The organism is Vibrio sp. EA2, assembly GCF_033042495.1.
In the GTDB taxonomy this organism is placed as follows: Bacteria; Pseudomonadota; Gammaproteobacteria; order Enterobacterales; family Vibrionaceae; genus Vibrio.
In genome coordinates this window covers 115,343-173,013 of the sequence record NZ_JAWLID010000006.1, presented here as the reverse complement: position 1 = coordinate 173,013, position 57,671 = coordinate 115,343, and the positions used below count along the sequence as shown (strand labels likewise).

Annotated in this window: 51 protein-coding genes and 1 other RNA gene (1 of these 52 cut by a window edge); 39 read left to right on the top strand and 13 right to left on the bottom strand. The window is 46.5% G+C overall.

Annotated elements, in window-relative coordinates; translation table 11 throughout:
* Window positions 1-24 precede the first annotated feature (24 nt).
* Genes folB through RXX31_RS14725 form a run of 3 tightly spaced genes read left to right on the top strand, consistent with a single transcriptional unit; the run spans window position 25 to window position 1,682 of the window.
* Entirely contained in the window at window positions 25-384 is a 360-nt protein-coding gene (folB, locus tag RXX31_RS14735) for a bifunctional dihydroneopterin aldolase/7,8-dihydroneopterin epimerase (protein ID WP_014230757.1), read from the top strand.
* Window positions 381-863, top strand: a complete 483-nt coding sequence (gene folK, locus RXX31_RS14730; protein WP_317590286.1) for a 2-amino-4-hydroxy-6-hydroxymethyldihydropteridine diphosphokinase — start codon at window positions 381-383, stop codon at window positions 861-863. Before folB ends, folK begins: the two co-directional genes overlap by 4 nt.
* A 15-nt stretch (window positions 864-878) precedes the next feature.
* A complete protein-coding gene (locus tag RXX31_RS14725; protein WP_317590285.1) occupies window positions 879-1,682 on the top strand; it encodes an undecaprenyl-diphosphate phosphatase in 804 nt (267 codons plus the stop codon).
* Window positions 1,683-1,912: 230 nt separating this feature from the next.
* On the opposite strand, the gene RXX31_RS14720 is transcribed toward RXX31_RS14725, so the two are convergent.
* Window positions 1,913-3,133: a multifunctional CCA addition/repair protein gene (locus RXX31_RS14720; protein WP_317590283.1), complete on the bottom strand. Its 1,221-nt coding sequence runs from the start codon at window positions 3,131-3,133 to the stop codon at window positions 1,913-1,915.
* Window positions 3,134-3,270: 137 nt separating this feature from the next.
* Here RXX31_RS14720 and RXX31_RS14715 point away from each other — a divergent pair, with 137 nt between their 5' ends.
* Both RXX31_RS14715 and RXX31_RS14710 read left to right on the top strand, forming a co-directional pair.
* Complete coding sequence (locus tag RXX31_RS14715; RefSeq protein WP_317590281.1) at window positions 3,271-4,923, top strand: ExeA family protein; 1,653 nt, start codon at window positions 3,271-3,273, stop codon at window positions 4,921-4,923.
* Window positions 4,923-5,597, top strand: a complete 675-nt coding sequence (locus tag RXX31_RS14710; protein ID WP_317590280.1) for a general secretion pathway protein GspB — start codon at window positions 4,923-4,925, stop codon at window positions 5,595-5,597. The genes RXX31_RS14715 and RXX31_RS14710 overlap by 1 nt, the downstream gene beginning before the upstream one ends.
* A 73-nt stretch (window positions 5,598-5,670) precedes the next feature.
* Here RXX31_RS14710 and RXX31_RS14705 read toward each other — a convergent pair whose 3' ends face one another.
* From RXX31_RS14705 to RXX31_RS14695, 3 genes are all read right to left on the bottom strand, one after another.
* Window positions 5,671-6,282, bottom strand: a complete 612-nt coding sequence (locus RXX31_RS14705) for a TIGR04211 family SH3 domain-containing protein (RefSeq protein ID WP_317590279.1) — start codon at window positions 6,280-6,282, stop codon at window positions 5,671-5,673.
* Between the two features lie 181 nt (window positions 6,283-6,463).
* A complete protein-coding gene (locus RXX31_RS14700) occupies window positions 6,464-7,723 on the bottom strand; it encodes an anion permease (RefSeq protein WP_317590278.1) in 1,260 nt (419 codons plus the stop codon).
* A 130-nt stretch (window positions 7,724-7,853) separates the two neighbouring features.
* A complete protein-coding gene (locus RXX31_RS14695; protein WP_014230765.1) occupies window positions 7,854-8,534 on the bottom strand; it encodes a TIGR00153 family protein in 681 nt (226 codons plus the stop codon).
* A gap of 212 nt (window positions 8,535-8,746) precedes the next feature.
* On the opposite strand from RXX31_RS14695, the gene RXX31_RS14690 reads away from it, so the two are divergent.
* Window positions 8,747-10,279 carry an inorganic triphosphatase gene (locus RXX31_RS14690; protein ID WP_317590276.1) on the top strand — a complete coding sequence of 511 codons (1,533 nt, stop codon included), beginning with the start codon at window positions 8,747-8,749 and terminating at the stop codon, window positions 10,277-10,279.
* A 218-nt stretch (window positions 10,280-10,497) separates the two neighbouring features.
* Here the strand turns inward: RXX31_RS14690 and RXX31_RS14685 are convergent, their stop codons facing one another.
* A complete protein-coding gene (locus tag RXX31_RS14685; RefSeq protein ID WP_317590275.1) occupies window positions 10,498-11,271 on the bottom strand; it encodes an ion transporter in 774 nt (257 codons plus the stop codon).
* Between the two features lie 67 nt (window positions 11,272-11,338).
* Between RXX31_RS14685 and RXX31_RS14680 the strand changes: the two genes are divergently transcribed.
* From RXX31_RS14680 to hldE, 3 genes are all read left to right on the top strand, one after another.
* On the top strand, window positions 11,339-12,595 hold the full coding sequence (locus RXX31_RS14680; RefSeq protein WP_317590274.1) for a methyl-accepting chemotaxis protein: 1,257 nt from the start codon (window positions 11,339-11,341) through the stop codon (window positions 12,593-12,595).
* A 110-nt stretch (window positions 12,596-12,705) separates the two neighbouring features.
* Entirely contained in the window at window positions 12,706-15,549 is a 2,844-nt protein-coding gene (gene glnE / locus RXX31_RS14675; protein ID WP_317590273.1) for a bifunctional [glutamate--ammonia ligase]-adenylyl-L-tyrosine phosphorylase/[glutamate--ammonia-ligase] adenylyltransferase, read from the top strand.
* Window positions 15,550-15,616: 67 nt separating this feature from the next.
* Window positions 15,617-17,047 (top strand): bifunctional D-glycero-beta-D-manno-heptose-7-phosphate kinase/D-glycero-beta-D-manno-heptose 1-phosphate adenylyltransferase HldE, encoded by a 1,431-nt coding sequence (gene hldE / locus RXX31_RS14670; RefSeq protein WP_317590272.1) that lies wholly within the window; start codon window positions 15,617-15,619, stop codon window positions 17,045-17,047.
* Between the two features lie 158 nt (window positions 17,048-17,205).
* On the opposite strand, the gene tolC is transcribed toward hldE, so the two are convergent.
* Entirely contained in the window at window positions 17,206-18,534 is a 1,329-nt protein-coding gene (gene tolC, locus RXX31_RS14665; RefSeq protein WP_317590271.1) for an outer membrane channel protein TolC, read from the bottom strand.
* Window positions 18,535-18,763: 229 nt separating this feature from the next.
* On the opposite strand from tolC, the gene nudF reads away from it, so the two are divergent.
* The 6 genes from nudF (at window position 18,764) to parC (ending at window position 25,780) form a co-directional block, all read left to right on the top strand.
* Window positions 18,764-19,411, top strand: coding sequence for an ADP-ribose diphosphatase (gene nudF, locus RXX31_RS14660; RefSeq protein WP_317590270.1), 648 nt, complete (start codon window positions 18,764-18,766; stop codon window positions 19,409-19,411).
* A gap of 3 nt (window positions 19,412-19,414) precedes the next feature.
* Window positions 19,415-19,873, top strand: coding sequence for a DUF1249 family protein (locus tag RXX31_RS14655; protein WP_317590269.1), 459 nt, complete (start codon window positions 19,415-19,417; stop codon window positions 19,871-19,873).
* Between the two features lie 46 nt (window positions 19,874-19,919).
* A complete protein-coding gene (gene cpdA / locus RXX31_RS14650; protein WP_317590268.1) occupies window positions 19,920-20,726 on the top strand; it encodes a 3',5'-cyclic-AMP phosphodiesterase in 807 nt (268 codons plus the stop codon).
* A gap of 47 nt (window positions 20,727-20,773) precedes the next feature.
* The gene (gene yqiA, locus RXX31_RS14645) at window positions 20,774-21,358 is read left to right on the top strand and encodes an esterase YqiA (RefSeq protein WP_317590267.1); all 585 of its coding nucleotides are present in this window, start codon (window positions 20,774-20,776) and stop codon (window positions 21,356-21,358) included.
* A gap of 252 nt (window positions 21,359-21,610) precedes the next feature.
* The gene (gene parE / locus RXX31_RS14640; RefSeq protein ID WP_317590266.1) at window positions 21,611-23,491 is read left to right on the top strand and encodes a DNA topoisomerase IV subunit B; all 1,881 of its coding nucleotides are present in this window, start codon (window positions 21,611-21,613) and stop codon (window positions 23,489-23,491) included.
* A gap of 3 nt (window positions 23,492-23,494) precedes the next feature.
* On the top strand, window positions 23,495-25,780 hold the full coding sequence (gene parC, locus RXX31_RS14635; RefSeq protein ID WP_317590264.1) for a DNA topoisomerase IV subunit A: 2,286 nt from the start codon (window positions 23,495-23,497) through the stop codon (window positions 25,778-25,780).
* Window positions 25,781-25,836: 56 nt separating this feature from the next.
* On the opposite strand, the gene degS is transcribed toward parC, so the two are convergent.
* From degS to zapG, 3 genes are all read right to left on the bottom strand, one after another.
* Window positions 25,837-26,901, bottom strand: coding sequence for an outer membrane-stress sensor serine endopeptidase DegS (gene degS / locus RXX31_RS14630; RefSeq protein WP_317590263.1), 1,065 nt, complete (start codon window positions 26,899-26,901; stop codon window positions 25,837-25,839).
* A gap of 197 nt (window positions 26,902-27,098) precedes the next feature.
* Window positions 27,099-28,466, bottom strand: coding sequence for a DegQ family serine endoprotease (locus RXX31_RS14625; RefSeq protein ID WP_317590262.1), 1,368 nt, complete (start codon window positions 28,464-28,466; stop codon window positions 27,099-27,101).
* A 190-nt stretch (window positions 28,467-28,656) separates the two neighbouring features.
* On the bottom strand, window positions 28,657-29,100 hold the full coding sequence (zapG, locus tag RXX31_RS14620) for a Z-ring associated protein ZapG (protein ID WP_317590260.1): 444 nt from the start codon (window positions 29,098-29,100) through the stop codon (window positions 28,657-28,659).
* Window positions 29,101-29,294: 194 nt separating this feature from the next.
* Here zapG and zapE point away from each other — a divergent pair, with 194 nt between their 5' ends.
* From zapE to sspB, 8 genes are all read left to right on the top strand, one after another.
* Window positions 29,295-30,398, top strand: a complete 1,104-nt coding sequence (gene zapE / locus RXX31_RS14615; protein WP_317590259.1) for a cell division protein ZapE — start codon at window positions 29,295-29,297, stop codon at window positions 30,396-30,398.
* A 250-nt stretch (window positions 30,399-30,648) separates the two neighbouring features.
* Window positions 30,649-31,077 (top strand): 50S ribosomal protein L13, encoded by a 429-nt coding sequence (gene rplM, locus RXX31_RS14610; RefSeq protein ID WP_317590258.1) that lies wholly within the window; start codon window positions 30,649-30,651, stop codon window positions 31,075-31,077.
* Between the two features lie 15 nt (window positions 31,078-31,092).
* Complete coding sequence (gene rpsI, locus RXX31_RS14605; RefSeq protein WP_005372876.1) at window positions 31,093-31,485, top strand: 30S ribosomal protein S9; 393 nt, start codon at window positions 31,093-31,095, stop codon at window positions 31,483-31,485.
* 544 nt (window positions 31,486-32,029) lie between these two features.
* Window positions 32,030-32,620 (top strand): ubiquinol-cytochrome c reductase iron-sulfur subunit, encoded by a 591-nt coding sequence (gene petA / locus RXX31_RS14600; RefSeq protein ID WP_237317342.1) that lies wholly within the window; start codon window positions 32,030-32,032, stop codon window positions 32,618-32,620.
* Window positions 32,620-33,885, top strand: coding sequence for a cytochrome bc complex cytochrome b subunit (locus tag RXX31_RS14595; protein WP_317590257.1), 1,266 nt, complete (start codon window positions 32,620-32,622; stop codon window positions 33,883-33,885). Before petA ends, RXX31_RS14595 begins: the two co-directional genes overlap by 1 nt.
* Window positions 33,882-34,619: a cytochrome c1 gene (locus RXX31_RS14590; RefSeq protein ID WP_317590256.1), complete on the top strand. Its 738-nt coding sequence runs from the start codon at window positions 33,882-33,884 to the stop codon at window positions 34,617-34,619. Before RXX31_RS14595 ends, RXX31_RS14590 begins: the two co-directional genes overlap by 4 nt.
* Before the next feature lie 97 nt (window positions 34,620-34,716).
* Window positions 34,717-35,352 (top strand): stringent starvation protein SspA, encoded by a 636-nt coding sequence (gene sspA, locus RXX31_RS14585; RefSeq protein ID WP_014230786.1) that lies wholly within the window; start codon window positions 34,717-34,719, stop codon window positions 35,350-35,352.
* A 22-nt stretch (window positions 35,353-35,374) separates the two neighbouring features.
* Window positions 35,375-35,860 carry a ClpXP protease specificity-enhancing factor gene (sspB, locus tag RXX31_RS14580; protein ID WP_317590255.1) on the top strand — a complete coding sequence of 162 codons (486 nt, stop codon included), beginning with the start codon at window positions 35,375-35,377 and terminating at the stop codon, window positions 35,858-35,860.
* Between the two features lie 242 nt (window positions 35,861-36,102).
* Here sspB and RXX31_RS14575 read toward each other — a convergent pair whose 3' ends face one another.
* The 4 genes from RXX31_RS14575 to RXX31_RS14560 are packed head-to-tail and all read right to left on the bottom strand — an operon-like array spanning window position 36,103 to window position 39,571.
* Window positions 36,103-36,789, bottom strand: a complete 687-nt coding sequence (locus RXX31_RS14575) for a BON domain-containing protein (protein WP_317590254.1) — start codon at window positions 36,787-36,789, stop codon at window positions 36,103-36,105.
* Between the two features lie 21 nt (window positions 36,790-36,810).
* The gene (locus RXX31_RS14570) at window positions 36,811-37,401 is read right to left on the bottom strand and encodes a phosphoheptose isomerase (RefSeq protein ID WP_014230789.1); all 591 of its coding nucleotides are present in this window, start codon (window positions 37,399-37,401) and stop codon (window positions 36,811-36,813) included.
* A gap of 3 nt (window positions 37,402-37,404) precedes the next feature.
* Window positions 37,405-37,773: a YraN family protein gene (locus tag RXX31_RS14565; RefSeq protein ID WP_317590253.1), complete on the bottom strand. Its 369-nt coding sequence runs from the start codon at window positions 37,771-37,773 to the stop codon at window positions 37,405-37,407.
* Window positions 37,757-39,571 carry a penicillin-binding protein activator gene (locus tag RXX31_RS14560; RefSeq protein ID WP_317590252.1) on the bottom strand — a complete coding sequence of 605 codons (1,815 nt, stop codon included), beginning with the start codon at window positions 39,569-39,571 and terminating at the stop codon, window positions 37,757-37,759. The genes RXX31_RS14565 and RXX31_RS14560 overlap by 17 nt, the downstream gene beginning before the upstream one ends.
* 68 nt (window positions 39,572-39,639) lie before the next feature.
* Between RXX31_RS14560 and rsmI the strand changes: the two genes are divergently transcribed.
* The 16 genes from rsmI to lpxC form a co-directional block, all read left to right on the top strand.
* On the top strand, window positions 39,640-40,503 hold the full coding sequence (gene rsmI, locus RXX31_RS14555) for a 16S rRNA (cytidine(1402)-2'-O)-methyltransferase (protein ID WP_317590251.1): 864 nt from the start codon (window positions 39,640-39,642) through the stop codon (window positions 40,501-40,503).
* A 199-nt stretch (window positions 40,504-40,702) separates the two neighbouring features.
* Window positions 40,703-41,132, top strand: an RNA gene (gene rnpB, locus RXX31_RS14550) — RNase P RNA component class A.
* Between the two features lie 230 nt (window positions 41,133-41,362).
* A complete protein-coding gene (rsmH, locus tag RXX31_RS14545) occupies window positions 41,363-42,313 on the top strand; it encodes a 16S rRNA (cytosine(1402)-N(4))-methyltransferase RsmH (RefSeq protein ID WP_317590250.1) in 951 nt (316 codons plus the stop codon).
* A gap of 5 nt (window positions 42,314-42,318) precedes the next feature.
* Window positions 42,319-42,636 carry a cell division protein FtsL gene (gene ftsL / locus RXX31_RS14540; protein ID WP_317590249.1) on the top strand — a complete coding sequence of 106 codons (318 nt, stop codon included), beginning with the start codon at window positions 42,319-42,321 and terminating at the stop codon, window positions 42,634-42,636.
* Window positions 42,633-44,426 carry a penicillin-binding transpeptidase domain-containing protein gene (locus RXX31_RS14535; RefSeq protein WP_317590247.1) on the top strand — a complete coding sequence of 598 codons (1,794 nt, stop codon included), beginning with the start codon at window positions 42,633-42,635 and terminating at the stop codon, window positions 44,424-44,426. The genes ftsL and RXX31_RS14535 overlap by 4 nt, the downstream gene beginning before the upstream one ends.
* A 61-nt stretch (window positions 44,427-44,487) precedes the next feature.
* Window positions 44,488-45,969 (top strand): UDP-N-acetylmuramoyl-L-alanyl-D-glutamate--2,6-diaminopimelate ligase, encoded by a 1,482-nt coding sequence (murE, locus tag RXX31_RS14530; RefSeq protein WP_317590246.1) that lies wholly within the window; start codon window positions 44,488-44,490, stop codon window positions 45,967-45,969.
* Complete coding sequence (locus RXX31_RS14525; RefSeq protein WP_317590245.1) at window positions 45,966-47,330, top strand: UDP-N-acetylmuramoyl-tripeptide--D-alanyl-D-alanine ligase; 1,365 nt, start codon at window positions 45,966-45,968, stop codon at window positions 47,328-47,330. Before murE ends, RXX31_RS14525 begins: the two co-directional genes overlap by 4 nt.
* Window positions 47,330-48,412 (top strand): phospho-N-acetylmuramoyl-pentapeptide-transferase, encoded by a 1,083-nt coding sequence (gene mraY / locus RXX31_RS14520; RefSeq protein ID WP_317590244.1) that lies wholly within the window; start codon window positions 47,330-47,332, stop codon window positions 48,410-48,412. Before RXX31_RS14525 ends, mraY begins: the two co-directional genes overlap by 1 nt.
* Before the next feature lie 38 nt (window positions 48,413-48,450).
* Entirely contained in the window at window positions 48,451-49,764 is a 1,314-nt protein-coding gene (gene murD, locus RXX31_RS14515) for a UDP-N-acetylmuramoyl-L-alanine--D-glutamate ligase (protein ID WP_317590242.1), read from the top strand.
* Between the two features lie 21 nt (window positions 49,765-49,785).
* A complete protein-coding gene (gene ftsW / locus RXX31_RS14510; protein ID WP_317590241.1) occupies window positions 49,786-50,982 on the top strand; it encodes a cell division protein FtsW in 1,197 nt (398 codons plus the stop codon).
* The gene (gene murG / locus RXX31_RS14505) at window positions 50,969-52,036 is read left to right on the top strand and encodes an undecaprenyldiphospho-muramoylpentapeptide beta-N-acetylglucosaminyltransferase (protein ID WP_317590239.1); all 1,068 of its coding nucleotides are present in this window, start codon (window positions 50,969-50,971) and stop codon (window positions 52,034-52,036) included. Before ftsW ends, murG begins: the two co-directional genes overlap by 14 nt.
* A 23-nt stretch (window positions 52,037-52,059) precedes the next feature.
* Window positions 52,060-53,517, top strand: a complete 1,458-nt coding sequence (murC, locus tag RXX31_RS14500) for a UDP-N-acetylmuramate--L-alanine ligase (RefSeq protein ID WP_317590237.1) — start codon at window positions 52,060-52,062, stop codon at window positions 53,515-53,517.
* Between the two features lie 191 nt (window positions 53,518-53,708).
* Window positions 53,709-54,491 (top strand): cell division protein FtsQ/DivIB, encoded by a 783-nt coding sequence (locus RXX31_RS14495; protein ID WP_317590236.1) that lies wholly within the window; start codon window positions 53,709-53,711, stop codon window positions 54,489-54,491.
* Window positions 54,484-55,746, top strand: a complete 1,263-nt coding sequence (gene ftsA, locus RXX31_RS14490; RefSeq protein ID WP_317590235.1) for a cell division protein FtsA — start codon at window positions 54,484-54,486, stop codon at window positions 55,744-55,746. Before RXX31_RS14495 ends, ftsA begins: the two co-directional genes overlap by 8 nt.
* A 30-nt stretch (window positions 55,747-55,776) precedes the next feature.
* Window positions 55,777-57,015, top strand: coding sequence for a cell division protein FtsZ (ftsZ, locus tag RXX31_RS14485; RefSeq protein WP_317590234.1), 1,239 nt, complete (start codon window positions 55,777-55,779; stop codon window positions 57,013-57,015).
* Between the two features lie 101 nt (window positions 57,016-57,116).
* Window positions 57,117-57,671: the 5' portion of a UDP-3-O-acyl-N-acetylglucosamine deacetylase gene (gene lpxC / locus RXX31_RS14480; RefSeq protein WP_317590233.1), read on the top strand. 363 nt of this gene lie beyond the right edge of the window; only the first 555 of its 918 coding nucleotides appear in the window; the start codon lies at window positions 57,117-57,119; its stop codon lies beyond the right edge, outside the window.

The following is a 57,671-nucleotide window of genomic DNA, read 5'->3' as shown; positions in this document are numbered from 1 at the left end:
ACCTCTGAAATAGAAGGATATAAGATGGCTCTGGATAAAGTGTTTATTGAACAATTAGAAGTAATCACCACAATTGGCGTTTACGATTGGGAACAGCAAATAAAACAAAAGCTGGTACTGGATATCGAAATGGCGCACGACAATAAGCCGGCTGGCAAAAGTGATGATGTTCAAGATGCATTAGATTACTCGCAAGTCAGTGAAGCCGTATTAAATCACATAGAGAATGGCCGTTTTCTATTGGTAGAGCGTGTAGCGGAAGAGATCGCAGAGTTGATCATGCAACGTTTTTCGGTGCCTTGGATTAAAATTCGCTTGGCAAAACCAGGCGCGGTTCCACAAGCTCGCGCTGTTGGCGTGGTGATTGAGCGAGGTCAGGCATGATCACCGCTTATATCGGTGTCGGTACGAATATAGACAGAGAGCAGCATGCAAAGGTTGCTTATCAAGAGCTGCAACAGCTTGGAGAAGATCTTCTTGTATCACCGATATATGAATGTGAGCCAATTGGTTTCAGCAGCCAGAATTTCTACAACTTTGTGATTGCTCTGCGTACAACTTTATCATTAGAAGAGTTGAGTCATCGTCTCCGTGAGATTGAATTTAAGTGGGGACGGGAAGAAAATGCGCAAAAGTATCAGGATCGAACACTGGATCTCGATATAGTGTTGTTTGGTGAGATTATCTCCGAGCAAAAGCCCGAACTGCCTCGCAGTGATATCTATAAATATCCTTTTGTCACAAAGCCTTTGTATGATCTCGAGCCACATCTGGTTATACCTGGTGATGGACGTACGGTCGCGGATATTTGGTTCGCGATGCAGCCAGTTGATTCTCTTAAGCCAGTTTCTTTTTCATTTTAAATTTGAGTTCTGTACATGAGTTATTTTGAAGCCTTTATTTTGGCTCTGATCCAGGGTCTGACGGAGTTTTTGCCTATTTCCAGCTCCGCACACTTGATCCTGCCTTCCGCTATTCTTGGTTGGGAAGACCAAGGTCTTGCATTTGATGTCGCTGTTCACGTCGGAACCTTGATGGCCGTGGTGCTTTATTTCCGTTATGAAGTTCTTACATTATTTCGGGCGTTGTTTGCCTCTATCTTCAAAGGGGACCGTGGTAAAGAAGCGAAACTAGCGTGGATGATCGTACTGGCTACGATTCCGGCCTGTGTGTTTGGTTTACTGATGAAAGATATCATCGAAATGTATCTGCGCAGTGCCTATGTGATTGCCACGACGACGATTGTGTTTGGTTTATTGCTTTGGTGGGCAGATAAACATGCGAAACAGGAGGCTGACGAATACCAGACTGGCTGGAAGAAAGCACTATTTATTGGTGTGACTCAAGCCTTGGCGATGATCCCGGGAACCTCCCGTTCTGGTGCGACAATAACAGCCGCGCTTTACCTTGGTTTTACCCGTCAGGCCGCAGCGCGTTTCTCATTCCTAATGTCGATTCCTATCATTACTCTTGCCGGCAGCTACCTTGGTATGAAGCTGGTCACCAGTAGTGAGCCCGTGCACGTTGGGTTTCTGATGACGGGTATCGTGACATCCTTTGTAAGTGCGTACATTTGTATCCACTATTTCCTGAAGCTGATTTCACGTATGGGAATGACACCATTCGTTATTTACCGTCTGGTTCTGGGCGTGGGTCTCTTTGCTTTTTTGCTTAGCGCCTAATAAAGCGACAGATTAGCAGCTTGCTTAACCGCAAGCTGCATACCTAAACCACAACGTCATTCTGAACAGCGACGAAGGAGCGAGATTCAGAACCTTCTCACAGAGTTTCTTGTAGCTTAGATCATTTCTAAAACTTCCCTGCGTGCTGATGTTAGATTCCTAGTCTCGCTTAAGCTCGCTGGAATGACCTGGCATGAGTAGCATTCGGTTAATTAATCTCTTAGATCAGGTCACTTATTCAAAGCGACTCTTACCGCCTCAATGCGTCGCTTTTCTTGTTCATCGCGAATTGCCGGGCCTTTAAATCCATCCTTAATGATGCTCTGGACATCCACGGCGGCTGCGGCTTGATAAGCGCGGGTAAAAATCTCAGCTTGAGGATAAGGCTCCTCTTCTAACCCTTTTCGACCCGCATGGTCAGCCTGACAACAAATTAAAATGTCTTCTAAGCGCTCAGCTTTGCGCCACACATCGAATTTGTTGAGTATTTTTATGATGGTTTGCGGCTTTAACTCGGCTGCGCGATGGATGTTAGAGTGCTGTTCACAGACCATCAAAGCCAAATCACGAAACTCATTGGGTACTCGGACACGTTCACACAGGTTCTTTATCAGTTTGAGGCCTGTATGGCAGTGCATTTTGTGGCTCGGCCATTCACTCTTTGGCGTTATCCCTTTGCCAAGATCATGCACTTGAGCAGCAAAGCGAACGGGCAGAGAAGGGCTGAGTTTGGCCGCTTGTTCTGCAACCATTAAGGTGTGAATACCCGTATCTATTTCAGGATGCCATTTCTCAGGTTGAGGCACGCCAAACAGAGCATCAATTTCTGGCAGGACAACCGCAAGTGCACCGCAATCACGTAGCACAGAGAGAAAAACGTCGGGACGAGGCGAAGACAGCGATTTGTGCCATTCCTGCCATACGCGTTCCGGTGTTAGAGTATCGAGCTCCCCGGATGCAGACATATCACGCATCAGTTGCATGGTTTCATCTGCCACCGTAAAGCCCAGTGGCGCGAGTTTGGCTGCAAAACGGGCCACGCGCAGGACACGAAGTGGATCTTCAATAAACGCATCAGAGACATGGCGCAACAGGCGGTGGTTAAGATCATCCTGGCCGCCGTAGGGATCGTACAGCTTACCCTGGTCATCCATTGCCATGGCGTTGATGGTTAGGTCACGACGAATCAAATCTTCTTCCAACGTGACACTTTGATCGAAGAAGCATTCAAAACCGGTATAACCCGAGCCTGATTTCCTCTCCGTTCGTGCTAGTGCATGCTCCTCTTTGTTTTTGGGATGAAGAAATACGGGGAAATCTTTCCCCACGGCCGTGTAACCCAGAGAAAGCATCATTTCGGGAGTCGCTCCAACCACTACCCAATCGTTGTCATAGTGATCAATTCCGAGCAATTGATCCCGGACTGCACCACCTACTAAGTAAACTTGCACGAACAACCTCTTAATTTACTGATATGTCGTTGGACATTGTAGCAAGCAATGGTACTTTTCTTTACTCCCAACAGCAGATGCATCTATGTTTAGTAGGTATCTGATTCAAAGTGGGCGGTTTGTTAGCTGGAGATCCTATGTATAAGGACTTTTTTGGGTTTGTTGAACAACCTTTTTCGATTGTTCCAAACTCTCGTTATTTGTATCTGAGTCAACGTCATAAAGAAGCGATCACGCACCTTAAAGCCGGGTTAGGTGATGGGGGTGGATTTGCCATGTTGACTGGTGAAGTAGGGACGGGGAAAACCACTGTGGCAAAAGCCATGCTGGCCAATCTGGACGAGACCACCAAAGCGGGTTTGATCCTCAATCCAACGTTTTCGACTCGAGACCTTCTTGAGGCGATTTGTGATGAGTTCAATATCGTCTATCCGCAAGATGCGACGCTTAAACAGCTCAATCAAGTGATTCACAACTATCTGCTGCACAACCACAATGCTGGCTGGCAGACGTTACTTGTCATCGACGAAGCACAACACCTTTCGGCTGAAGTATTAGAGCAACTTCGTTTGTTGACCAATCTGGAGACGGAGACCAGAAAGCTACTTAAAGTCCTTTTGGTTGGCCAGCCAGAATTACAACGATTATTACAAACCACTCAGTTACGCCAGCTCGCCCAGAGAATTACCGGACGCTACCATCTCCTGCCTTTAGATGAGAAAGAAACCGAGGATTATATTGCGTTTCGGCTGCATACGGCTGGAGGAAATGAACAGCTATTCAATCGCAGTTCAACCAAACAAATTGCCAAATACAGCCATGGTATTCCTAGGCTGATTAATCTTATTTGTGACAAAGCCCTGAACATTAGTCACCATCAGGGCAGTGGTGTCGTCGATAAACAGACGGTTGTGCGTGCCTGCGAAGAGGTCATGCAGTTTCAGGCCGATATTTATCAGCAAGACAGCAAACCTGGACAGATGAAGGCTCGTCGTCAGTTTGGCTGGCCTGCCTGGGGCACCGCAGCGGTAGGGGTGGCAGCCGCATTCGGTGTCGGTTGGGCTGCTATCAATCATATGCCGGAGAAACCTATTTCTGCGCTTGTAGAAGAGACTATCTCTATCAGTTCTCCTGACAGTGCTCCTGAGCCGATTGCTCCAGTGGTGGTAAACGATCAGCTCACTAATGAGCAGCGCGAGTTATTGCTGTCACAAAAACAATCGAACCTTGCTGTTAACGACCTATATAAATTATGGGGCTACCGGGCTTCTGTACGTGATAACCTCTGTTTATCAGAGGCGCAATCGACCATGATTTGTGAAAGAAGAATGGCGACATGGCCGTTGTTGATGAAGCAAAACAGACCTGTGATCTTAGAGCTGAATTATCAAGGCGATATCGGCTATGTAATTCTCTACGCCGTCGGGAATGATAAAGTTGAAGTGCTTAACGGTGAGCAGCGCTTGCGTTTACCACTTTCCTGGTTAAAACCAATGTGGCAGGGAAATATCATTGAGCTGTGGCAATCGCCGCTGAAAGATACGTTGCGCTTAGATATGGAAGGTCCGGCTATCGAAGTTTTAGATCAATTACTTGCTGAGGCAGTCAGTGAGATGCCTTTGGGCACTTCTATATTTGATTCAGAGATGAAAGAACGCGTTGAGCTCTTTCAGCGCTGGCAAGGGATTGGTGTTGATGGCATTGCTGGACAGCGCACGTTAGAGCGTTTACAACAGAATGTGCAGCCTAATGCGCCGACTCTGGCAAGCATTGATAAGGAGGAGGTGTAATGTCTATCGCTAAGCATGCAAGCCTGTTGCTTTTGCCTATTGGTATTTCTGCCTTTGGTGCTGCCTGGTATCTGGAAAAGCTAACTCCAAAAACTCAAGCTGCGACGCCAGAGGTTGTTGCCGTGGCGGAGGTTGTACAGCCGTTTGAGGTATTGGACTATCCGGAAATTAACCAGCTTGCTCAATTGCCAAGAGAGTGGCCAACTGCAGCGATATCCGGTGATATAGGATCCTATTTACCATCTGAAGAGTATGTGAGCAGCTCTCAAGGCGAAGAATCTCCAGTGAGTCAAAATCAAGCTAGCGATGAAGATGTAGACTTCACTCTGGATGATATCGATTTATCTTCACTGTCGCCGGACTTGGCGATGAAGGTTGAGAATGCAATGTCCCGACGAAGTGGGGGAGCAGCAATGCAGCGTTCGGCTCCCGTCAATGATTTAGAGGGCAATGCTCAGCAGTGGCAGGGTCGGCTGCCCGCGCTCAACTTGCAAACTCACATGTATGCCAGTGATGTTCAACGTCGTTGGGTGAAAATTAATAATGTGGAATATCATCAAGGCGATGTGGTGGATGGTCAGGTCACACTGAAAGAGATCCAGCCACAAGCGGTGATTGTTGAGTTTCAAGGGGAGCAGATCCGCATTCCTGCGTTGTATGAGTGGGATGGGTAGCGGTTTTTTTACTGCCAGTAGAAAAAAGGCCACAATGCGTGGCCTTTTTTAATATTCAATGTGCGGTGAGCGATTATGCCCAGCCAGCTGGAGAGCGCTTCTTGCGTGGCATCAGGTGCGGCAATAGCAAACCAAACAGCAGACCCAGGCCTGCAACACCACCACCGTAGGTAAAGTACTTCAACAGCATGTCATCTTTTTGCGTATCAAGCTTAGCGCGAAGTTCACGGTTTTCCGTTTCAACGGAGGTCAGTTGATCGCTGATCTCAGAGTATTTGTTCTCAAGATCTGAGATTTGCTGATTACGTGTTTCCAGAGAGGTCACAAGACCCGCTTTTTCAGTGTCTGAAGTCTGGCGGGCATTAGCCAGTTGTTCTTTCACTTCTGCCAGCTCTTTTTCAATACGAGGCAGGCGGATTGCCATGCTCTCTGTATTGGTGACAAATTTGCTTTGCACCCAACCAGTACGACCACGCGAGTCACGAATTTGAGTGTAGCCAGTCTCTTTGTTTGCATTTAATAATTGGACTTGAGAACCAGCATTAACACTACCAATGATTCGGTAAGTGTTGTTTGGACCCGAGTGCATAAAAGTGAATAGGTCATCAGAAATATAACGGTTTGCAGCTAGGGCCGATGGCGCTGCTAGCAAAGTAAACAAAACCGTGATGATTAGTTTTTTCACAGTAAATCCCTTAACGATTTTTCTTGGTACAGCGTTGGCACCGAATGATTGGAGCCGGAATTAGACGAATAGTATGCAGTTTCAAACTCGGGTGCAACAAAGAAGGGAGGCAAAGCCTCCCTTTCTGTGCGTTTGAGTCAATAATGACAAAGCGCTTACATTCTATTGACGGATGTCTTAATTAGGCAAACATTGCTTGAATGCCGTAGAAGAATACCACAGCCAATAGAGCACCAGCAGGCAGCGTAACAATCCATGAAGCAACGATGTTACGAACCACACCCAGGTTGAGTGCTGCAATACCACGAGCAAAACCAACACCCAGAACCGCACCAACCAGTGTTTGAGTGGTTGAAATTGGCAGACCTGTACCCGATGCCAGAACAACGGTACATGCCGTCGCTAGCTGGGCTGCAAAGCCACGGCTTGGTGTTAGTTCAGTAATACCTGTACCAACGGTTGCCATTACTTTGTGGCCCAGAGTCGCAAGGCCCACAACGATACCGATACCACCTAGTGGAAGAATCCACCATGCGATTGTGCTCTTAGATGTGATTTCACCCATGTGCTCAACAGTTGATACGACCGCTGAAAGAGGGCCAATCGCGTTTGCTACGTCGTTCGAACCGTGTGCAAATGCCATCGCACAAGCTGTGATAACCATTAGCACACTGAAGATGCCTTCAACACCAGAGAAACTGTGGTCATCTTCGCGGTTAGCAAATTTCTTCTGAATGTAGAAGTAGCCGCCAGCCATTACAATTGCCGATACCGCAGCCGCCCACATCCAGGCTTCACCGTTGCTCAAGTGAAGGCCAACGTGCTTAAGACCTTTTTTGATAGTAACCAGTGCAATCACCATGGTGGTGATAAACATGTAAACAGGCACAAAGCGTTTTGCATTAAATAGCGGATTTTCTGTATCAAAAATCAGACGTTGTGCGCTGACAAAAATCACGTAGGCAAAGAAGCCGGAGATAACTGGTGTAATGATCCAACTACCAACAATGCCTTGAACACTGCCCCAGTCCACTGCTTCTGTACCTACAGAAACACATGCAAAACCGATGATCGCACCGATGATTGAGTGAGTGGTTGATACTGGCCAACCCATGTAAGACGCTAGTAGTAGCCATGTACCGGCTGCAAGTAGCGCTGACATCATGCCGTAGACAAGAACGTCAGGTTGATGAGCAAATAGAGATGTTTCGATAACACCTTTACGGATAGTGTCGGTTACTTCACCGCCTGCAAGATATGCCCCCGCAAATTCAAAGATCATCGCAATGATGATAGCTTGTTTTACGGTTAGCGCTTTTGAACCTACCGATGTACCCATCGCATTAGCAACGTCGTTCGCGCCAATACCAATCGCCATCATGAAACCAAAAATCGCTGCAACAATAATCAGGACAGTGCCGTAGTTCGCAAGGATATCCATCGTAATACCTAGTTGTTTTATAACAAGCGGAACAAAATTTTACGCGCGCCAAATCGAAAGACGATGAAACCAGTCATCGTCCTTATGACACGTGTGTATTATGCTCTTCGTTATGTCGTTAACTTATGTTTTAAGATCGAGATAGCATGACTTCCAAACGAGCACCTACGCGCTGCGCTTGGTCGGCAATACCACCTACCCATTCAAGAATCTTATACAAGAACATGACATCGATAGGGTTCATGTCAGATTCAATCGCCATCAATTGTTGGCGCAGTTCAATCTGCATAGCATCGGTATCATCTTCGATGACGTCTAACTGATGAATCATTTCAGCAACAAGTGTTACTTCACGGCCTTTAAAGCCAGTCTCTAACAATTCATCAAGTTCATTAATTACCTTTTGCGCCTGATTAGCCGCATCAAGACAACGTTGAACGTAAGCGAGGAAGTTTGGCTGAAGAGCCTCTGGAATGACAAGTTGACGACCATATACACGGCCAGCAATGTCTTTTGCCAAGTTAGCCAGTTTGTCTTGTTGAGTCAGAAGCTCAAGCATGTCAGTACGGTCTACTGGCATAAACAAACCGCGAGGCAGTTTTAGACGGATTTCACGTTTCAGAACATCCGCTTCTTTCTCAAGATGAGAAATTTGAGCACGGATCTCTGCTGCTTTTTCCCAGTCACCCTTTGAAGATACTTCAAAGAATTTCACCAGGTGTGAACAACATTCGTTGACACAGACAACGTGGCGTTGCAAAGGCTTTATAGGGGACTTTGCAAATAACCCCATAATTGTATTTACTGGCATGGTCATTCAACCTAATAACTATAACCTAAAAAAAACATACACCATTTCTTTAGTCTTGGCGAAATGTTGAGCGATGGCTATAAAGGCGCGCATGTTAACGCATTAAATCGTTCTTTAAAACTGTTTTAGATCATCATTCTGGTGATATTTCTCTCTTGCCGTGTAAGAAAATACGCAATATCCTGTTTCTATCTGCTTTGAAAGGTATAGCTATGGAAACCGAAATAGAACTGAAGTTTTTTGTTTCTCCTGAATTTTCAGAAACTTTAAAGGACAAAATTTCTGAGACAAAAGTACTTCAGCATAGTTGTCGTGACTTGGGTAACACCTACTTTGATACTGCCGATAAATGGTTAAGAAAGCATGACATTGGTTTAAGAATTCGCCGTTTTGATGATGTATTTGTTCAAACAGTGAAAACGGCAGGACGCGTCGTGGCTGGTTTACACCAAAGACCAGAATACAATGCCGAGCACACGAGCGATGAGCCTGATCTCACGCTTCATCCTTCTGACATCTGGCCTGCTGGCAAAGATGTCGAGACCTTACAGTCCGAACTCACTCCATTATTTTCGACTAACTTCACTCGTGAGCAGTGGTTAATTGGCATGCCTGATGGCAGTCAAGTAGAAGTCGCCTTTGATCAGGGTATGGTCATCGCGCAAGGTGAAGAGGGAGAAGAGAGACAAGAGCCAATTTGCGAAGTCGAACTTGAACTTAAATCCGGCCAAACCGACGCTCTGTTTACCTTGGCACGCAGCTTTTGTGAGCAAGGTGGCATGCGTCTGGGGAATTTAAGCAAAGCGGCGAAAGGCTATCGACTGGCAACTGGCTATGCAGGCGATGAGGTAAAACCATTAGCTTTAGTGGATAGCAGTAGCACAGACACTGTGGAATATTGTCTGATCAACTCCTTAGAGCACGCGCTGTCACACTGGCACTATCATGAGCAAATTTATGCGGAACGAGATTGTGTCGAAGCACTGCGTGAAATTAGTAACTCGCTGCGTTTTATCCGTCAGACCTTAACCATATTTGGTGGCGTCGTACCTCGTCGAGCCAGTGCCATTCTGCGTCAGGAACTGAAATGGCTGGAAGAAGAGCTTGGCTGGTTGGATGAACATGCACACCTTACAGAGTTACTTGATGATAAAGGTAACGTGCTGCGTAAACTCGATGCGCGTAAGTTCTTGGTTTCTGAGCTAACTCAGCAGCTAGAAGAGCTTCCAAGTCGCGAAGAAGTGTTGGAGTTATTAAACTCAGCGCGTTATACGGGCTTATTGCTTGATCTGAGCCGTTGGATTCTTGCTCGTGGCTGGCAGCCATTTTTGGATGAGAAAGCACGAGAAAAGATGGCGAGCAACATTCTGCCATTTTCTGTGACGCAATTGGATCGTACCTGGGCAGAGCTGATGGAAGCTTTCCCGGCTGAGCGTGATTTGTCTGCACAGGACTATGTTGACCAGCGCTACCGATTGCTGCGTAACCTCTACACCGGAATCGGGTTTGCTAGCCTATACAACAGTGAGGAGCGCAATAGCTTCCGTCTTCCGTGGGCCGATCTAGTTCATGGTATCGACGATCTATTGATGCTGAACCATTTATTACCGCTGGTGGATATGTTGCAAGCTGATGAAAAAGAGCAGCTAGAGCGATGGCTGCATCGTCAAGAGCGCTCTATATTGCATGCAATGGATCAAACTCGTGCTATCAGTGTTGAGGCGCAGCCCTACTGGCTAGAGTAATCACATTAAACGTTGAAACGATTTTTATCTGCGTCATTCCAGCGAGCTCTAGCGAGACTAGGAATCTAATAGCAGCGCACTGAGCAGTTATGAAACAACTTTGGGCATAAAGTACTCTGAAACGAGCTCCAGAATCACGCTCTTTCGTTGCTGTTCAGGATAACAGGGACTTAAAAATGCCGTTCGCTATTAAACGAACGGCATTAGACCATGAAGTCCTATTCTTCTTTTTGGTTCTGCTTCTCTTGTTGCTGCATTTCCAGTTCATTTATCCGATTAAGCAGCGTTTCCTGCTGTTCAACGAGTTTGTTCAACATACGTTCTGTATGTTTGGTGCGATGATCTTCCTGTCTGGTTGGCGCCGTCACAATCGAAGTGATTAAACCGGAGATCATGCCGAAGATCCCCACGCCGCAGACAATGATCACCACAGCCAGAAACTTGCCACCACTTGTCACCGGATAATGATCGCCATATCCGACCGTAGAGATCGTGACAAACACCCACCAAAGTGCGTCTGCCCCTGTCCGAATGTTGGAGGCGGGGTCTTTAGCTTCAATGAACAGCATCGTACTCGAGCCCAGAGTTATTAAAATCACCATCAACAATAAGATGGAGGCAACGGTTGTCTCTCGGCGGTTCTCTCTGAGTTGGTGGAGAATAAATCTAGAAGAACGCAGTACCAGTATCATCCGCAAAATATGAAAGACCCGAGCAAAGCGTAATGGCTCAATCATCGGGATGCTGGCTACAAAATCTATCCAATGGAGTTTAAGAAAATGCCACCGATTTGTGGCGCGGATCAAATCAATGGTGAGTTGTAACAGAAAAATACTACAGATTATGAAGTCGAGACCGATAAGTACTTGACGGGTTTCGCGATCGATCGAAAAAAATAACAGGCCAGAGGTCACAAATAATGCCATAAATGACAGCACTAAGGATAAAAGTCCCATCGGACGTGTGCTGTCTTTAATATCGTTGTTTTTCATACAAATCTCGAAATAATTCGCGTAACAGAATGACAAAAACTATATAAGACTCGGTGGAGAACTGACAATGGAAAAACTGGCATTTAAGCCGTGGGAAAGAGTCATATCCGACATTCGACTAGTGCCTAAAATGGTCATGTTGATGGTCTTCAGCACTATTTTGATTGTGGCAAAACAACTTTGGGATGCCAACACGTTTTACGATTCATTACTGGCTGCGACGCAGAATGTGGATATCGCTCAACAGCATTATGAGTCGTACCTCACTCAGGTTGTATGGCAGACCGCGTTGCTCATTATCGTCTTTGTGGTTTTATTGTTCGCAGCAGCACGAGTCATGTTACGTCAGACACAATATCTGAATGACGCGATCAAGCTAATGGCGAGCAAAAATTTATCGGTACCATTTGGCATGGACTGTAAGGATGAATACGGAGATGTGGCACGAGAGCTGGAACAGACTCGTCGCCAATTGCACGACGTGATCCAGATGCAAATTAACGCCTCAGATGAGTTATCCACGCTGACCGAAGTAATGACAATGAGCATGTCAGAGACCAAAGAGTCGGCTCAAGAAGAATTTAATGAGATAGACCAGCTGGCCACCGCCATGAGTGAGATGTCTTCTACGGTTCAAACGGTGGCAGAACATGCGCAGCAGGCTTCTATTCTTACCGAACAGGCATCATCTCAAGCGGTTTCTGGCCAACAATTCTTGCAGAGCACTGTCGCGAAGATGAGTGAACTCTCCACTGACATCGCTTCTTCTGCTCAGGCGGTCAACCAGGTAGAAGAGCGCGTGGAATCGATTGGCAGTGTCGTGGGAACCATCCAGGGCATTTCTGAACAGACCAACTTGCTTGCACTGAATGCCGCGATTGAAGCGGCTCGTGCCGGTGAAGCAGGACGAGGCTTTGCGGTAGTTGCAGATGAAGTTCGCAACTTAGCGCAGCGTACGCAACAAGCAACAATTGAGATTCAGGAAATGATTACTCAATTGCAAACGAGTGCAGAGTCTGCCGTTGAGTTGATGGAGAAAAGTGTTGTCGAGGCCGCTGAAGGCAATGAGCTGGTATCGAATGCAGGGACAGAGTTAGACGGCATTGTTACCCAAGTGACACAAATCAATGACATGAACTTCCAAATCGCTACCGCATCTGGTCAGCAAAGCAGTGTCGCAGAGGAAATGAACCAAAACTTAACCAACGTGAGAGAGCTGGTAGAAGCTTCTGTGACTGTTATGTCTGAGCTGCTGGAAACTTCTGAAATGATGCAAGGCAACGCCGAAGAATTAGACAAGAAAATCAAGTCATTCAGTGTTTAAAGCGAACAGCTTTTGACTAACCGCCCACAAACCTTTTGTGGGCGTTTTTATTTGCTGCAACTCTGGTATAACTTTAACTTCATTCATCGTGCTTTTCACAAGGAAGAAAAATGCAGCTGCCTCCGTCGTTGATTTCTATCGCTGAATCTGCCGTTCAAAATGCTCAGCAAGCTGGCTACTTTCAATTGTGGCCAAGTGAAATCGCAGAGCAATTTCATTATGTCTCTGGCCTGAGCCAGTTCATTACCGAAACCATTCATCGAGATGAAAAGCTCGCTCAGGACTTACCTGAGATGGTCGCGGAGCCGAGTCGTCAAGATTCTTACCGAACCCGGCTGGCAGCACTATTGGCTGAGTGTCAGGATGAGATGTCAGGTCATCGCGTATTACGCCAGTTCCGTAATCGTGAAATGGTTTATATTGCCTGGAAGGATTTTCTCCATCTCTGGACATTGGAAGAATCATTGAGTCACTTATCTGAGCTGGCTGAGGCACTGATCTTCGAAACCTATCAATGGCAATATCAGGCTTGTTGTAAAGAGTGGGGAACACCAACCAATGCTGATGGCGAAGCGCAACCGATGTTGGTCATTGGCATGGGCAAATTAGGTGGCGGTGAACTGAACTTCTCTTCTGATATTGATCTTATTTTTACCTACCCAGAAAACGGTGAAACTCAGGGCGCGCGCCGAAGTATTGCCAATGCGCAGTTCTTTACCCGTCTTGGTCAGCGAATTATCAAAGCTCTCGATCAGCAAACCTTTGATGGCTTCTGTTATCGCGTTGACATGCGTTTACGTCCATTTGGTGAAAGTGGCCCACTGGTGATGAGCTACGCCGCATTGGAAGACTATTACCAAGAGCAGGGTCGGGACTGGGAACGCTACGCCATGGTTAAGGCACGTGTGATGGGGTGTGAAATGTATCCCCAATACCAAGAACTACGCAAGATGCTGCGTCCATTTGTGTTTCGCCGTTACATCGACTTTAGTGCCATTCAATCTTTACGCCGCATGAAGTCGATGATCAGTAGTGAAGTGCGTCGTCGTGGGCTGAATAACAACATCAAGCTTGGTGCGGGAGGTATTCGAGAAATCGAGTTTATCGCTCAGGTATTCCAGCTGATCCGGGGTGGACGTGAGCCTTCTTTGCGTAATCGCGGTTTGCTGGAGACTCTGCAAGGTATTGAAGAGCTTGCCTTGCTAACACCACAAGACGTACAGAGTCTGGAAGCCGCTTACAAGTATTTACGCCAATTAGAGAACTTGTTGCAAGCCATGGCAGATAAGCAGACCCAAACACTACCAGACTGCGATATTGAGCGGATGAAACTGGCAACGGCGATGCAATGTGAATCTTGGCAGCAGTTGATCACGCAGACTCAGCAACATATGGGCAATGTTCACCAGGTGTTTGACGCGCTGATCGGTGATGATGAAGAGGATGAAGGCAGCACTGTTGCTCGTCATTTTCATGAGCTGTGGGATATGGCGAAAAAGCAAGACGTCATTGAACATATCCTGGAGCAAGATATTCAGGTGGAAGATTTTGCATCCTGCGCGAAAAGCATCATGGAGTTTAAGCAAGATATCGCGAAGAAAACACTTGGTCCTCGTGGCAGAGAAGTCCTCACCAGGCTAATGCCGAAAATATTTGATGCGGTATTTGCTCACCCGGATGCACAATTTGGTTTACCAAGAGTGTTACACTTATTGCATAAAATCTGCACTCGAACCACTTACTTAGAGCTTCTAGATGAACACCCGGCAGCGCTGGTGCAACTGGTGAGACTGTGTACTGCGAGTCCGATGATTTCGGAGCAGTTGTCGCGTTATCCGATCCTGCTTGATGAACTGATTGACCCACAACACCTGTACAATCCGATTGCTTTAGAAAGCTACCGGGTTGAGTTGCGCGATTATCTGGCGCGAATTCCAGAAGACGACATGGAACAGCAGATGGAAGCACTGCGTCAGTTCAAGCAAATTTGTATTTTGCGTATTGCTGCCGCAGACATTGCCGGAGCTTTGCCGGTCATGAAAGTGAGTGACCACTTAACTTATCTGGCAGAGGCCATTGTAGAAGCGGTTGTCAGTCAGGCCTGGTTACAGGTATCGGAAAAGTATGGCGAACCAACTCATGTCAAAGACCGTGACGGCAGAGGCTTTGCGGTAATTGGCTATGGCAAAGTGGGCGGTTGGGAGCTGGGTTATAACTCAGATTTGGATATCGTGTTTATGCATGACTGTCCGGTCAATGTATACACCGATGGCAAAAAAGAGATCGACGGTCGCCAGTTCTACCTTCGTTTAGCGCAGCGCATTATCCATATTTTCTCAACCCGTACCGCATCAGGGATTCTATACGAAGTGGACACTCGCTTACGTCCGTCGGGCGCCTCGGGGCTACTGGTGAGTCCGACCGATGCCTTTGACGAGTATCAGCATCAGGAAGCCTGGACCTGGGAACACCAAGCTTTGGTTCGTGCGCGGATGATCTATGGTGACGAGCCGCTAGCCGTGGCTTTCCATAACACTCGCCATGACGTTTTATGCAAAGAGCGGGATCAGGATGCGCTCAAAAAAGCGGTAGTCGAGATGCGCGAAAAAATGCGCGATCATCTGGGCGGCAAAAAAGCTGGACGCTTTATGCTTAAACAAGATGTTGGAGGTATTACCGACATTGAGTTTCTTGCCCAGTATCTGGTGCTCAACTACAGCCATACTAAACCAAAATTAACGCGTTGGTGTGATAACGTGAGAATCTATGAAACGCTTATTGCACAAGGAGTAATGGACGAAGACCAAGCGATGCAGTTGATAAATGCCTATACCTCAATGCGTAATGAGATACATCACCGAAACCTACTCAATCTTGATGCCGATGTTGTCGAGGGTAAATTTGCAGCTGAAAGAGAGTGGGTGAAACAGGCATGGAACCAGTGGTTCAGTTAAGGCGAGTTATTTAGCCCCGATAAGGGCTGTGGTAAACTCTGCTCGATTTAATTTTTGGAGACCAATAATGAAACCAATTCTACCTGATTACAACAGCGCTGGTGTGCTTATCATCGGTGATGTCATGCTAGATCGTTACTGGTATGGCCCTACTGGACGTATTTCACCAGAAGCGCCAGTCCCTGTTGTGAAAGTAGAAAACAATGAAGAGCGCCCTGGTGGTGCGGCAAACGTTGCGATGAACATCGCGTCATTGGGTGGTCATGCTCACATTGTTGGTCTGACGGGTATGGATGAACCTGCGAAAGTTCTGACAGAGACACTAAACTCGCTCAAAGTAAAATGTGACTTTGTGGCGTTACCAGAGTACCCAACGATCACCAAGCTCCGCGTAATGAGCCGTGGTCAGCAGTTGATTCGTTTGGACTTCGAAGACAAGTTCGAAAATACCGATGCAGAGCCAGTGCTCAATCGTATGGATGTCGCTCTGCCAAATGTTAAAGCCGTGATCATGTCAGACTACGCTAAAGGGTCGCTTGAGCATGTGCAGGCATACATTCAGAAAGCGCGTGCGGCAAACGTTCCTGTGTTTATAGATCCAAAAGGCGCGGACTTTGAACGCTACCGTGGTGCGACCCTGCTGACGCCAAACATGAAAGAGTTTGAAGATGTGGTTGGCAAAGTGAAATCAGACCAGGAGCTGGTGGAAAAAGCCCTGGCGCTTGTGGAAGAGTTTGACTTTGAAGCACTGCTGGTCACCCGCAGCGAGCATGGCATGACCCTGATTCGTCGTGGTCAGGAACCCTTCCACCTGCCAACACAAGCAAAAGAAGTGTATGACGTAACGGGTGCAGGCGATACAGTTATTTCTGTATTGGCAGCTTCATTCGCCGCGGGTAAATCTTTTGAAGAATCGTGCGCTTTGGCAAATGCGGCTGCAGGTGTTGTGGTTGGCAAGTTGGGGACATCGACTCTGTCTGAAATTGAACTCGCTGAAGCGGTACATGGCAGTAAAGACACGGACTTTGGTGTGATTTCAGAAAAAGCACTGATTGAGGCCGTGAAAAAAGCGCGCGCTAAAGGCGAGAAGGTGGTGATGACCAATGGCTGTTTTGACATTCTTCACGCAGGTCATGTGTCTTACCTTAATCATGCAGCCGAGCTGGGTGACCGCCTTATTGTCGCGGTGAATACTGACGAGTCGGTTAAGCGTCTTAAAGGTCCTGGCCGTCCGGTAAACCCAACCGATCGTCGTATGGCGGTATTGGCAGGATTAGGTGCCGTGGACTGGGTGGTACCGTTTAGCGAAGACACGCCACAGCGCCTTATTTCTGAAGTACTGCCTAGCTTGCTGGTTAAAGGCGGAGACTACAAACCAGAAGAGATTGCAGGTGGTAAAGAAGTGATTGCGGCAGGTGGTGAAGTTCGTGTACTTAACTTTGAAGACGGCTGCTCGACCAGTGAAATCATCAACGCGATTAAGGGCGGCAAAGGTTAAGTCCTTTAGTCTTCGGATTAAATCGTGAGTAAAAGGCTACCTGTGGGTGGCCTTTTTTGTTCCCTTGAGCGAGAGCAAGGTTAAAGCCGGACTGTTCAGGCAGTAAAAAACGCCAGTTACTTAGTTGTAACTGGCGTTTTGCTTGTCCTGTTAATCGATCAGTTTACTGGCGTCAGACCTGCATCGATATTCAAGATGTCTTGCTCACTCAGAGTGCCCACTGCCTGACGTAACTGCAGGCCACTTAGAATGTAGTCGTAACGAGCATTAGATAGGTTGCGGTTTGCATCGTATAAACGGCGAGTCGCATCCAGTACGTCAACAATGGTACGAGTACCTACATCAAAACCTGCTTCTGTCGCCTCCAGGGCTGAGCGAGCAGAAACTACAGATTGCTCGTAAGCTTTCAATGCACCGATTGATGCGTTGATGTTGTTGTTTTGAGCGCGAACATCTTTCACTACGCTGCGGTACTGAGCTTCGAGATCTTCACTTGCAGCAACATAAGCGTACTCAGCTTGTTTAGTTTGCGAAGTCACATTACCGCCTGTGTATAAAGGCAGAGCTAGGTTAACGCCGATATTGAAGTTGTCAGTAGTGTAATCACGATCACTGTGAGAAGTATCACCGTAGTTGTAACCACCATCTAACGACAGAGTTGGCAGGTGGCCTGAACTTGCCAGTGAAATATTATCACGAGCGATATCCTGTGAAATACGAGAAGACAACAAGCTTAGGTTTTGCTCTTTTGCGATTTCAATTAGGTCTTCAGCTGGGCTATCCGAGCGGCTTGCAGAGAAGCGATCTGTATCAAGCACATCCAGATTTTTGTGTTCCTGACCGGTGATTTCACGCAATGATTCGTAGCTGTTGATCAGGTCGTTTTCTGCTAATACTTCATCAGCAAGTACCGCATCGTATTGAGCTTGTGCATCATGTACGTCGGTGATAGCAGAAAGACCGACTTCAAAACGTTGTTTGGTTTGCTCAAGCTGACGGCCAACCGCTGCTTTTTCTGCACGAACAAACACAAGGTTATCCTGAGCACGCAGTACTTCAAAGTACGCTTGTGAAACACGAAGGATCAAGCTTTGTTGAGTGGCAGCATAAGTTGCGTCTGCCTGACGAGCTGTTTTCTCTGCGGTGTCTAATGAGATCCAAGATGCACGGTTGTAGAGCTCTTGAGAGAAGTTAATACCCGCAGTTAGATCATTAGCATCGTTTGACGCGTCGCTGAAGGCACTAGAATCGTACTCGACGTCGCCACGAGTCAGGTTGTAACCCGCAGTTAAATTGATTTGTGGTAGAAGGGCACTACGGCTTGAAGTGATTGCTTCGAAAGCTTGGTCACGCTGCGCTGCTACGCTAAGCAATTGTGGATCGTTTTGTTTTGCTAAGTCGTAGATGTCAGATAATGAGTCTGCATAAGCTGATGCACTTATGCTACCTAGCGCTGCACTGATAAATAGTGGAAGCAATTTTTTCATTTTCTATTCCCGCGGTCAATAGATTGGTTAATTCTCAGTAGTTTAACTCAATTTGGACGATATTTACTCTAAACTTTGCATTTTTTTACACGTAATTATCCAGTTGTGCAATAAAAATTTGTACAATACTTAAAATAAATTATAACTATTATACAAAAAGTTGAGCCAAGTCCTTTGAGCAAATGATTAACAATGAGTACACTACAAGATTCACTCAGAGAGGTGTTGAATGCAACAGTGTGACAAGCGACAAGACGAGTTTACTTCACAAGATGTGGAAATCATCTCCAAAGAGACCCTGTTTAAGGGCTTCTTTAAAATGGTGAAGTACCGTTTCAAACACCGGCTCTTTGCTGGTGGCTGGAGTAATGTTGTCGAGCGAGAAATGTTTGAACGTGGACACGCTGCGGCGATGTTGCCTTATGATCCAATCCTGGATCAGGTTGTTGTCATTGAACAAATACGAGTTGGTGCATTAGAAGGTGAGCATCCTTGGCAGCTAGAAATTGTAGCTGGCATGATCGATCGAGACGAATCGGTTGAAGATGTGATCCGCCGAGAGTCGCAAGAAGAAGCGGGTCTTGATGTAGGGCGTGTTATACCTGTGACCTCCTACTATCCCTCTTCAGGCGGATGCTCAGAAAAGTTGGATATTTTTGTCGGAGAAGTCGATGCTTCTAAAGCAGACGGCATTCATGGTTTAGACTATGAAGATGAAGATATTCGAGTTCACGTCATCAGTCGTGAAGAAGCATATCAATGGGTGAAAGATGGAAAACTTGAAAATGCTGCCTCAATTATTGCAGTACAATGGTTGCAATTAAACCATTTAGAGTTGAAATCACAGTGGGGAAGCCCCCATAACGGTGGAGAGTAAGTAATGGCACAGATAGCTGAAAAACAGCGATATCATGTTGATTTAGCGGGTCTAATGAGAACCTATGAGACCAACTACGCTAAATTAAACGCCTTGCTGCCTATCTCTGCCGAGGTTGGTGACGTGCGCTGCTATCAGGCTGCACATATGGTTTACCAACTGACCGTGAATGAAGTCACAAAATACACCACAGTTGTTGAGATATGTCAGAGTGATGAAACACCAGTGTTTCCTTTACCTACGATGTCTGTCAGGCTTTACCACGATGCGAGGGTAGCGGAAGTATGCTCAAGCGGAGACTTCTCTCGCATTAAAGCTAAATATGATTATCCCAACGACAAATTGATGCAACGAGATGAAAAGCATCAACTAAACACGTTCCTTGGTGAATGGCTGACGTTTTGTTTAAAAAGTGGAATCAGTAGAACCCCACTTGCCTTCAATTGCTCGTCACGTCACTAAAGGAAAATAACAAATAACAATATAGTGGACGAATCAGGTTTTCATTTTGCAATCATCTAGTGACAGCATCAAACTTTTACAAATCACGGATACTCATCTGTTTGACGCCGATGAGGGAAGTTTGCTGAGCGTAAAAACGGCCGACAGCTTTTCTGCTGTGGTTGATGAGGTTTTACGCCGCGAAGTGGGGTTTGATTACATTTTAGCTACCGGGGATATTTCGCAAGATCATAGTGCGGGATCTTATCAACGATTCGCAGCAGGCATTGCCCCGCTCGAGAAAGATTGTTTTTGGCTGCCGGGCAATCATGACTACAAACCCAATATGGGCAGTGTGCTTCCATCAGAACAGATCAAGGCAACAGAGCATGTGCTGCTGGGTGACAAGTGGCAAGTGATTCTGCTTGACTCTCAAGTTGTCGGCGTTCCACATGGTCGTTTAAGCGATCAGCAGCTGACATTACTTGAAGATAAATTATCCGAGTACCCAGAGCGTTATACGCTGGTATTATTGCATCACCACCCAATTCTGGTTGGTAGTGCCTGGCTAGACCAACACACTCTGAAAGATGCAGAAGCATTCTGGCAGATTGTCGAACGTTTTGATGGTGTTAAAGGGATTCTGTGCGGTCATGTTCATCAAGATATGAATGTGCTTCATCAAGGTATTCGAGTGATGGCGACACCTTCTACGTGTGTGCAATTCAAGCCTAACTCAGATGATTTTGCATTAGATACCACTTCACCTGGCTGGCGAGAGTTAGAGCTGCATGCAAGTGGTGAGATTACGACCCAGGTTAATCGATTACCAGAAGGTCAGTTCCAACCCGATTTCTCCTCGAACGGATACTAATCCCGCCCGAACATGATGTTCGGGCTTTCTTTTTATGTGAGACTTTTATGACGAAACCTTCTCTATTACTGTACATACACGGTTTTAATAGCTCACCACTCTCAATGAAAGCGAATTTAATGAGAGAGTATTGTCAGCAGCATCGTCCAGACATCAAAGTGATCATTCCTCAGTTACCGTGTTTTCCTCAGCTGGCTGCTCAACTCTTATTAGAAATCGTCGAGCAGTATCAGAACGATTACCGAATCGGATTAGTAGGCAGTTCGCTAGGAGGCTTCATGTCGACTTGGCTGAACAGTCAATTTGGGTTTAAAGCGGTGGTTGTTAATCCGGCCGTCAAACCTTACGAGTTGTTAGTCGACTATTTAGGCGAACAAACTAACCCCTACACGAATGAAACTTATACACTTGAGACTTGCCATATTGACGAGTTGAAAGCTCTTGATGTACAAAGCATCGCATCGCCAGACTCGTTTTGGCTACTGCAGCAAACCGAAGACGAGGTTTTGGACTATCGCCAGGCGGTAAATAAGTTTGCAAAATCCAAGCAAACAGTAGAACAAGGCGGTGATCACAGTTTTGTAGGCTTTGAGCGTTATCCTGCAAAGATTATCGAATTTCTACAACTGTAACCGATAGGAACGATTGGAATACGCTCATAGTTTTTACTGATATATCCAACCGTTGCTTGACATAGGCGGTTTGCTTTCCGACTATATTTTGCTGAAAGATCTTAAGGGTCATAGACTCTGGCTACTTTGTTATGTATCAGATTTACAAACACTTAAAGATACAAACAGGGTGGCTTTTTTCGTTTCCTGAGTAAGCACATTCTGATTGGTGTTGTGCAGGAGACAAATAAACGTTGAGAACAATTCCGTATTATGACTGAACAATATAATGCTGGGGCCATTGAAGTACTGAATGGCTTAGAGCCAGTACGTCGCCGACCAGGGATGTATACGGATACAGCGCGCCCGAACCACCTGGGCCAAGAAGTTATCGATAACAGTGTCGATGAAGCGCTAGCCGGACATGCCTCAAAAGTACAAGTCATCCTACATGCTGACCAATCACTGGAAGTGATCGATGATGGTCGAGGCATGCCTGTTGATATCCACCCAGAAGAGAAAGTTTCTGGCGTCGAGCTGATTTTATGTAAGCTTCACGCGGGTGGTAAATTCTCGAATAAAAACTACCAGTTCTCTGGTGGTCTCCACGGGGTAGGTATCTCAGTAGTAAACGCACTGTCTAAACGTGTGGAAGTAACCGTTCGTCGCGATGGACAGGTATACGAGATTGCGTTTGAACATGGTGATAAAGTCTCAGACCTTACCGTCACCGGCACATGTGGCCGCCGTAATCGTGGTACCAGTGTGCACTTCTGGCCAGAAGCGAAGTACTTTGATTCGGCAAACTTCTCTGTGACGCGCTTGGTCAACAACCTACGTGCGAAAGCGGTTCTTTGTCCGGGATTAGAAATCACGTTCACAGACAAAGTGAACAACAAAGACTACAAGTGGCACTACGAGGATGGTTTAAAAGACTATCTGGCTGAAGGCGTTAAAGGATACACCGTTCTGCCAGAAGAACCGTTTACTGGTGAATTCTCTGCAGAAACTGAAGCCGCAAACTGGGCCGTGATCTGGCAGCCAGAAGGCGGCGAGATGATCACCGAAAGCTACGTGAACCTTATTCCTACTGCTCAGGGCGGCACACACGTTAATGGTCTGCGCCAAGGTTTATTGGAGGCGATGCGCGAGTTCTGCGAATTCCGTAATTTGCTTCCTCGTGGTGTGAAACTGACCGGTGACGACATCTTCGACCGCTGTTCATACGTGCTGTCAGTGAAGATCCAAGACCCGCAATTTGCAGGCCAGACCAAAGAACGTCTTTCATCTCGTCAAACGGCGGCATTCGTCTCAGGCGTAGTAAAAGATGCTTTTAGTCTATGGTTGAACGAAAAACCACAACTGGCAGAGCAACTTGCTGAAGTTTGTATTGCCAACGCGCACCGTCGTATGCGTGCGGCAAAAAAAGTCGTACGTAAAAAAGTGGCATCAGGTCCGGCTTTACCAGGTAAATTGACCGACTGTTCGGCACAGGACTTAAACCGAACCGAAATCTTCTTTGTCGAGGGTGACTCGGCAGGTGGCTCAGCAAAACAGGCGCGTGATCGTGAGTTTCAGGCAGTGATGCCACTTCGAGGTAAAATTCTCAATACTTGGGAAGTGTCTGCCGACCAGGTTCTGGCGTCACAAGAAGTACACGACATTTCTGTTGCGTTGGGTATCGACCCTGACAACGACAACCTCGACGGTCTTCGTTACGGCAAGATCTGTATTCTTGCCGATGCGGACTCGGATGGACTACACATCGCAACACTGCTTTGTGCTTTGTTCACACGTCACTTCCGCGCACTGGTTGAAGCAGGCCATATCTATGTTGCCATGCCGCCACTGTACCGAATCGACTGTGGTAAAGAGGTGTTCTACGCACTGGATGACGATGAGAAAGATGGCATCTTAGAACGTTTATCGAAGAAGAAAGCCAAAATCAACGTCCAGCGATTCAAAGGTCTGGGTGAGATGAACCCACTTCAGTTACGTGAAACGACCATGGATCCGAATACGCGTCGTCTGGTGCAGTTAACCATTGACGACTCTGCAGCGACCATGGAAGTGATGGACATGTTGCTTGGTAAGAAGCGTGCAGATGATCGTCGCTCATGGCTACAAAACAACGGCGATTTGGCAGAGGTTTAACGAATGTCTACAGAAATTACTTACGATGGCGTTGAACAGTTGCCAATGCGCAAGTTCACCGAAGACGCTTATCTGAACTACTCGATGTACGTCATTATGGACCGAGCATTGCCCTATATTGGCGATGGTTTAAAACCGGTTCAACGACGCATCATCTACGCGATGTCGGAGCTTGGTCTCTCAGCATCAGCAAAATATAAAAAATCAGCGCGTACCGTGGGTGACGTGCTGGGTAAATACCACCCACACGGTGATTCTGCGTGTTACGAAGCGATGGTATTGATGGCACAGCCGTTCTCTTACCGTTATCCGCTGGTTGATGGTCAGGGTAACTGGGGGGCACCAGATGATCCCAAATCCTTCGCCGCGATGCGTTATACCGAAGCGAAACTGTCTAAGTTTGCCGAAGTACTACTGGGCGAATTAGGTCAGGGCACGGTCGAATGGCAACCTAACTTTGATGGCACGATGAAAGAGCCACAAATGTTGCCTGCGCGTTTGCCTCATATCTTACTCAACGGTGTGACGGGTATTGCGGTTGGTATGGCAACGGATATACCTCCACATAACGTACGTGAGATTGCGGACGCGACCATCCATCTGATCGATCATCCGAAAGCTGAACTGCCAGACGTAATGCAGTATGTGAAAGGTCCGGACTATCCCACGGAAGCCGAGATCATTTCACCTCAGGCGGACATTGAGAAGATTTACCGTAATGGCCGTGGCAGCATCAAAATGCGTGCAGTCTGGCACAAAGAAGGCTCAGAAGTCGTTATCACGTCGATTCCACACCAAGTGTCTGGTTCTAAGTTGCTTGAGCAGATCGCGAACCAAATGCGCGCGAAGAAGCTGCCTATGGTAGAAGATCTTCGTGATGAATCGGATCACGAGAACCCAACGCGTATCGTTATTGTTCCCCGCTCTAACCGAGTCGATTGCGATACCTTGATGAACCACCTGTTTGCCTCTACGGATCTTGAACGCAGCTACCGCGTTAACCTGAACATGATTGGTCTGGATAACCGTCCTCAGGTGAAAGGTCTGGTTCAGATTCTATCTGAGTGGATTGAGTTCCGCCGTGCTACGGTTCGCCGTCGTTTGCAACATCGCTTAGACAAAGTGATGGCTCGCTTGCACATCTTAGAAGGTTTGTTGGTTGCTTACCTCAACCTGGATGAAGTGATTGAGATCATCCGTACTGAAGACGATCCAAAAGCGGTGCTGATGGAGCGCTTTGGTATCACTGACATTCAAGCAGACGCGATTCTGGATACCAAACTTCGTCATCTTGCCAAGCTGGAAGAGATGAAGATCCGTGGTGAGCAAGAAGAGTTAGAAAAAGAACGTGAAAAGCTAGAGCAGCTATTGGGCTCTGAGCGCCGTCTGAATACACTGCTGAAGAAAGAAATCAAAGCGGATGCAGAGAAGTACGGTGACGACCGTCGTTCGCCACTGGTGGAACGCGCTGAAGCAAAAGCATTGACCGAGCGCGATCTGGTACCAAGTGAGCCGATCACGGTTGTCCTGTCTGAAAAAGGCTGGATTCGTCACGCGAAAGGCCACGAGGTTGAAGCGGAAGGCTTGAACTATAAGTCTGGCGATAAATATCTGGCTCATGCACGAGGCAAGAGCAACCAGCCTGCCGTCTTCCTTGGTAGTGATGGTCGAAGCTACTCGCTTGAATCGCACTCGTTGCCATCGGCACGCAGCCAAGGTGAGCCAATTACTGGTCGCTTGAATATCACGGCTGGCAGCAGCATTCGCCAGGTGATTATGGGCGAAGAAGAACAGCTTTGGCTAGTGGGTTCTGATGCAGGTTACGGCTTTGTATGTAAAGGCTCTGACTTATTGTCGAAGAACCGCAGTGGTAAAGCGCTAGTAACCTTGCCAGCGAACGCTGAAGTGATGACGCCAAAAGAGGTTAAAGACCTGGATGCTGATGAAATTCTGGCGATCACCAACCAAGGGCGTATGTTGCTATTCCCAATTAAAGACCTGCCACAATTGGCGAAAGGTAAGGGGAATAAAATTATCAACATTCCTGCTGCGAAAGCGAAAGAGCGAGAAGAAGTCTTGTCACATCTGATGGCTCTGCCACAGGGCGCCTCTCTGACGCTTTACGCGGGTAAGCGCAAGCTGGGCTTAAAACCTACCGACTTAGATAACTTCCGTGGTGAGCGTGGGCGTCGAGGTAGTCTGCTACCAAGAGGTCTACAACGAGTGACACGAATTGAAGTTGAACTCGGTGAGTCGGGTAGCACTGAAGAGTCGAGCGAAAGCGAATAAGACGAATAAGAATAGATAAAACACAAATCCCAGCCAGTTGAAGTGGCTGGGATTTTTTATGCTTCTTGTTTATCTTCAGCAATCGTAACTTTTAATGTTATCTCTTTGCCTTTACGGATAATGCCCACATCAACCGTGGTGCCAGGACGTAAATCAGTGACAATATCCATTACGCTTTGACGTCCCTGAACTTTATTACCATCAATACTAATAATAATATCCTGTTTCTCGAAACCAGCAGCACTTGCTGGGCCATTAGGGTCAATGCCGAGCACAACAATGCCGCCAATATGCTCATTACCGAGTAAACGAGCGGTGACAGCATTAATATCTTGACCATCAATGCCGATATAGCCACGAATCACGCGGCCGTCTGCAATGATCTTTTGCATGATTTTACTGGCGAGGGGGGCGGGTATGGCAAATGAAATGCCATAGGTTTCTAAATCGGTTGCTTGCTGGAATGAAGCGGTGTTGATTCCAACTAATTCACCTTGAGTGTTGACCAAAGCACCACCGGAGTTGCCTTCGTTGATCGCCGCATCAGTCTGGATGAAGGCTTGGCGTCCGTCACTGATAGAAGAGCGCCCAGTCGCGGAGATAATACCAAAAGTGGTGGTTTGTCCTAAGTTGTATGGGTTACCAATAGCCAGCACCACATCGCCGACTTGAGGTTTGTATTCTGAATTGAGGGGGATTACGGGCAGATTCGTTCCCTCTACGCGCAGTACGGCAATATCGGTGCGTTTGTCGGTACCAACAAGTTGTGCGGCGGCTGCTCTACCATCTTGTAATGCTACAACGATTTGGTCAGCCTGAGCGACCACATGGTAGTTGGTAATGATGTAACCTTTTTCACTGACAATCACACCAGAGCCCAGACCTTGTGTGGAAAGCTTGCTGCGATCATTTTCCACATACTTCCGGCTGTAAATATTCACCACGGCAGGGGCGGCTTTTCTTACAGCCTGATTGAAAGAGATCTCTAGAGAGGCGATATTGCTTGGTTGTGGTTCAAGCGCTGCTGGAATTACGTTATGACGTAAAGATGGAACCGCCAGTAGAATAATGGCAGCGGTTGCTAAGCCCAAAAAGACAGAACGTAATAAAAAGCTAAGCATATCCTCTCCATGTGTGAACGCCAAAGCGGCATTGGAAGATGAAGAATAGCATTTCATTGAAAAATAACAAAAGGGCAGCACCTGATTGTGCTGCCCTTTTAATTTTCCGCTTAAAAGTTGATCAAAGTATTAGAGCTCTGTCACCGAATGTTATGTATCCAAAGCAGATTTACCTGTTCACTTTTGCACGAATACAGTTATCGAATTACCAGATAAATAGTACGATCACCGCGTTGAATATTGAGTGCCAGTACGCCTGTGTGCTTCTCGACAATGGCACGAAGTTCAGCGAGGTTTTTCACGCGTTGACGGTTCACACCGATAATAATGTCACCTTCTTGCAGCTGGTATTGCGCTGCTGGTGAGTTCTCAACAACACTGGTTACTTTTACCCCTTGAACTGAATCACTCTGGTTGGTGTTACTTAGTTCAGCACCTTTCAGACCATCATGCAGTGTTTCCGCTTTCGCTTTAACGTTGGTTGATTCACCAAGCGTGACGTCGAAGGTTTGTTCTTTACCATCACGAACAATACCTAAGGTAATCTCTTTACCTGCGCCAAGTGTTGCGACTTTTGCACGTAATTCAGAGAAGGTATTAATTGATTTACCATTCACGGACACGATGATATCACCCGCTTTCAAGCCAGCTTTATCCGCAGCACTGTCAGGAACAACCTGGCCAATGAATGCCCCTTTGCTGGACTCGTAACCGAGTGCTTCTGCTAACTCAGAGGTGACTTCGCCACCTTGAACCCCTAACATGCCGCGTTTGACTTCACCGAACTCTAAGATTTGCTCGGTCAGGTTTTTCATCATATTGGAAGGAATCGCAAAGCCAATCCCGACGTTGCCGCCGTTTGGACCTAAAATAGCGGTGTTGATACCGATCAGCTCACCATTTAAGTTAACTAATGCGCCACCTGAGTTACCGCTGTTAATCGCCGCATCGGTTTGAATGAAGTTTTCAAAATTTTCGACATTCAAGCCGCTTCTACCAAGGGCAGAAACAATACCTGATGTGACGGTCTGACCTAGGCCAAATGGGTTACCAATTGCAACCGTAAAGTCACCGACGCGAAGCTTGTCCGAGTCTGCGATGTTAATTTGTGTCAGGTTCTTGGCTTTTTCCAGTTTTAGCAACGCGACATCGGCCATCTCATCGCCACCGACTAACTCAGCGTCGTATTCTCGACCGTCATACAAACGTACTCGAATTTCATCCGCCCCTTTTATTACGTGATAATTCGTTACGATATGACCTTTATTCGCATCAATGATGACACCGGAGCCTAAGCCACGGAATGGACGCTCTCGCGTTTGCTCCGTAGGGAAGTCGGGGCCAAAGAAAAATTGAAATTGCTCGGGAATACGGCTGGTTTGTACTTGTTTACCTTCTACCGCAATGCTGACTACCGCCGGGGTCACTTTTTCCAGCATGGGTGCGAGGCTAGGTAATTGCTGACCATCCATGCTGAGCGGCAAGGCTGCTGTCGCCTGGATTGGCGTTAAGATAGAACTCAAACTTAGAGATAGAACGGTCAGTGCAAGCAGTGGTTTTTTCATCCAATAACTCCTCTTGAAACATGTCTGCCAAAAAGAAATATCCTAACTATTTAGTAATATAGGGATTAGTTGGGATAATCAAAAGGGGGAGCAGTCCACAAGTAAGTTAGAGATGGCTGTTTCAGAAAAGTTCAAAAAGGGTCGATACAAAATGTGTTTTGTATCGACCTGATAGGGGAGGAGAGAGACGTTATGATGCCTTGGCCGTGACTGCTTCAGGAGCGTTAATGACTTCTTTCTCTTGATCCTTTAACAGACCAGTAGCGCCATTGGCGTAGTCTTTTGGCTGCTCGCTCATATCTGGCTGATCTTCTTTGATCTGCTCAGAAGCCATCGCCGTCTTCTTATCAAACGGGTTGTCTTGTTCAGGTAGATTCGGCAAAAGCTCTGAAGATGTCTTCGCTAAATGCTGATACAGCTTGGTATAATCTTTACCTAAGGTGTCTAACATTTCTGCGGTTTGGGCAAAGTGGTCAACGAGCTCCTGGCGCTGTTGCTCTAGTTCAAACTTCGCCGACTCAAGTTCTTTCTGTACAGACTTCTGTTTTTTGTATTCAGGGGTGGTTAGTCTACTAATGACTACGCCTACTATTGTACCGACCAGCAAACCCACAATGGCATGAATCCAAGGCATAACTGCTCCTTATATTTGTTTTAACAAGTCTTTTACTACTTAGTTACACGCGGTGCTTGTCCATGTTACTATGGCTTGAACAGCCGATAAAGAAAAATAGCAGTATGTCTTCGGGGACTGAACATTAATTCTCTCTAATCAGACATTGCCCCCGAGGTGACACTTTCCTTGTACCTCTAAAACGACTTAATGCGATGACACCACTACAACAATATCAAAAAGATATAGCAGAACATGGATTCCAGCGTGATGAAGCCCAACATCAAGCGGTCACTGCTTTGGATAACTTATACCATGCTATTGTCGAGTTTCAGTCTGCACCAACACCACAACTGTCTAAGTGGCAAAAACTCATGGGTAAAAAGGTTGAAATGCCTGAACCACCAAAAGGTTTGTACTTTTGGGGAGGCGTCGGACGCGGTAAAACCTATTTGATGGATGCTTTTTTTGATGCACTGCCGACAGACAGAAAGATGCGGGTGCATTTTCATCGCTTTATGTACCGGGTACACGATGAGTTAAAGCAGCTTGGCGATGTGGAAAACCCATTATCAAAAGTGGCTGACAAGTTCAAAACAGAAGCTGACGTGGTTTGCTTCGATGAATTTTTTGTCTCTGATATCACCGATGCAATGATTCTGGCGACGTTACTGCAAGAGATGTTCAAGCGTCAGATGGTTTTGGTCGCGACGTCAAATATTGAGCCACAAAACCTTTATCGGAATGGTCTGCAGAGAGCGCGATTCTTACCGGCTATTGATATGATTCTGGCTCGCTGTGATGTGTTGAATGTGGATAGTGGGGTGGATTATCGTTTACGAACCCTAGAGCAGGCCGAGATCTATCATCATCCGCTTGATGAGCAGGCAACGATCAACCTGAACAAGTATTACCAGCAACTGACGGGGGAGCGTCAGCATGTGGCGCATCAGATAGAAATTAACCATCGAAATATCGATGTTATTGAAGCCAGCGATGGTGTTTTGCATGCTTCATTTGCTCAGCTATGCCAAACCACCCGAAGTCAGAATGATTACATCGAGTTATCGCGTATTTATCACACGGTTTTGCTGGCTGATGTTGAGCAGATGAGTGGCAAAATAGACGACGCTGCACGACGCTTTATTGCCCTGGTCGATGAATTTTACGAGCGCCATGTAAAGCTGATTATTTCCGCTGAAGTACCAATGGATAGCTTATACACTCAAGGTCAGCTTGAATTTGAGTTTAAGCGCTGCCTATCTCGTCTGACTGAGATGCAGAGTCATGAGTATCTTGCAAGAGAGCATTTGGCTTAAATCTGCTTGTTTCAAAAAAACTGAAGAAAAAATTAGTGATTTGGCGCAAAAAAAGGTGATTTTTTCTTCGGTCTTCTCTATAATCCTGCGACCCACCGTTACTGCAGACTGGATTATCGAAGTTATTTCGAGAAAGAAGGTCGAGAGTACCAACGACTCGAAGGGGTGATGACTGGGCTCTTAGACAGTGTGGGAGCACCAAAGGGTGTTCCTTTAAAGTTTAAAATTTAATTAACGGGTTATTATTAGCATGAAAACTTTCGTTGCTAAACCAGAAACTGTAAAACGCGACTGGTACGTTGTAGACGCTGAAGGTAAAACTCTTGGCCGTCTAGCAAGTGAAATTGCATCTCGCCTACGTGGCAAACACAAAGCTGAATACACTCCTCACGTTGACACTGGTGATTACATCATCGTTGTAAACGCTGAGAAAGTTGCTGTAACTGGTAACAAAGCTAAAGACAAAGTGTACTACCGTCACTCTGAATTCCCAGGTGGTCTAAAATCTATCACTTTTGAAAAGTTGATCGATCGTAAACCTGAGATGGCTCTTGAGCTTGCAGTTAAAGGCATGCTTCCTCGTGGTCCTCTAGGCCGTGCTATGTACCGTAAGCTTAAAGTTTACGCGGGCGCTGAGCACAACCATGTTGCTCAACAACCACAAGTACTAGACATCTAATTGGGGATTTCGAAAATGGCAGAGAATCAATACTACGGCACTGGCCGTCGCAAAAGCTCAGCTGCACGTGTTTTCATCAAACCAGGCAGCGGCAACATTGTAGTAAACAAGCGTAACCTTGACGAATACTTCGGTCGTCCAACAGCACGTATGGTTGTACAACAACCTCTAGAGCTAGTTGAACTAACTGAGAAGCTAGACCTTTACGTAACAGTAAAAGGCGGCGGTATTTCTGGTCAAGCTGGTGCTATCCGTCACGGTATCACTCGTGCGCTTATGGAATACGATGAGTCTCTACGTCCTGCTCTACGCGCAGCTGGCTACGTTACTCGTGACGCACGTTGCGTTGAACGTAAGAAAGTTGGTCTACGTAAAGCACGTCGTCGTCCACAGTTCTCTAAGCGTTAATTTCCTTTACGGAAATTATGCTTTCCAGATTATTCTGGATACTGTGCACCAAAAGCCCGGCTATATGCCGGGCTTTTTGTTTTTATTGGACTGAAAAAACACACCCCTGATTCGATATTAATCTCTCCGCTCTTCCTTAATATCCACGCAACATTTCTTTGAGCCATTATTAAGTTTTATCTTAATTTTATGTGCTACAAAGTTTTAATAAGTTTTGCCACTAGGCCGCCTGTTTTAATTCTTTTTCCGCAGGCTTAATTGACTGAAAACAACCGATATAAAAGGGATAAACCTCGTTATTTTGAGCCTCTTCCTTTCGCTTTCTTGTTACAAATCACATCAAACATTTATTATTTTACTGCTTTTGTGACGACACGAGCGATTTGCCTCACAAATGTTACAAAAAGGTAGCTTTATCTTGTCAAAAAGTAGGGTTTTCTTTATCATTTCATCCCAATAAATATAACGAAATTCATTATGTGTTAGCCATGCTCTTATAAGCGGAATAATAACTATCCAAGGGAGCAAATGGGAGAATGTTTGGATGAGCAACGCGCCTTTAAATAACGGTCGCAGGCGTTTTCTAACCGCTACAACGGCAGTTGTAGGTGGGTTAGGGGCAGCTGCCGTCGCCGTTCCTTTTATAAAATCATGGAATCCGAGTGCTAAAGCAAAAGCTGCTGGTGCACCGGTGGAAGTGGATATCAGTAAAATCGAACCGGGTCAATTGGTTCGTGTTGAGTGGCAGGGTAAACCTGTATGGATAGTACGCCGTACTCAACAAGTGCTAGATAACATGAAAACTATCGGAGATCAGCTCCGTGATCCGCAGTCTGAAATGGAGCAGCAACCGGCTTATGCTCAGAATGAGTACCGCTCAATTAAGCCAGAGTTCTTCGTTGCAGTTGGTTTCTGTACTCACTTAGGCTGTTCGCCGACCTATCTACCGGACTCTTTCGCAGAGCAAGTTCAGGGTGTTAAATCTGGCTTCTTCTGTCCTTGTCACGGTTCTAAGTTTGATATGGCTGGTCGAGTGTTCCAGGGTGTTCCTGCGCCGCTGAACCTTGTGATTCCTAAGCACATGTATCTGAGCGACACAAAGCTCATAGTTGGTGTTGATGAGGGGGATGCATAATGCAAGCAATGTTAGACTGGGTAGAAAAACGTATTCCAGCGATGAATGCTTATAAAAAGCATTTATCTGAATACCCTATGCCGAAGAACTTCAACTTTTGGTACCTTTTCGGTTCTCTGGCAATGCTGGTTCTTGTTAACCAAATCCTAACGGGTATTTGGCTAACCATGAACTACGTTCCTTCTGGTGAAGGTGCGTTTGCGTCTATCGAATACATCATGCGTGATGTTGAGTACGGTTGGTTGCTGCGTTATATGCACTCTACCGGTGCATCAGCATTCTTTGTTGTTGTATACCTGCATATGTTCCGTGGTTTAATCTACGGTTCTTACCAAAAGCCTCGTGAGCTACTGTGGATCTTCGGTATGTTGATCTTCTTAGTGCTTATGGCTGAAGCTTTCATGGGTTACCTACTGCCATGGGGTCAGATGTCATACTGGGGTGCTCAGGTAATCATTTCTCTATTTGGTGCGATTCCTGTTATTGGCGACGATCTAACACTTTGGATCCGTGGTGACTACATCATCTCTGGTGCAACGTTGAACCGTTTCTTCGCTCTTCACGTTATTGCGCTACCAATCGTACTGCTTCTGCTTATCGTACTTCACGTATTGGCACTGCACGAAGTAGGCTCAAACAACCCTGACGGTATCGAGACTAAACTACCGAAAGGCACAATGGGCGACGATTACCAAACACAATTCAAGTTCCACGATTACTACTCGAAGAAATACGATATTATCGACTCTATTCCGTTCCACCCTTACGGTACGGTTAAAGACTTGGTTGGTGTGGCTGGTTTCTTGTTCTTCTTCTGTTACGTGTTGTTCTTCAACCCAGAAATGGGTGGTTACTTCCTTGAGCCGCCTAACTTTGAAGCTGCAAACCCACTGAAGACACCTGAGCACATTGCTCCTGTATGGTACTTCACTCCGTTCTACGCAATCTTGCGTGCGGTTCCAGACAAACTGTTAGGCGTAATCCTAATGGGTGCGTCTATTGCAGTGCTGTTTGTTCTACCTTGGCTGGATCGCTGTAAAGTGCGCTCGTACCGTTACCGTAGCAAAATTCATCTATTGAATATTGTACAGTTTACGATTGCCTTTATCGCTCTGGGTGTTTTAGGTGCGCTACCGGCAACGCCAACGTACACACTACTATCTCAGATCTTTAGCTTGTGTTACTTCATGTTCTTTGTACTGCTGTTCTTCTACAGTAAAAATGAAGCAACCAAACCATTACCAGAGAGGGTAACATTCAAATGAAGAAGTGGATTGTAATTCTATTTGCTATGTTGCCATCCCTAGCGATGGCAGCGGGGGCCAGCGTGCCGCTTGATAAAGCACACGTGGACCTGACGGATAAAGCTTCGCTGCAAAACGGCGCGAAGCTATTCATGAACTACTGTTTTGGCTGTCACTCTACGCAATATCAGCGTTATGAGCGTGTCGCGACAGATTTGGAAATTCCAACAGACTTAATGAAAGAGAACCTGATTTTCAACCCAGAGGCGAAAATCGGTGATCTGATGGTTAACTCTATGCCACCTAAGCAAGCGGCAAACTGGTTCGGTGCTCCACCACCAGATTTGACTTTGGTTGCTCGAGTTCGTGGTGCGGATTGGTTATACACTTACTTGCGTTCGTTCTATGTGGACCCATCTCGTCCGTTTGGTGTGAACAACATTGTATTCCCAAGTGTGGGTATGCCGCATGTTCTAGAAGAGCTGCAAGGTATTCCAACTCCGGTTTACGGCACGAAACATGTTGATGGTGAAGAAGTACAGGTTGTTGTTGGTACTGAAACCGATGGTACTGGTGAATTAAGTACTGGTGAATACGATAAAGCGGTCGGTGATCTGGTTAACTTCCTGGTTTACTCTGGTGACCCTGTGCAGCTAGAACGCCATGCGATTGGTTGGTGGGTGATGGGCTTCTTAGTCATCCTGACTATCATCGTAGTGTTGCTTAAGAAAGAGTATTGGCGTGATGTGCATTAATTGTGCTAAAATACCGTGCTAATTCCCAATTTTAATTGACTGTACAATGGAGGCTTAGCCTCCATTGTTTTTATTTGTAAGTGTACTGGAGGGCTCCATGGCTGTAGCTGCCAATAAACGTTCTGTGATGACTCTTTTCTCAAGTGCATCAGATTTGTATAGCCATCAGGTTCGCATTGTACTGGCTGAAAAAGGTGTAAGTGTTGAAGTTGAGCTTGTTGATGAAGCTAACCTTCCTGCTGAACTTATCGAGCTAAACCCATATAAATCAGTGCCAACTCTTGTGGATCGCGAGCTCGCGCTTTACGATTCAAAAATTATCATGGAGTACTTGGACGAGCGTTTCCCTCATCCACCTCTAATGCCGGTTTACCCTGTTGCCCGTGGTAACAGCCGTTTGATGATGTACCGTATCGAACGCAATTGGTATTCACTCGCTGAAAAAGTAATGAAAGGTAACGCAGAAGAATCAGAAAAGGCACGTACGAAACTTCGTAACGATCTTCTGACTCTAGCGCCAATCTTTGCTGAATATGAGTACTTCATGAGTGAAGAATTCAGCTTAATCGATTGTTACTTGGCACCATTGTTGTGGCGTTTACCTCAACTTGGTATCGAGCTTGTTGGTCCTGGCTCTAAAGAGATCAAGGTTTACATGAACCGCGTATTTGAACGTGATTCATTCCTTGCTTCTTTGACTGAAGCTGAACGTGAAATGCGTCTGGTTCGTTAAGCAGCGATTTAGATACATTATTATGGATATTGCAAAAATGACTGCCCGCCGTCCTTACATGCTTCGTGCGTTTTATGACTGGCTGGTAGACAATGACTTAACTCCTCATTTGGTTGTTGACGCAACCATGCCTGGTGTACGCGTACCTGTTGAGTTTATTCAAGATGGTCAGATTATCCTGAATATTGCCCCTCGTGCCGTTGGTAACCTTGAGTTGGGTAATGATGCGATTACCTTCCATGCTCGTTTTAGCGGTCGTCCGCACTCGGTAATTGTGCCTGTTTATGCGGTTCAAGCTATTTACGCCCGTGAAAATGGTGCAGGCACTATGTTTGAACCGGAAGAGGCTTATACTCATATCGAAGAAGAAACGATGGAAGAAGAGCAGTCCCCATCGTTTACTATGGTTAGTGATGACGTACCTCAAGCTGAGGACTCGGAGTCAGGTGATGACGAAAGTGAAGCACCTCGCCCGAAAGGCAAACCAAGCTTAAGAGTTATTAAATAAAAAAAGCAGCGATTACGCTGCTTTTTTTTGTTCTCGTGATTTTTAAAGTGATGTTTTAATACCAATCACAGTAAGTCAGTGCTCAGAGATAGCGTAGGAAAAATGCTTGAGAACAAGGCAGAACTTTTTCGATAAGTCGTTATTCTACAATCAAACTTATTTTAAAACGAAAAGTTAACGCCGTTATCGAGCATTTTAACAAGCTAGAATGACCAGTTATTTACTACGATTGGTATTCACTATCAATCAGTGATAGTGAATACCTCAACGTTCGTTTCACCATCTTGGTTTGTGTCACTTTGTACCGGTGTGTCACTTTGTACCGGTTGAGCACTACTATTTGGTAAATCAACTTCAACTGGCTCTGTCTCTCCGTACTGGAACCCATTAATCACTTGTTTTACCCCGGAGACGTTACGTGCGATTTCTATCGCTCGCTGACTCTGTGCTTCTGTGACATAGCCGAACAGAAATACTTCACTATCTTCCGTAATCACTTTTACTTTCACCGCATTTAGCTGCTCATCAGTGAGCAGTGAGGATTTTACTTTCGTCGTTATCCAGCTGTCATTACTGATTTGTGTAACCGTTAGCGGCGCTTTTTGTTTCATCTGGTTGTGAATGACTTTCACACCTGATAGTTCACGGGTTCTGTTCTCTAGGTCATTAATTAAGGCTTGAGTAGGAGCCTGTCCCATGAGTACCACAGTACCATTATATGAGCTGGCAAAAACACGAGCCTGACCTTTGAATGGCTGTTTATTACCAATTGCGGCGACTTCAAACTCAATGTTGTTGTCTTGCCAAATCTGTTTGGTCGTACGGGTGTCAGTGACGATATTCGCTGTCGTTGCAGCGCCTGCAATGAACAAACCTGCACAACCACTGAGGTTAAGCGCAGTAAATAAAATGATGAGGCTGCGTAACATAATTCTGACTCTCAATCTGAGTTATTCTTCGTGAGCAGGGAAAAGTACTTGGTCAATCAAGTCACATAAGCAATGTAGGGTTACCATGTGGACTTCATGAATGCGCGCCGTACGATGCGATGGGATTCGTATCTCGACGTCATTTTCACCCAGTAGGCCCGCCATTTCGCCGCCGTCTTTGCCTGTCAGTGCAATGATGGTCATGTCGCGAGTTACCGCTGCTTCCATCGCTTTGATGATATTCTTACTATTACCACTGGTCGACAGGGCAAGAAGAATGTCACCCGGTTGACCAAACGCTCGGACTTGCTTAGAGAATATTTCCTGATAATGGTAGTCGTTGGCAACCGCGGTAAGCGTTGTGTTGTCAGCGGTCAGCGCCATGGCTGGTAAGCTTGGACGCTCTGTCTCAAAGCGATTTAAAAGGCAAGAAACAAACTGTTGTGAATTGGCAGCACTTCCACCGTTTCCACAGCATAGGATTTTATTGCCGTTTAGTAAGCTAGAAACCATGGCTTGAGCGGCATGAGTAATAGCATCTGGCAGTGCTTCAGCAGCTGCTATTTGAATTTGAATACTTTCTGTAAAGCTGTCTTTAATGCTATCTAGCATCGCTTATCCTTCAGATATTGCGTTTTGTATCCAGTTAATATCTCGTCCATTGTCGTGAATGGCGATAACATCGAACCGATAATCTATTGTATGTATGGACTGTTTTTGGCGGCTGAGCCAAATGTTGGCGGTTTTTATCAGCTTACGCATTTTGGCGTGAGTAACCATTTCCGCTGCCGAGCCAAAACGATCGTTGTTACGATATTTGACTTCGACGAAGACGATAGTTTCACCTTGTTGGAAGATTAAATCAATTTCGCCGACTTTTGTCAGAAAATTTTGCTCGACAAAGCGTAAACCCTGGCGAAGCAGATATTGCTTGGCCAGGGCTTCATATTGATTACCTATCTGACGTTTACTGAAGAGCCCCACGCTCGGCCCAGCTTAGCTCACGTTGTACAACACAGTTGTTGTCGAGGCTTAACACACCAGTCTGGCCTTGGACAGATAGCCCAGGAACAAGCTTCATTTGAGGCAGTTCGCCAATCAACTTGTACGCATCCATGCCGAGTGCTTTCAGGCGCACCTCCATGTTGGATTGTTCTGCCCATAGCTCTTTCATTTCGGCCGCAACCGTCGGATCTGGATCAATAAGCAGCGGAATGTCACTGTAAATGATGCCCGTCAAGTCATCGTAGGTCGCACCACCGCTATTACTGCGAGAGTTAGAGAAGATTTTTGGTGGCTTGGCATCTGGGTTAATCGCGACTTCGATAAACGGTTTAATCAAAGTCAGCTCTGAACTTCTTGCAACAATGTAAACCGCATCAACATCGCGACGGCTGCGTGGTTGAGTCTCCAGTTTAATTTTCATCAGCGATTGCATCTGAGCGATTCGCTGTTTACTTTCCTGCAGACCGAAGACGTCGTTGATGTCTTTTTGCAGCTGTCGTTTATCGCCAAAGTAGCTGGTTGCCACTTTGTTTGAGCTGTATTTATTCCACTCGTCGTTAAACGCTTCAACCACTCGCTCGCCGTAACTGCCTTTAGGCGCAAGAATTAGCGGGAAATTATAGCCTTGGTTGAACAGGTGTTTAGCGGCTTGTGCCACTTCTTGCTCTGGTGAAAGTGCCAGATAACAGATATTGCTGCCCGGTTTGATCTCTTCAGGGATGTTTAAGGCTAGGGCTGGAATAGTTGGACCAGCAGCGGAGCCATCGATTGAAGTCTGTAACAGCTCAACATTTTCTTTTTGCAGCGGGCCGACAACAAAGTCGATATTCTCGTTGATTAGGCGCTGTTTGATTTGGTCGGCGCTGTAAGCATGCGTATCGATAACAGTGACGCTTGTGCTATCGTCACGAGTTTCATCATTCATCATCGCAAACATGAAGCCTTCACGGATCAGCTGTGCCTGAGGTGCAAATTTCCCCGTTAGCGGCAGCAGTAGCGCGGTATTATTTGGCTTAACGATGTTGAGCGACAATATGTTTTGAATTTCTTCAGGCGTGTAAACCGCCGCCGGGTGCGATGGGTTTTCGGTTAACCAACGATCCAGCGTATTTCTTAGCTGAGAGAGGTTGCCAGACATCGCTTTGGAGTAAATCGCTAACTGCAACCAACCACTCAATACCTCTTCGTTTGGTTCGGTACGTAGTGAAGACAGTTCTGCTTCTGAGTAGCTGCCAAAGTTCATCCAAATACGACTGGATATTTCACGCTGCTCTGGAGATGAAGAGTAATGACCTAGCATGACCAGCTCACGGTTTGCTTCAAATGGCTGGTTTAGGCTCTGGTAAGCATCTGCACGTAACGCGTAGTAATCCTTCCACTGGTCGTTTGGCAGTTTCCACCAAGGCTTAAAATTCAGCAGCTGAAGTAACTGTGAGTAATTTCCCTGCTTTTGCTGTATGGTTCCTCGCGCCAGTTGCCACTCTGCCTGCTGTACTTCAGACAATTGCTGACGAGAAAGTCTCGTGATCAGTAGATCGGCCTGATCAAATTGGTTGGCTTGAATTGCGGCTTTGGCTGCCATGATCAACCAGTCGTTTTGTACGCTGCCTTCCGAGCTGTCCGCTTGAATCATGTAGTTCTGTACTGACCGGGTAGGCTCAAGTGTGACATCGACACCATCAGGTTGTCTCGGACCTGAAGAACAGGCGGCGAGTGTAATTGCTAGTGCAACAGGAGTAAGTATGCGTGGTACACTGAGTCTCTTATGGTTAATCATTGCCGTGAGTTCTCTATAATTTTGTACAAAATTGTCTTTATATTAATCGTTGAAGTGATGGTAAACAAATGACAGATAAAAATAATTTGCCGAATGAGGGGCCAACTCTCTATATCGTACCGACACCAATCGGAAATTTAGCAGATATCACCCAACGTGCTATCGAAGTTCTGTCGAATGTGGACATCATTGCTGCTGAGGATACCCGACATACGGGTAAATTACTGTCTCACTTCAATATTCAAACCAAAACTTTTGCGTTGCATGATCACAACGAACAGCAAAAAGCACAGGTTTTGGTGGAAAAACTATTGTCAGGCCAGTCCATCGCGCTGGTTTCTGACGCGGGTACACCTTTAATCAGCGATCCAGGATACCATCTGGTGACAAAATGTCGTCAAGCGGGCGTAAGAGTTGTGCCTCTTCCTGGAGCGTGCGCGGTTATCACGGCATTAAGTGCTTCTGGCTTGCCATCTGATCGCTTCAGTTTTGAAGGATTTTTACCGCCAAAAAGTAAAGGGCGTAAAGACAAGTTTTTAGAAATCGCATCGGTAGAGCGCACTTGTATCTTTTACGAATCTCCGCACCGTATTTTGGACTCTCTACAAGATATGTTAGACGTTCTTGGCGCTGAACGAGAAGTTGTTTTGGCGAGAGAGCTCACCAAAACGTTTGAAACTATTCAAGGAATGCCTCTTGGAGCGTTGATCGAGTGGGTGAAAAGTGATGATAACCAACAGCGCGGTGAAATGGTGTTGCTTGTTCATGGCCATCGTGAAACGGCAGATGACTCTCTGCCTGATGACGCATTGCGTACGCTAGGAATCTTGACTAAAGAACTGCCACTTAAAAAGGCGGCGGCGTTAGTGGCGGAAATCCACAATCTTAAAAAGAATGCGCTTTATAAGTGGGGCTTAGAAAATCTGGATTAATAAGTCTCTTTTTGTCTAAACGGGTTTATCGAATAAAAGTGATTAGGGCTGATGGTTTTCATCAGCCCTTTGTTTTTGCGCTGACTTAACGCTATTAGGTATTGCCATTCGAGCAAAAAAACACCATTTGATGCATTCCTTACATCATATCTGTGATCTCACTAGACGCGGAGAGGAGAACTCTATACAATCCGCCCTCGGAGTTGACTGGGTAGTCGCTGCTTTGCTGATGTCCTTCGGGAGACTGACGTTGAAGTCCTTTGGGAGACTGACGTTGACGTCCTTCGGGAGACTGGCAAAGGGGAGGAAAGTCCGGGCTCCATAGAGCAGGGTGCCAGGTAACGCCTGGGGGGCGCAAGCCTACGACAAGTGCAGCAGAGAGAAGACCGCCGATGGCCCGTAAGGGATCAGGTAAGGGTGAAAGGGTGCGGTAAGAGCGCACCGGACGACTAGCAATAGCTCGTTGCAGGGTAAACTCCACCCGGAGCAAGACCAAATAGGCCTCCACATTGCGTTGCTCGCGTAAGGAGGCGGGTAGGTTGCTTGAGCCAGTGAGTGATTGCTGGCCTAGACGAATGGCTACCACCGCGCAAGCGGAACAGAACCCGGCTTATGTGTCGACTCCAACTATTCGAGACCCATCATTACTTCTTAGTAATGATGGGTTTTTTGCATTTTATTGACTCAGACTATGTCATTACCAATAAACTTGGCGTTAAATCACGTCTAACTCTAGACTTGTGGTGGCGATGATGTGGGAAATCAGTACACTAGGAAATGTTATTCGCCCGCTGATACACTCAGCATAACAGAACAACACGCCCTAAAAATCGCTTCAAGATTATTCAACGAGAAAGCTATGACCGAAACCTTTCAACATATTTCCGTGTTATTAAATGAATCCATTGATGGCCTTGCTATCAAACCTGACGGTATCTATATCGATGGAACATTTGGCCGAGGCGGTCACAGCCGTACTATTTTATCTAAGCTAGGTGAAAACGGCCGACTTTACAGTATTGACCGCGACCCACAGGCTATCGCAGAAGCGGGTAAGATCGACGATCCTCGTTTCACCATTATTCATGGTCCGTTCTCGGGTATTGCTGAATATGCCGAAGATTATGATCTGGTTGGTAAAGTGGATGGTGTTTTGCTTGACCTGGGCGTATCTTCCCCTCAGCTTGATGATGCTGAGCGTGGGTTCAGTTTCATGAAAGATGGCCCGCTGGACATGCGCATGGATCCAACGTCCGGCATTCCTGTATCGCAATGGTTAATGGAAGCGGATCTGGATGACATCACGTGGGTCATTCGCGAATTTGGTGAAGACAAACATGCCCGTCGTATCGCTCGTGCGATTGTTGAATACCGTGAAAACGAAGAAAATGAGCCACTTGTGCGCACTGGTCAATTAGCTAAATTGATCTCAGAAGCAGCGCCAAAAAGCTTTAAAGAGAAGAAACACCCCGCGACACGTGCATTTCAGGCATTCCGTATTTACATCAACAGTGAGCTGGAAGAGATCGATACCGCGCTAAAAGGGGCGGCAAGTATTCTCGCTCCGGAAGGGCGTTTGTCTGTCATCAGCTTCCATTCATTGGAAGACCGCATGGTGAAGCGCTTTATTCGCAAAGAGAGCAAAGGGCCGCAAGTCCCACATGGCATTCCACTAACCGAAGCACAAATCAAAGAGCTGGGCAGTGCGAACATGAAAGCCATTGGCAAAGCGATAAAACCAAGTACACAAGAAATTGACATAAACCCTCGTTCACGCAGTTCAGTGTTAAGAATTGCTGAAAAGCTTTAATTATTATGACGAAATCCACTCCTAACCTTGCTAAATTGATTGCCACGGACTTACTCACTGTTGGTCGTTGGCCATTATTGTTGTTGCTTCTTATTTTGGCATCAGCGATGGGAGTGGTATTTGCTACCCACCATGCACGTCAAGCGATCACCGAAAAAGATCAAACTCTGGTTGAGCGAGAGCGACTAGACAGTGAATGGCGCAACCTGATGTTGGAAGAAAACGCCCTGGCTGAACATAGTCGAGTTCAAGACCTTGCAAAAAAGGAGCTTGAAATGAAACGACCTGATGGCGATAAAGAAGTGGTTATCACACTAAAATGATTAGAAAGAAAACCAGTACCAAACAAGGAAATAAGCGGAAGGTTTCCGCAAAAGCGAAAGCTGCAGTCGATGAGAAGCAAGTCGAAGAAAAAGCAGCAAAAGTTGAGGTAGCAGAGTCTTTTTTGATTCGTTGGCGTTTCCATCTGTTACTGTTTTTTGTTTTCTGTGCGTTTGCGCTGCTGATTGCACGTGTAGCGTACATTCAAATCATCGAACCCGATAATCTGATCAAACAAGGTGACCTTCGCTCTGTTCGAGTTAAGTCAATTCCCTCTGCACGAGGCATTATCTCTGACCGAAACGGAGAACCTCTTGCCGTCAGTGTACCTGTTGAAGCCGTTTGGGCCGATCCGGCAACCATCTTTAAAGAAAATGCGCTGAGTCAAACTCAAAGCTGGCATGCGCTGGCTGACGTTCTTGGCATTGAGCGTCAGGGGCTTATCGATAAAATCAAGCGTAATGAAAAGCGTCGTTTCATTTATCTGCAACGCCAAGTTAGCCCTGCAATGGCGAATTACATCCGGGAGTTGAAGCTGCCGGGTGTCGGACTGAAATCTGAGTCGCGACGTTATTATCCTGCTGGTGAGGTCAGTGCTCACTTAGTAGGTGTGACTGGCATTGACGGCCATGGCTTGGAAGGCGTAGAGCGCAGTTATGATGAGTGGTTGACGGGGCAAGAAGGTAAAAAAACCATCCGTAAAGACCGCTATGGTCGAGTGGTAGAAAATATTGCCTGGCAGGACAAACAAGAAGGTAAGTCTCTGCAATTGACCATTGATCAGCGTTTACAAGCGATTGCTTACCGTGCCATTAAACAGTCAGTGGCGGACCATCGTGCCACCTCTGGCTCTGTTGTGATGCTGGATGTTAAAACTGGCGCGGTACTGGCGATGGTAAATGCACCATCGTATAACCCGAATAATCGTAGCGACTGGCAAAGTTACAAAATGCGTAACCGCGTGATTACTGATTCCATGGAGCCTGGCTCGACCATTAAGCCGTTTGTTATTCTGGCTTCGTTAGAAAATGGCATTGCCGATAAGGATACCATCGTGGATACCGGGAATGGCGTGCTTCGATTAGGTGGAAGCCGGGTTAAGGATGTCTCTCGCGTTGGTAAAGCCAGCCTGGAGATGATTCTGAAAAAATCCAGTAACGTTGGTGTGACTAAGCTGGCAATGCAAATGCCGGTTGAAGCACTACTGGGCTTGTATAGCTCGGTTGGTTTTGGTGAGCTTTCTGGTTTGAATCTGGTGGGTGAAGTGACAGGTATTTTCCCGAGTCGTTCGCGTTGGTCACCGATTGAAAGAGCCACCATCTCTTTTGGCTATGGTCTCTCTATTACACCAATTCAGCTTGCGCACGCTTATGCCACGCTCGGAAACCTTGGTAAATACGAGCCGATACATATCATCGAAAGTAACGACAACAATATGTCTCGCCAGGTCGTTAGCCGTGAGCATGCGCGCCAGGTGCTCGATATGTTAGAAACGGTAACTCAGCAAGGCGGCTCAGCTCGTCGTGCGGCTGTTCCGGGTTATCGAATCGGGGCGAAAACCGGTACCTCTCGTAAAGCTTCTGCGGGGGGATACAGTGATGAGTATATTACTTACACCGCAGGCCTCGCTCCTGTCAGTGATCCGAAAATCGCACTTGTTGTGATCGTCAATGAACCTCAGGGTGATGATTACTATGGTGGTTCGGTGGCATCTCCGGTTTTTTCTGAAATTATGAAAGGTGCGCTACAGATCCTGAACGTGGCACCAGATGAAAATAAATTCCAGCAGTAAGCAAAGTTAGCTTACTGCCAAATAACTTGAGTAAACCTGAGCCAAAGCTCGGAGAACAAATATGACTAAAGCCATCAGTATGGACGCCTTGCTGTCCTCTTGGGTTGATTGCCCAAGTTTAGCGTCCGTTCTTGTCTCTGAACTTGAACTCGACAGTCGACGAGTTCAACCCGGAACCACCTTCGTTGCGATTGTCGGGCACGTAGTGGATGGGAGGAAGTTTATTCCGGCGGCAATTCAGCAAGGTGCGAATGCAGTTATTGCACAAGCCTGTGAGAACAAAACGCATGGCACCATAGAGTTGGTTGATGATATCCCGGTTATTTACTTAAGTGCTTTGGATAAGTGTCTGTCTGAAATGGCAGGTCAACTTTATCGCTATCCAACAATGGATCTTATTGGTGTTACAGGAACCAATGGCAAGACCACCATCACCCAACTGATTGCGCAGTGGATCGAACTCATCGGCTCGAAAGCGGCCGTAATGGGTACCACGGGAAATGGTTTCTTAGATAATTTGCAAGCAGCTGCGAACACCACCGGCAATGCGGTGGAAATTCAACATACGCTTGCGTCATTAGCTGAGCAGGGCGCGAAGTACACGGCGCTGGAAGTTTCTTCGCATGGCTTAGTACAAGGACGAGTGAAAGCTCTGTCATTTTCGGCTGGGGTGTTCACCAATCTGAGCCGTGATCACCTCGACTATCATGGCACTATGGAAGATTACGCGAGTGCTAAATTTAGCCTCTTTACCCAGCACCAGTGTAAAAAAGCCATCATTAATGTTGATGATGAAGTCGGTGCCGCTTGGGCTAAAGACCTTTCGAATGCGATTGCAGTTTCGTTGGCACCAACAACTGAATTTACAAACGCACTATGGGCCAGCAACGTCACGTATGCTGAATCTGGTATTACTATCGATTTTGACGGTATGTTTGGCAGCGGCACCTTATATGCCCCTTTGATTGGGGAGTTCAACGCGGCTAACTTGATGTTAGCGTTTGCGACTTTGCTAAGCTTAGGTTTTGACAAACAAGCGCTTTTGGCGACGGCGAATCAATTGCAGCCAGTATTAGGCCGAATGGAACTGTTCCAGACGGATAATCGAGCCAAAGTCGTGGTTGATTACGCGCACACCCCAGATGCATTAGAAAAAGCGTTGCAGGCGCTGCGTGTTCACTGTGAGGGGCAGCTTTGGGCTATCGTTGGTTGTGGTGGCGATCGTGATCCAGGTAAACGTCCAATGATGGCAGAAGTTGCAGAACGTTTGGGTGACAAAGTTGTGTTAACGGACGATAACCCGCGTAGTGAAAGTCCAGAACTTATCGTCAAAGATATGCTGGCTGGATTATCGAAGCCGGACGCGGCGATTGTTCAGCATGACCGCTTCAAGGCTCTCTCTTTTGCCCTCGATAATGCATCAGAGCAAGACATCATTTTACTGGCTGGTAAAGGCCACGAAGACTATCAAATTCGAAATGGTGAAACGATCCATTATTCGGATAGAGAATCTGCTATGAAGCTATTAGGACTGTCATCATGATTAAAGTCACTTTGTCTCAACTTGCTGAAATTACGTATGGTGAACTGGTTGGTGAAGACATCACCATCGCGGCAGTTTCAACCGACACCAGAACTATAGAAAGTGGCTCATTGTTTGTCGCATTAGTGGGTGAACGATTTGATGCGCATGACTTCTGTCAGCAGGCGGTTGACTCTGGAGCTGGTGCTCTGCTGGTACAAAAACGTCTCGATGTGAAGGTTCCACAATTGGTGGTCGCTGATAGCAAAATTGCTTTGGGTGACATCGCAGCCTGGGTTCATCAGTCTTGCCAAACGCCTACGGTTGCGATTACGGGTAGCTGCGGTAAAACCACCGTAAAAGAAATGGTGGCGAGTATTCTCCAGTTGAAAGGTCAGGTGTTGTTTACAGCGGGTAACTTCAACAACGACATCGGTGTTCCATTAACGCTCTTACGTTCACAAGCCGATGATGACTATGCCGTCATAGAGCTGGGCGCCAACCATATCGGTGAAATTGCTTATACCACTCAATTAGTTAAACCGGATATCGCACTGGTCAACAATGTTGCTGCCGCTCACCTTGAAGGTTTTGGTTCCATTGAAGGCGTTAAGCAAGCGAAAGGTGAAATCTACCAGGGCTTATCAGTTGGCGGAGTCGCAATTGTTAACCTGGACAGTCAGGGTGATGCGTTATGGCAATCAGTTCTTGCTGATAAGAAGGTGATCACTTTTTCGCAAAGTAACACTCAAGCGGATTTCTATGCGTCCGATATAAAAATGGATCAAGAAGGTAAAGCCAGCTTCACTCTACACCTCGTAGAAGATGGACAAGAAATTGAACTATCGCTGGGGATTATTGGTCAACACAATGTTGCGAATGCGATTGCGGCTGCAATCATTGCCATGAAAATGGGCGCGACGATCGAAGAAATTCAATCTGGCTTGTTGCATCTGAATAAAGTGAAAGGCCGAGTAGAGGTTGAGCAACTGAGTCAATCAGTCAAACTGATTGATGACAGCTATAATGCCAGTGTCCCGGCGATGAAGGCTGCTGTGGATTTATTAGGGGCTTTCAAAGGGCAGCGCTGGTTGATTTTAGGCAATATGGCGGAATTGGGCGAGGAAAGTCTTGCACTTCACCGTCAAGTCGGGGAACATGCTGCCCCACAAAAATTTGAACACGTTCTCACGTATGGGGCAGACGCGAAGGTAATCAGTGACCTGTGCGACGGTACCCACTTTGAGACACATCAAGATATGATTGACTACATCAAGCAGCATCTAGACCAAACTGTTTCTGAAAACCACACCATGTTGGTAAAAGGAGCAAACGGTGCTCGTATGTTTGAAGTCGCTGCTGCTTTGAAGGAGTATTTTTAATGATTATCTGGCTTGCCGAGCTGCTACAGCCATACTTCTCTTTTTTCCGATTGTTTGAATATCTGTCTTTTCGAGCAATTTTAAGTGTATTAACTGCCCTAGGTCTGTCGCTCTGGATGGGGCCTATCATGATCAAGCGATTGCAAATGCTGCAAATCGGTCAGGTAGTACGAAACGAAGGCCCAGAATCTCACTTCAGTAAACGTGGTACGCCGACCATGGGTGGTATCATGATTTTGGCTGCGATTTCTATCACCATTCTGCTTTGGGCTGATTTATCAAACCCTTATGTTTGGGCGGTACTGACGGTGCTACTTGGTTATGGTGCAGTCGGTTTTGTCGACGATTATCGCAAAGTGGTGCGTAAGAATACCGATGGTTTGATCGCGCGCTGGAAGTATTTCTGGCAGTCGCTAATTGCATTTGTGGTGGCGTTCGCTCTGTATGCTTACGGTAAAGATACTGCAGCCACTCAACTTGTGGTGCCATTCTTTAAAGATGTCATGCCTCAAATGGGGATGTTGTACATTATCTTCACTTATTTTGTGATTGTCGGAACGAGTAACGCGGTAAACCTGACAGATGGTCTGGATGGCCTGGCGATTATGCCGACGGTTCTGGTGGCCGCAGGCTTTGCTGTTATTTCCTGGGCGACGGGTAACGTTAACTTCTCTGAATACCTGCATATTCCTTACCTTCCTCATGCATCTGAGCTTGTGGTGGTGTGTACGGCGATTGTTGGTGCTGGTCTTGGCTTTTTGTGGTTCAACACTTATCCAGCGCAAGTATTCATGGGCGATGTAGGCTCGCTTGCTTTGGGCGGTGCGCTAGGCACTATCGCAGTATTGGTTCGTCAGGAATTTGTACTGGTTATCATGGGTGGTGTATTTGTGATGGAAACCCTGTCGGTTATTCTTCAGGTGGGTTCTTACAAACTACGTGGTCAGCGGATATTCCGCATGGCACCTATCCATCACCACTATGAACTTAAAGGTTGGCCAGAGCCTCGCGTTATCGTGCGCTTCTGGATTATTTCTATTGTTCTTGTTCTGATTGGTCTAGCAACATTGAAGGTGCGTTAATCGCGCCTTTTCAGACAAGAGTTACAGTGTGAACAAATATGGAACGTTGGCAAAACATACATAATGTTGTCGTCGTAGGGCTCGGTATTACCGGGCTCTCTGTCGTTAAACACCTAAGAAAAAATCAGCCACAACTGGTGGTGAAAGTCATTGATACTCGTGCTAATCCTCCGGGGGCTGAGCGCCTGCCAGAAGGAGTTGAACTGCATAGCGGCGGCTGGAATAACGAGTGGCTTGCACAGGCCGATTTGGTTGTGACCAACCCTGGTATCGCGCTGGCGACGCCTGAAATTCAGTCGGTGCTAGGCCAGGGAATCCCCGTAGTCGGTGATATTGAACTGTTTGCCTGGGCAGCCACTAAGCCTGTGGTTGCGATTACCGGTTCTAATGGTAAGAGTACGGTCACGGATTTAACCGGAGTAATGGCAAAAGCGGCGGGTTTGAATGTTGGTGTTGGCGGCAATATTGGCGTTCCTGCACTCGATCTACTCGAACAAGAGGCTGATTTATATGTGCTGGAGCTGTCTAGTTTCCAGTTAGAAACCACGTCTAGCCTTAAGTTAAAAGCGGCAGCGTTTCTGAATCTTTCTGAAGATCATATGGATCGCTATCAAAGCATGGCCGACTACCGATCAGCAAAATTGCGTATTTTTAATCATGCTGAGCTTGCGATTGTAAATCGAGATGATCAGGAAACCGTCCCTGATCACGACATACCAGTGGTTACTTTTGGTGATAGCGCGCAGGCATTTGGGTTAGAAGCCGATGGCGAGAGAACCTGGTTACTTGACCATGGCCAGCGCGTCATTGCCAGCGACGAACTTAAGCTGGTCGGCAAGCATAATCTGTCCAATGTTCTAGTAGTATTGGCACTACTTAAATCGGCAGGTATCGATTATCTCAACACATTGAATACACTTAAAACTTACACCGGACTGACACACCGTTGCCAGGTTGTTGAAGATAATCAAGGTGTTAAATGGGTCAATGATTCCAAGGCAACCAATATTGCGAGCACTATGGCGGCACTATCGGGGCTGGAGCTGGCTGGTAAGTTGTATCTACTGGTTGGTGGCGTTGGTAAAGGCGCGGATTTCACTCCATTAGAACCGATCTTCGCGACACTCAATTTACAGCTGTGTTGTTTTGGCGCGGATGGCGATGAGTTCTTATCATTACATCCATCAGCGATTCGTTTCAATACGATGGAAGATGTGATTCAGCAAATATCTTCGCAGTTAAAACCGGGTGATATGGTGATGCTGTCTCCTGCATGTGCTAGTTTTGATCAATTCGACAACTTTATGGCAAGAGGTGATGCATTCGCTGACCTTGCTAAAAAATACGCATAATAATTGAAGGTCACTCGTTTCGTGGGTTTAGGTAACGTTAAACATAACATCAGTCATTGGCTCAGGCAGCCTTCACCACAAGCGTTGTTTGATCGCCAGTTGGTATGGATTGCGTTGGGGTTGATGCTGACTGGGTTGATCATGGTAACGTCGGCTTCGTTTCCGATCAGCTCACGACTGACCGATCAACCTTTCCACTTTATGTTCCGTCACGCCACTTTCCTTGTACTGGCGTTGATCACGTCAGCGGTGATTCTCCAAGTTCCTTTAGAAGAGTGGTTCAAGCGGAGCCACTATTTGCTTTGGCTCTCTTTTGCTCTGCTTATCGTCGTGTTGCTTGCGGGTAAGTCGGTCAATGGTGCATCTCGATGGATCCCTCTGGGGCTGTTTAACCTGCAGCCTGCCGAGGTCGCAAAGCTATCGCTGTTTATTTTTATGTCTGGTTACTTAGTTCGAAAGCAAGATGAAGTACGACAAACCTTCTTTGGTGGTTTTATGAAACCCATCATGGTCTTTGCATTTTTTGCCGTACTATTGCTGGGACAGCCTGACTTGGGAACGGTTGTCGTAATGTTAGTGACCTTGTTTGGTATGCTGTTTATCGCAGGCGCTAAGTTGACCCAGTTTCTCGCACTCATGGTCGCTGGTATTGGTGCTGTCGTCGGTTTGATCCTGGTCGAGCCTTACCGTATGCGACGAGTAACCTCATTTCTTGACCCTTGGGAAGACCCATTCGGCAGTGGTTATCAGCTGACTCAATCTTTGATGGCGTTCGGTCGTGGTGAATGGTTTGGGCAAGGGTTAGGTAACTCCATTCAAAAACTTGAATACTTACCAGAGGCGCATACCGACTTTGTGTTTGCCGTATTGGCCGAAGAGTTGGGCTTTGTGGGGGTCGTACTGGTACTGATGCTGATATTTAGTCTGGTACTGAAAGCTGTTTATATTGGTAAGCGCGCCTTTGAAGATGATGAAATTTTTGGTGGCTATCTGGCATTTGGTATCGGTATTTGGTTTGCGTTCCAGACGTTGGTAAACGTTGGTGCTGCTGCTGGTATCGTACCGACTAAAGGTCTGACGCTTCCTCTGATCAGTTATGGTGGTTCCAGTCTGATTATTATGTCCGTCGCAGTATCCATATTGCTGCGCATTGATCACGAATGCCGCTTGAAACGCGAGCAACAACAATCAGAACAACAAACTAATGAAGAAAACTAAACGTTTGATGGTGATGGCTGGTGGTACTGGCGGTCACGTATTTCCAGGTCTTGCGGTGGCTAAGCAATTGCAAGAGCAAGGTTGGGAGATTCGCTGGTTAGGTACGGCGGATCGAATGGAAGCAGACTTAGTGCCAAAACATGGCATTGAAATCGACTTCATCAAAGTGAAAGGCTTACGAGGTCAGGGCGTGAAGCGTCTTCTGGCGGCGCCATTCCAAATCATCAATGCCATTATGCAAGCGCGTACTCACATGAAACGCTGGCAACCGGATGCGGTTCTGGGCATGGGTGGTTATGTGAGTGGCCCTGGTGGTATCGCGGCTTGGTTAAGTGGTATTCCGGTAGTGCTGCATGAGCAAAATGCAGTCGCTGGGCTCACCAACCAATGGTTGTCTAAAATCGCTAAAAAAGTATTTCAGGCTTTTCCAGGAGCCTTCCCCAAGGCTGAGGTTGTCGGCAACCCTGTGCGTGAAGATGTCACTCAACTGTCCGATCCATCCGTGCGTATGCAAAACCGCCAAGGACCAATTAGGATTCTGGTGATGGGAGGAAGCCAAGGCGCTCGCATTCTTAACCAAACTTTACCTGAGGTTATGGCTAACTTAGGTGAAGACTACTGTATTCGTCATCAAGCGGGTAAGGGGTCTGCACAAGAGGTGCAAGCCGCCTATCAGGAACATAAGGTGGTGAATGCCGAAGTAACCGAGTTTATTGACGATGTGGCTGAAGCGTATGCATGGGCAGACCTGCTAGTGTGTCGCTCTGGCGCATTGACGGTATCTGAAGTCTCTGCCGCTGGAGTGGCCGCTATTTTTATCCCGTTTATGCATAAAGATCGTCAACAGGCTCTGAATGCGGATCATTTAGTCGAATGCGGTGCAGCGAAAATGATTGAACAACCAGAGTTAACGGTCGAGTCACTGACTCAGCAAATACAACAGTTAGATCGCAAAGTTTTACTTGAGATGGCCCAACATGCACGAGGTGCAGCTAAATTGGATGCTGACAAAACGGTCGCACAAGCCATCGTCGCTTTGACTGAAAAGCGTTAATGAATTATCGAGAATAGAAACAGATGACTATTGAACATACACAAGACTTAGCTCAGATTCGCGCCATGGTTCCAGAGATGCGTCGCGTAAAATCTATCCACTTTATTGGTATTGGTGGGGCGGGGATGAGCGGCATTGCTGAAGTACTGTTGAACGAAGGATACCAAATCACAGGTTCTGATTTATCAGAGAATCCTGTGACAGAGCGTTTAGTCTCAAAAGGCGCGACCGTATTTATCGGTCACCAAGCAAGCAATGTTGAAAAAGCCAGTGTAGTTGTCGTTTCAACCGCGATTAACGAAGAAAACCCAGAAGTGATGGCAGCGCGTGAGCTGCGTATTCCAATTGTGCGTCGCGCTGAGATGCTCGCAGAGTTGATGCGCTTCCGTCATGGTATTGCTGTGGCAGGTACTCATGGTAAGACAACCACGACAGCACTTGTGACTCAGATTTACTCAGAAGCGGGGCTTGATCCAACGTTCGTCAATGGTGGCTTGGTGAAAAGCGCAGGGACTAATGCACGTCTTGGTTCTAGTCGGATTCTTATTGCTGAAGCGGACGAAAGCGATGCGTCATTCCTACACCTTCAGCCGATGGTGAGTATTGTAACCAACATCGAAGCCGATCATATGGACACCTATGGCGGTGACTTTGAAACCTTGAAGCAAACCTTTATCGACTTTCTGCACAACCTGCCATTCTATGGTCAAGCGATTGTCTGTATTGATGATTCTGTCGTTCGTGAGTTAATTCCACGTATCAGCCGCCAGGTGATTACTTACGGTTTTTCTGAGGATGCCGATGTACGCATAGAAAATTACCGCCAGGAAGGCCAGCAAGGTAAATTTACTGTGGTTCGTAAAGGCAGCGCGGATCTTGATATCACACTAAATATTCCGGGTCGCCACAACGCACTGAACGCATCAGCGGCGATTGCGGTTGCAACAGAAGATGACGTTGAAGATGAAGCAATTCTGAAAGCAATGGCTGGAACGCAAGGCACTGGACGTCGCTTTGATCACCTTGGTGAATTTGATACCGGTAATGGCCATGCGATGCTGGTGGATGATTATGGCCACCACCCAACGGAAGTCGGCGTAACGATCAATGCAGCGCGCAGCGGCTGGCAAGACAAGCGCTTGGTAATGATTTTCCAACCGCACCGCTACAGCCGAACCCGTGATTTATATGATGATTTTGCCAATGTACTGGAACAGGTCGATGTGCTGATTATGTTGGATGTCTATTCTGCGGGCGAAAAGCCAATTGCAGGTGCTGATGGACGCGCATTATGTCGCACAATTCGCAGTCGAGGTAAGCTAGATCCAATTTTTGTTCCAGAAATCGAGCAATTACCGTCAGTTTTGGCTAACGTTATACAAGACGGAGACCTAATTTTAACGCAAGGTGCCGGAGATGTTGGTAAAGTTGCTAAACAGCTTGCGGCTCTTGAGTTAAATGTTAATAAAATGATGAGCTAAGTTATAACGCGGTGCAAGCTTTCAGAGAAAGACATAGATCTCGATTTTGCGCCAATAACGTTGTGATTTATTGCTATCAGTGTTTGATAGTTTATTAGAGCTCAGTATAATCTCAAGGTTAAAGTCATTGCCTTTGTTAGTGTGTATTAACATGAACGAAGGCACGCGACAAAGGTCAGGAAACGAAGACGTTGTTGAATATTGCACTAAATGAAGAGCGACGAAACACGGAAAATAATCGTGGTCGCCAAAAGAAAATCTTAGGTGCGCTATTTTTCGTCGTAGTTTTGACTTTAATTAGTTCTGTTTTGTACTCGGCGATCAGTTGGATGTGGGATGACCAAAGACTTCCTCTATCCAAAATAGTGCTCCAAGGTGAATTGGAGTATATCAAAGCTGATGATGTTCAAACTGCATTCAGCAGAATAGATCACATCGGTACGTTTATGTCACAAGACATCGATGTATTACAGCAGAGTGTTGAAGCCTTGCCATGGGTCGCTCATGCAGCGATTCGAAAGCAATGGCCAGATACAGTAAAAGTATTTTTGACAGAACATCATCCTGAAGCCATCTGGAATGGCAACGAGCTGTTGGATAAAAACGGTTTGGTATTCGATGGGGATGTTGGTCTGGTCAAGGAAGATAAAGTTAAGCTGTATGGACCCAAAGATAGCGGACCTGAGGTTTTACAAACCTACCGTGAATTGAGTCCTAAATTTCAGCAATTAGGTTTAGCGATATCGTCTCTGGTGTTAAACGAGCGACGAGCTTGGCAAATCATCCTTGAAAATGGTATTCGATTAGAGCTCGGTAAAGAGTCTCTCCTTGAGCGTATAGAGCGTTTTTTCTCTCTCTATAACAAACTTGGTAGTGACACGCAAAGAATCAGTTATATCGATCTCAGGTACGATACAGGAGCTGCAGTCGGTTGGTTTCCTGAACAAGAGTTAGAAGAGAGTACAGATGACTAAGGCCGCAGACGACAACATTATTGTTGGTCTTGATATAGGCACTGCAACCGTATCAGCTCTAGTGGGCGAGGTATTACCCGATGGCCAAATTAATATAATTGGTGCAGGTAGTAGCCCTTCGCGCGGCATGGACAAAGGTGGCGTGAATGACTTGGAGTCGGTTGTAAAATCAGTACAACGCGCAATTGATCAAGCTGAGTTAATGGCCGAGTGCCAAATCAGCCGAGTATTCATTTCGTTGTCTGGTAAGCATATCGCAAGCCGAATCGAAAAAGGTATGGGTACGATATCTGATGAGGAAGTTTCTCAGGAAGATATGGACAGAGCGATTCATACTGCAAAATCAATTAAAATCGGTGATGAGCAGCGAATCCTGCATGTGATTCCACAAGAGTTCACTATCGATTACCAGGAAGGGATTAAAAACCCACTTGGTCTCTCTGGGGTAAGAATGGAAGTGAGTGTCCATCTTATCACCTGCCATAATGACATGGCGCGCAATATCATTAAGGCAGTAGAACGTTGTGGCCTTAAGGTAGAGCAACTTGTATTTTCTGGGCTTGCTGCAAGTAATGCAGTAATTACCGAGGATGAAAGAGAGCTTGGGGTTTGTGTGGTCGATATTGGCGCCGGCACGATGGATGTTGCAATCTGGACAGGTGGTGCGCTACGTCACACAGAAGTATTTTCGTACGCGGGAAATGCGGTAACAAGCGATATTGCTTTTGCATTTGGTACGCCAGTAAGCGATGCTGAAGAAATAAAAGTAAAATATGGCTGTGCTTTAAGTGAACTGGTCAGTAAGGATGACACGGTTAACGTTCCAAGCGTAGGTGGGCGACCTTCACGTAGTCTGCAACGTCAAACATTGTCAGAAGTGATAGAGCCACGCTACTCTGAGCTTATGGGGCTGGTTAACCAAACTATCGATACCGTTCAGGCGAAATTGCGCGCAGAGGGCATTAAGCACCACTTGGCAGCCGGTGTAGTACTGACTGGCGGCGCTGCGCAAATGGACGGGGTGATAGAATGTGCGGAACGCGTATTCCGCAATCAAGTAAGGGTCGGCAAACCGCTCGAAGTCAGCGGCTTAACTGACTATGTAAAAGAGCCGTACCATTCTACGGCAGTTGGATTACTTCATTACGCAAGAGACATGCAGTCCAGCGACGATAGCGATTACAATGAACCTAAACGCTCATCTGTTACTGGCTTTTTCGATAAATTGCGTAATTGGATACAAAAAGAGTTTTAACCTGAGTTGCAGGATAAACGGAGACAACACATGTTTGAACCGATGATGGAAATGTCTGACGATGCAGTAATCAAGGTCGTTGGAGTTGGTGGCGGCGGTGGTAACGCTGTTGAACACATGGTGCGTGAATCCATCGAAGGTGTGGAATTCATCAGCGTTAACACTGATGCGCAAGCACTTCGTAAGACAAGCGTTGGCAATGTTATTCAGATTGGTGGTGATATCACTAAAGGTCTGGGTGCAGGTGCGAATCCACAGGTCGGCCGTGAGGCAGCTCTAGAAGATAGAGACAGAATTAAAGATTCCATAACGGGTGCCGATATGGTGTTTATCGCAGCCGGTATGGGTGGTGGTACAGGTACTGGTGCAGCACCTGTTATCGCTGAAGTAGCAAAAGAGCTTGGCATTTTGACGGTTGCAGTGGTGACTAAACCATTCAGCTTTGAAGGTAAAAAGCGTTTAGCGTTTGCAGAACAAGGTATCGATGAGCTTTCAAAACACGTTGACTCACTGATTACGATTCCAAACGAAAAGCTACTTAAAGTTCTTGGTCGTGGTGTGACGTTGCTAGAAGCGTTTGCAAGTGCGAATGACGTACTTAAAAATGCGGTTCAAGGTATTGCAGAGCTTATTACTCGTCCTGGCATGATCAACGTCGACTTTGCGGACGTACGTACTGTTATGTCTGAAATGGGTCACGCAATGATGGGTAGCGGTATCGCCAAAGGTGAAGACCGTGCTGAAGAAGCGGCTGAAATGGCAATTTCTAGCCCACTTCTGGAAGACATCGACCTGGCGGGCGCACGTGGTGTTCTTGTTAACATTACAGCAGGCTTGGATATGCGTCTTGACGAGTTTGAGACGGTGGGTAACACAGTTAAAGCATTTGCTTCTGATAATGCAACCGTGGTTATCGGTACCTCTCTAGACCCAGACATGACGGACGAGATCCGTGTAACGGTTGTGGCAACCGGTATTGGTAACGAGAAAAAACCAGATATCACGCTAGTTGCGGGTGGTAAAGCGAATGTAGCGGCAACGCCACAAGCTCAACCACAACAGCAAGCGGCGGCAACACAAGCCGAAGAGAAACCAGCAGCGCAAACTTTGCAACCTCAGGTTCAAGAGAAGCCACAGGTAACTCCTCAGCCAGCAAATACCGCATCTTCTTCTACTGCATCGTCGAGCCAAAGCTCTGCGGCACCAAAGCAAGAGAAAGAGAGCGGTTATTTAGATATTCCGGCATTTTTGCGTCGCCAAGCTGATTAATCTTTAACCCATAAATTTGACATAGTTCAAAATTATGGTAGCATTCACGGTCGACGTTACAGACGACCGTGTTATGTAGCACATTTTAAAGAGGCAAGCAGATGATCAGACAACGTACTCTGAAAGAAATAGTGAAAACAACTGGTGTGGGTCTCCACTCTGGTCGTAAAGTCACGCTTACTCTGCGCCCGGCTGCTGCAAATACAGGTATTATTTACCGTCGTACTGATGTAAATCCACCTGTAGATTTCCCAGCTGATCCAGCGTCTGTTCGTGACACGATGCTTTGTACAGCATTAGTGAATGACGAAGGCGTGCGTATCTCAACGGTTGAGCACTTGAATGCTGCACTTGCTGGCATGGGCATCGATAACATTGTTATCGAAGTAGACGCACCCGAAATTCCGATCATGGATGGTAGCGCAAGCCCATTCGTATACCTGCTTCAGCAAGCGGGTATCGAGATGCAAAATGTACCTAAGCGTTTTATCCGTATTAAAAAACCAGTTCGTTTCGAAGATGGCGATAAATGGGCAGAGTTTGTACCATTTAACGGTTTCCGTATGGACTTTGAAATTGACTTTAATCACCCTGCCATTGAATCAGACGAGCAGCGCTTGCTGTTTGACTTCTCATCGAAAGGGTTTGTTCGCGAG

Bases quoted from the DNA above. Each gene is read 5' to 3' on its own strand.
- folB (WP_014230757.1), top strand. From the start codon at position 25: ATGGCTCTGGATAAAGTGTTTATTGAACAATTAGAAGTAATCACCACA.
- folK (WP_317590286.1), top strand. From the start codon at position 381: ATGATCACCGCTTATATCGGTGTCGGTACGAATATAGACAGAGAGCAG.
- RXX31_RS14725 (WP_317590285.1), top strand. From the start codon at position 879: ATGAGTTATTTTGAAGCCTTTATTTTGGCTCTGATCCAGGGTCTGACG.
- RXX31_RS14715 (WP_317590281.1), top strand. From the start codon at position 3,271: ATGTATAAGGACTTTTTTGGGTTTGTTGAACAACCTTTTTCGATTGTT.
- RXX31_RS14710 (WP_317590280.1), top strand. From the start codon at position 4,923: ATGTCTATCGCTAAGCATGCAAGCCTGTTGCTTTTGCCTATTGGTATT.
- RXX31_RS14700 (WP_317590278.1), bottom strand. From the start codon at position 7,723: ATGGATATCCTTGCGAACTACGGCACTGTCCTGATTATTGTTGCAGCG.
- RXX31_RS14695 (WP_014230765.1), bottom strand. From the start codon at position 8,534: ATGCCAGTAAATACAATTATGGGGTTATTTGCAAAGTCCCCTATAAAG.
- RXX31_RS14690 (WP_317590276.1), top strand. From the start codon at position 8,747: ATGGAAACCGAAATAGAACTGAAGTTTTTTGTTTCTCCTGAATTTTCA.
- RXX31_RS14685 (WP_317590275.1), bottom strand. From the start codon at position 11,271: ATGAAAAACAACGATATTAAAGACAGCACACGTCCGATGGGACTTTTA.
- RXX31_RS14680 (WP_317590274.1), top strand. From the start codon at position 11,339: ATGGAAAAACTGGCATTTAAGCCGTGGGAAAGAGTCATATCCGACATT.
- glnE (WP_317590273.1), top strand. From the start codon at position 12,706: ATGCAGCTGCCTCCGTCGTTGATTTCTATCGCTGAATCTGCCGTTCAA.
- hldE (WP_317590272.1), top strand. From the start codon at position 15,617: ATGAAACCAATTCTACCTGATTACAACAGCGCTGGTGTGCTTATCATC.
- tolC (WP_317590271.1), bottom strand. From the start codon at position 18,534: ATGAAAAAATTGCTTCCACTATTTATCAGTGCAGCGCTAGGTAGCATA.
- nudF (WP_317590270.1), top strand. From the start codon at position 18,764: ATGCAACAGTGTGACAAGCGACAAGACGAGTTTACTTCACAAGATGTG.
- RXX31_RS14655 (WP_317590269.1), top strand. From the start codon at position 19,415: ATGGCACAGATAGCTGAAAAACAGCGATATCATGTTGATTTAGCGGGT.
- yqiA (WP_317590267.1), top strand. From the start codon at position 20,774: ATGACGAAACCTTCTCTATTACTGTACATACACGGTTTTAATAGCTCA.
- parE (WP_317590266.1), top strand. From the start codon at position 21,611: ATGACTGAACAATATAATGCTGGGGCCATTGAAGTACTGAATGGCTTA.
- parC (WP_317590264.1), top strand. From the start codon at position 23,495: ATGTCTACAGAAATTACTTACGATGGCGTTGAACAGTTGCCAATGCGC.
- degS (WP_317590263.1), bottom strand. From the start codon at position 26,901: ATGCTTAGCTTTTTATTACGTTCTGTCTTTTTGGGCTTAGCAACCGCT.
- RXX31_RS14625 (WP_317590262.1), bottom strand. From the start codon at position 28,466: ATGAAAAAACCACTGCTTGCACTGACCGTTCTATCTCTAAGTTTGAGT.
- zapG (WP_317590260.1), bottom strand. From the start codon at position 29,100: ATGCCTTGGATTCATGCCATTGTGGGTTTGCTGGTCGGTACAATAGTA.
- zapE (WP_317590259.1), top strand. From the start codon at position 29,295: ATGACACCACTACAACAATATCAAAAAGATATAGCAGAACATGGATTC.
- rplM (WP_317590258.1), top strand. From the start codon at position 30,649: ATGAAAACTTTCGTTGCTAAACCAGAAACTGTAAAACGCGACTGGTAC.
- rpsI (WP_005372876.1), top strand. From the start codon at position 31,093: ATGGCAGAGAATCAATACTACGGCACTGGCCGTCGCAAAAGCTCAGCT.
- petA (WP_237317342.1), top strand. From the start codon at position 32,030: ATGAGCAACGCGCCTTTAAATAACGGTCGCAGGCGTTTTCTAACCGCT.
- RXX31_RS14595 (WP_317590257.1), top strand. From the start codon at position 32,620: ATGCAAGCAATGTTAGACTGGGTAGAAAAACGTATTCCAGCGATGAAT.
- RXX31_RS14590 (WP_317590256.1), top strand. From the start codon at position 33,882: ATGAAGAAGTGGATTGTAATTCTATTTGCTATGTTGCCATCCCTAGCG.
- sspA (WP_014230786.1), top strand. From the start codon at position 34,717: ATGGCTGTAGCTGCCAATAAACGTTCTGTGATGACTCTTTTCTCAAGT.
- sspB (WP_317590255.1), top strand. From the start codon at position 35,375: ATGGATATTGCAAAAATGACTGCCCGCCGTCCTTACATGCTTCGTGCG.
- RXX31_RS14575 (WP_317590254.1), bottom strand. From the start codon at position 36,789: ATGTTACGCAGCCTCATCATTTTATTTACTGCGCTTAACCTCAGTGGT.
- RXX31_RS14570 (WP_014230789.1), bottom strand. From the start codon at position 37,401: ATGCTAGATAGCATTAAAGACAGCTTTACAGAAAGTATTCAAATTCAA.
- RXX31_RS14560 (WP_317590252.1), bottom strand. From the start codon at position 39,571: ATGATTAACCATAAGAGACTCAGTGTACCACGCATACTTACTCCTGTT.
- rsmI (WP_317590251.1), top strand. From the start codon at position 39,640: ATGACAGATAAAAATAATTTGCCGAATGAGGGGCCAACTCTCTATATC.
- rsmH (WP_317590250.1), top strand. From the start codon at position 41,363: ATGACCGAAACCTTTCAACATATTTCCGTGTTATTAAATGAATCCATT.
- ftsL (WP_317590249.1), top strand. From the start codon at position 42,319: ATGACGAAATCCACTCCTAACCTTGCTAAATTGATTGCCACGGACTTA.
- RXX31_RS14535 (WP_317590247.1), top strand. From the start codon at position 42,633: ATGATTAGAAAGAAAACCAGTACCAAACAAGGAAATAAGCGGAAGGTT.
- murE (WP_317590246.1), top strand. From the start codon at position 44,488: ATGACTAAAGCCATCAGTATGGACGCCTTGCTGTCCTCTTGGGTTGAT.
- RXX31_RS14525 (WP_317590245.1), top strand. From the start codon at position 45,966: ATGATTAAAGTCACTTTGTCTCAACTTGCTGAAATTACGTATGGTGAA.
- mraY (WP_317590244.1), top strand. From the start codon at position 47,330: ATGATTATCTGGCTTGCCGAGCTGCTACAGCCATACTTCTCTTTTTTC.
- murD (WP_317590242.1), top strand. From the start codon at position 48,451: ATGGAACGTTGGCAAAACATACATAATGTTGTCGTCGTAGGGCTCGGT.
- murG (WP_317590239.1), top strand. From the start codon at position 50,969: ATGAAGAAAACTAAACGTTTGATGGTGATGGCTGGTGGTACTGGCGGT.
- murC (WP_317590237.1), top strand. From the start codon at position 52,060: ATGACTATTGAACATACACAAGACTTAGCTCAGATTCGCGCCATGGTT.
- ftsA (WP_317590235.1), top strand. From the start codon at position 54,484: ATGACTAAGGCCGCAGACGACAACATTATTGTTGGTCTTGATATAGGC.
- ftsZ (WP_317590234.1), top strand. From the start codon at position 55,777: ATGTTTGAACCGATGATGGAAATGTCTGACGATGCAGTAATCAAGGTC.